We start from the raw sequence: 53822 nt of genomic DNA on the forward strand, positions 1-53822 counted from the left end.
AAGAACTCGGCGATGTCGCGCAGTTGCATCCAGGTCCTCGGTGGGGCGAGGTCATAACCGTATTTCTCCTTGAAGGCCTTCATCTCGGAGGGATCCTCGAACCAGTCCTTGCGATAGGCCCAGCCGATCGCGTCGGCTTCGAGCGGCACGGCCCAATAACGGCCGCTGCCCTTCGGGTATTCCGAGTAGTAGGTCATTGAGGCGGGCGTCATGACGTTGATGAGGTCCAGCTGCCGCACGAGATCGGTCAGCTCGAAATAGTGGCCCTCCGTCGCGCCGGCTCCCAGCCACTGCGAATCGCCGACGACCATGTCGTAGGAGTCGCCATGGGCATTGAATTCCATGAATGCCTTGTCTTGGAAGCCGGGCCAGTCCACGGTCTCGACCATGACTTTGACCCCGGTTTCCTTCTCGTAGTCGTTGGCGAGTTCTTGCAGATAGTTGGCCGGATCCCATTCCGCCCACAGGATGGTGAGCTCGGTCGCTGCGGCCGGCCGACCCGCAGCCAGCAGCGCTACGCCCGCGAGCAGGCCGATCCACATTTGCTTGAACATGGCGCTCCTCCCGAAAGCACCTTGGCTACGGCGCTGCCGCTGCATGCGACAGCCGTTGCAGCAGGCCTCTTGCCTCCGCTAGGTCAGGCGTGTCGAAACCCTCGTTGAATGCCGCGTAGGCGGGTGCGAGCAGATCTCGCGCCTCGCTCCCGCGCCCGCGAACGGACCAAAGTCGGGCGAGGCGAAGCGCGGATCTCAGTTCGGCCAGTTTCGCACCTTGCTCGCGGGCGGCAGCTAGAGATTGGCGAAATGAGCCTTCGACGGCATCGTCTCGCGGGTCCACCCGCGATAGCAGCTCTCCTTTGGCGCTCAACAATTCCGGTAGCTGATAATTGGAGTCGGACTTGGCGAGCGCGTCGAACGCCTGCTCCAGAAGTGCAAGCCCCTCGCTTGCCTCGCCGCGTTCGCCGCACGCGCGGGCGAGCGCGCAAAGATAGTAGGCCATCCCCATGTCGGCGCCAGTCACGGCGATCGCCGCGATCCCCTCGCGCATCTGGCGAATGCCATCGTCCAGCTGACCGAGAGCGGCAAGCGCCCAGCCGAAGAAGACGCGAGCCTGCCCGAGCAGCAGCGGAATGGCGAACTCGGTGCACACTGCCATGGCCTTCTCCGCCCACCGTCGCCCCTCGTCGGGCTCGCGCCGCATCAAATGGACGACGCTGAGGGCCATCTGCGCCTGGGCTAGGCTCATCGGGTGCGAGACGCGCTCGGCTAGGGCGATGGCTTCCCGTGACTGTTGGATCGCCATGTCCTGCTTGCCGCGTATGCAGAGCATCTGTGCGCGGAACGACCTGCAGCAGACCCCGGGATCGTGCCCGGTATAGCCCCACGCGAGGTGGCGATGCCGCTCGTAGTCGTAAGTGGCGAGGCCATAGTTGGCGAAGGATTCCGCGGCCTCGTAGTCGCCGAGATAGAAGTTGACGCCCCAGAGCTGGTGGTGTGCTTCCAGTAGGTAGGCAGAGTCACCGGATCCCTGTGCGAGCTCCATGCCGAGCGTCTTGCATTGGACGGCGAGCGATTCGGCGACGCGCAGGTGGCCAGAAATTGTACGGAAGGCGCTCTCACCGCGGACGGCGGCGAACAGCTGGGCTTTGTCGCCGAGCCGCTCGGCGAGTTCGCGCGCGGTCGCAAATGCCTGTAGAACCTCCGGATCGGCCCAGCCTTTCACGGAGATCAGGGCCGAGCCCATTGCCATCCACAGGGAGAGCTCCTGCCTCAGACGGGTCTCGGAAGCGGGCAAGGTCACAACGAGTTCCAGCCCTTTGCCGAAGTGCGTCGCGGCTTCGCGGTTGGCAGACCTTGTCATCGCTCGCTTGCCTGCTGTCAGCCACCACGACGCGGCCTCAGCCGCCAGACCGGCAAGCGTGTAGTGCTGCGCGACGGTCTCCGGCTCGGCCTCGGCGATCTCGGCGAACTCGGCTTCCAGCGCCGCGGCGACCTTCGCATGGATCTGTTGGCGCCGGCTCTTCAGCAGGCTCTGGTAGGCCGTGTCGCGCACCAGCGCGTGCTTGAACGTATAGGTCGCCTCCGGAGCGGTGCCCCCACGGAACACCAGCTCGGCGTGTTCCAGCTGGTTGAGCGCATCGTCGAGCCGGTCCTGGCCGGCACCGCTCACTGCGGCGAGCAGCCGATATCCGAAAACGCGGCCGATGCAGGCGCCGATCTGCGCCGTCTCTTTCACGGGCGACAACCGGTCGAGCCTCGCCATCAGCGAATCCTGCAGCGTCGAAGGGATCGCGATCGCCGGCAGCGGCCCGATCGCCAGATATCGATCGCCCGCCTCGATCAGTAGGCCGGACTCGAGCACGGTCCGCGTCAGCTCCTCGACGAACAGCGGCACCCCTTCGGTGTTGGCGAGGATGCGGTCCGCGATGTCGCGCGGCAGCTTCTTGCCACCCGCCACCCGCTCCATGATCGCCGTGCCATCGCACGGTTCGAGCCGCCCCAGCCGCAGCACGCTGACATGCGACCGCGCCTTCCAGCGGGGTTCGAATTCGGACCGCGCGGTGACCACCAGCAAGGCAGGCAGACCGGCGAACCGTTCCACCAGTGTCTCCAGCCATTCGGCCGAAGTGGGGTCGATCCAATGGGCATCCTCGACGAGCGCGAGCATTGGCGCCTTCGTCGCGGACGCTTCGACCAGCCGTGTCAAGGCAGCCAGCGTGCGCGCCCTGAGCGTCGGTGCCGGCAACTTCGGGAGTTGGTACCGCCCGCCTACATCGATCGAAAGCAGCGTCGCCAGCAGCGGCAGCACCTCTCCCGTTTCAACGCCGGTCGCGCCAAGCATTGCTGCGATCTTATCGAATCGGGTGTCGGTGTTGTCGTTGCCCATGAACCCCGCCGCTCGCTCCAAATGCGCGATGAGCGGATGGAGTGCGCTGTTGGTGTGGTAGGCCGAGCAAAAATAGCGCAGTTCGGAATGCGGCGCGGCCGCGATCTGGGCCGCGAGCGCAGCGAGCAGGCGCGACTTGCCGATGCCGGCCTCGCCGCTGAGCAGCACGACCTGGCCGTGGCCCGATGTTGCGCAACGCCATCGTTCGAGCAGGAAGGTGAACTCCTCTTGCCGGCCGACCAGCGGGGGCAGCACGACGTGCCGCGCTTCGAACCGGCTCTCGGCGCCCGTCTCGCCAGCGATGCGCCAGCACCGCACTGGGGCGCCGAAGCCTTTGAGCTTGTGCTCGCCGAGATCGGTCGCGGTGAACAGACCTGCGACGAGCCTTTGCGTAACCTCGGCGATAACCACAGATCCCGGCTCGGCCAGCGCCTGTAGCCGAGCTGCAAGGTTGGGCGTGTCGCCGACGACCGCCTCCTCTTGCGCCGCACCTTCTCCGATCAGGTCTCCGACGACGACCAGTCCCGTGGCGATGCCGACACGCGCGGCCAGCGGCGTTCCGCCGGGGCTGGCCAGCCTAGCGGTCGCGGAGGCAGCGGCGAGACCCGCGCGCACAGCGCGCTCGGGATCATCCTCGTGTGCTTGCGGCCAGCCGAAATAGGCGAGCACCCCATCGCCCATCAGCTTGGCCACCCGCCCGTCGTAGCGGGTGATCTCGCGCGATACCGCCTGCTGGTAGGCGAGGATGACTTCGCGTGTGTCCTCTGGGTCGAGCCGCTGCGACAGCTCGGTCGAACCGACGAGGTCCACCAACATCACGGTGAGTTGCCGCCGCTCTGCGCGGGAATCCGAGGCCGCCGGCGGTGGCGAAGCCATCCGGGGCAGGGTTGTATTGTCAGCGAGGGATGCAATGGCGCTGAGCAACTTGCGCCGATGGCCGATCGATGTGACCCCGAGCGCGGCCAGGTCCTCGGCGGTCAGCTTGGAAAGAACCTCCGGGTCAACGTCGTTGTCGCGGAAAACCGGTGCGTACTCACCCAGGCCGAGGTCTACCAGCCATGCCTCAATGTCCACAGTGCCTTCTCCCAGGCGGTAGAGGCTTTGTCGGGCATTATATCGCAAATGGGATGCAGGGTCGTCCCTTTTGTGCGAGTAGTAATGTCAGCTTTGGTCCGTCACAAGCCAAGTCGAGTTGAGCCGTCCGAACGTCCGCTGTTGTGGTCACATCAGGATGCTGCTCGCGCAGAACTGTACGTCAGCTTTATATTCTCGCTGCCTCGAGCTGGCGGTCCGCTTGCGGCCCCTATCAAGCCACACGCGGAAACGCTCTCCGGCAACCCCGCTACGCTCCGAGCGCCCCAGCCACCTGCGCGCGGCCGTAGGCAAGCGCCGCCACCGCCAGATCCCCCACCGCCAGCCCCCGGAAAACAAACGCCGTGGTTTCGCCCGCGTCCTGTCTCCCCGCAAAATCGCCGCACACCAGCCGCGTCAGGTCGCCGGCGACCAGGGCGGGGTCGATCATCGGCTTGGGCATGTTCGCTTCCTGCTCCAGATCGTCGACGATGATGCGGTCGAAGCGGGGCATCGTGTCGGGCAGCCAGGGCAGGGCCTGGTCGGTCATCACGGTGAAGCTTCCCGGCTTCAGCCAGTTCGCGTCGAGGAATGGCGCGGGCCTGGGCACCAGGGTCACCGTCGTCACCACCATGTCGGCGCCTTCGATCGCGGCCCTTGCCGTGTCGCATGGGATTGCTTGCAGCCCTCGCGACCGCGCCATCTGGCACAGCGCGTCGCGATTGGCCGTGCCGCGGCCGTAGGCGCGGATTTCGCGCAAGGGGAAGAGGTCGGCGAATGCTTCGAGATGGCCGCGCGCCTGCACGCCGCAGCCGATGAAGGCCAGGGATGACGCATCGCCTCTGGCCATGCGCCTGGCGGCGACGGCGCTCAAGGCGGCCGTGCGTTTCTCGGTCACCCAATTGCCGTCAACCAGGGCAAGCGGCAGGCCGGTTTCGGCGTCGAGCAGCGTGATCAGCGAATTGAGCGTGGGCAGTCCGCGCCCGGCGTTGCGCGGATTGACGACCAGCGATTTCGTCGCCAGCACGGGCGGCGTGGAGGCAACGCCGAGCGTCGCCATGATGTAGCGGTCGTCGCCCGGCAGCACGACCGCCTTCGGCGCGCACCAGACCTCGCCGCGCCTCTGGCCGACGATCTGGCGTTCGATCTCGTCGACCATGTCGACTGTCGAGATCGACAGGCGGTCGAGCAGCGCGGATGACAGATAGGGCAAGGTTTCAGCGGCCATGGATCAATCGGTCATTTTGTCGTGTTCCCAAGGGCCAGACTACACGTTGCGGGCGCGCCGGAAAGCCTTGTCGTGAGGGCGGGCTCGCCTTCCGTGGCCGCCCATCTCGATTGGCGCCGTCCCGGTGACCTCGCCTTGGACCTTCCAAGGCCTGTTTCAGGGCACCGTGCGCCATATCAGGCGTGCCCAGTGCGGCGGGCGGCGGCGGGCCTGGCCTTCGAGAGCGCCGATCCCGCGCCCGACTTACCTCCTGCTGTTAAGCTCGCGGTTCAGCGCGGTCATGTCCTCGGTGCTGGGGAAGGCCGCGTATGTGCTGAGCCTGCCCATGAGATCCCTGAGGTTGCGCGGTGCACGAGCCTTGTCCGCCGCCACCAGCGCGTCGCGCAGAGCGCCGGCCGGCAGTGACGTACAATAGGCCGGCGTGCCCGGCTGCAGCCGCCACGAGTCGGCAAGGCCTCCCGCGTCGACCGGGTCGAACCCGGTTTCGTCCACCAGCCGCCGCGCAATGGCCTTGGCGGCCGCATCATCGCCGGCAACGGGAATTGCGATCCGGTCGGCCGCGCCGCGCGGTTTTCCCGCGTCCGCCAGCACGCCAGCCAGAATCGCGTTGAAAGCCTTCACCACCGGGCGGCCGAACTGGGCGCTCGACCAGAGGCTCTCGGGCTCGCCATTGTCCACTTCGGCGATATTACCATCGCGCACAGGATAGTAGTTCGAGGTGTCGATGACGACCACGTTGGCCGGCACGTCGGCGAACAGCCGGGCCAGCTCGGGGTTCTTCCCGAACGGGATGGACACGATGATGACGTCGACGTCCTTCACCGCTTCGGCCGGGGTGACGGGTTCGGCGCCAATCTTCTCGGCCAGGTCGCGCAGCTTGTCGGGGCTCCTGGTCGCGGCGAGCTTGATCGTGTGCCCGTTCGCCGAGAACTTGCGCGCCAGCGTTGCACCGATATTGCCCGCGCCGATGATGCCGATCCTCATGTCTGTTCCTTTCAATTCGTTCGATGCCGGCTCGCGGGCGACAGTGGGTCGGACGTCGATCACGGCATCGCCGATGGGCTGTGCCCATCATCCGCCGCACCCAGCATCAAACAATGACCCGGCTGAGCGGCAGCAACTCCATATGCTCAAGTATACACCGTAGACTTGGTGTCAATCAGGCACTTGAAGTAGCGTTGGTAGGGCTCGGGATACCGCCTGTGGACATGCGAGCACGGCTTGCCGTCGTCCGGTCGTTTCGTGCCGTGACCGCGTGCATCGCGCGCTCGCATCGGCGGCGTGGCAAGATGCAGGACCGGATTGTCGCGGGGTCAGGCGGCCGATTTGAGCCGCGAGGCGTCGATCGGCGTCATCCCACCGGCGGAGGCGTCGAAGAGCTGACGAGCGGCATCGACCTCGGCCATGTTCGCAAGCGTCCACTGGTAGAGTGCCCGAAACGGTTCGTGCAATGTGTGGCCAAGCGGCGTGATCCGATACTGCACCGCCACGGGCGACAGCGACAACACTTGCCGAGAGATCAGCCCGTTGCGCTCAAGGCGACGGAGGCACTGCGTGAGCGCCTTTTGGGTTACGCCCTCCAGACGGCGCCGGATCCCGTTGAACCGGTGCGGTCCGTCCTCCAGCACGGTCAGCACCATCATCGACCACTTGTCGGCGATCTGGTCGAACAGCACGCGGCTCGGGCAATCCGACGAAAAGCATTTCGGATCCAGACTGGGCATTGCGGTTTCCTTCGATAAACCAAGGCGATTTAAAGTGCCTAATTGACGTCAGGTCTACAATATATACCTGTGAGGCATCGATCACAACGGAGTTTTGATTAATGTCTCATGCAGATACCAGCACCCTGTTCCGTCCCTTCGCCATCGGGTCGCTCAAACTGAAGAACCGCATCGTCATGGCACCGATGACACGGCTCTTCGCTCCCGACGGCGTACCCGGCGAGGCGAATGTGGCCTATTACCGGCGTCGGGCGGAAGGACAGGTTGGGCTGATCCTGTCCGAAGGAACCGTCGTCGATCGTCCTGCATCGCGCAACGATGGCGGCATTCCCCTTTTCCACGGCGAGGCGGCCCTCGCCGGGTGGAAGAACATCATCGACGCCGTCCACCAGGCCGGCGGCCGCATGGCGCCGCAGCTCTGGCATACCGGTTCCACCCGTTATCTCAACGGCTGGGAGCCGGACGCGCCGGTCGAGAGCCCGTCCGGGCTGGTCGCGCCGGATCAACCGCGAGGCGTGGCGATGACCGAAGAAGACATCGCCGATACCGTGGCGGCCTTCGCCAAGGCGGCCGCCGACGCCAGGCGGCTCGGCTTCGATACGGTCGAGCTCCACGGCGCGCACGGCTACCTGGTCGACCAGTTCTTCTGGAAGGGCACCAACCTGCGCACCGACCGCTACAACGGCCCGACGATCAAGGAACGGTCGCGCTTCGCCGGCGAGATCGTCGCCGCCGTCCGCGCCGCGGTCGGCCCCGATTTCCCGATCATCATGCGGTTCAGCCAGTGGAAGCAGCAGGACCTCGCCGTGAAGCTCGCGGAAACGCCGGCGGTCATGGAGGACTGGCTGCTGCCGATGGTGGAAGCCGGCGTCGACATCGTGCACTGCTCGCAGCGTCGCTTCTGGGAGCCGGAATTCCCAGAGATCGATGGCGAGAACGGCCTCAACTTCGCAGGCTGGGCCAAGAAGGTGACTGGCGCCGCGACGATCAGCGTCGGATCGGTCGGCCTCGAAAAAGACTTCGCCACCGCCTTTGCCGGCGAGGGATCGACACCCGCAAGCTTGGACCGACTCATCGAACGGATGGAACGCGACGAGTTTGATCTGATCGCCGTGGGTCGGGCCATTCTCAGCGACCCGCACTGGGTGGCAAAGGTCGAGGGCGGCAAGTACGATTCGTTGAACGGCTTCGAAGCAGCAGCCCTGGCCGAACTGGTGTAACTCACGGTGGGCGGGCGAGGGCACTTGTTTGCCCGCCCGCCTTGCCGATTTTAGCGCAACCGGAGCCTGCTTCGATTATCGTGCGAACGCCTTGAAAACCGGTTGGGCGGCAAAGCTGAGCTGCACTCGCGGGCATAGGCGCCCCTCACGCTCCCAGCGTCGGTTCCGTATTCACCTCCAGCGCTTCTTCCGCCTCATGCTCCTCGCCAAGCACCTCCCCATGCACTTCCAACGGCCGGCCGATCCAGATCGGGTCGACCAGGTGGTCGCGCTTGGGGTTGGTGGTGTTGGGGTGGATGAGGATGCTCAAGCCCCGGTGGTTCAGCATCAGCCGGGGCACCAGCGTGGCGAAAATTTCGGTGGCGAAGGAGACCTGGTACATGGCCTGCCCGTGCGGGCCGACTGGTCCGTCGTGCCAGTTGCCGAGGCGCACGCGGAAACGTTCGGCGATGCGCTGGCGCAGCCATTCGGCATGCCGCCGCTCGGCCTGCCCGTCATGGTAGATATGGGCGTGGTAGCTGGCGATCTCGGCGAGCGGTCTGGGTTGCCCGGCCGGCGTTGAACTCGCTTCGCTCATCTCGATGCTCCCCTGGTGACGCGCCAGGCGGAACTCTAGCCGAAGGACCGGCGCCTTGTCTGTAGCCGGTGCGGGCTGGGCCGAGATCGGCGACAAATGGCTGTGGGCACCGCGCAATGGTCGGCTATTCGATCGAATTTCTTTGCAACCCGTTAATGCGGCCATGCGTCAATAAGCGTCCGCTAATTATCGGTTCGGGTACGCAATGACCAAGAATCTCGGCAATGGACGCTATGTGCCACCCAAGGACACGAGCGTCTCCTTCTTCGGCAAGGTCGCGCCGACGCTGTTTCCGCTCGTCGCGGCGGCGCTGGGCTACATGATCGGGCGGCAGTTCTTCGGGCTGTAGCACCGCAGGGCATCAGGCGCCGGTCTCGGCCTCCTCGTTGCCGGCCTCCGTTCGCCTGACGCGGTCGCTGGCCAGAAGCACGACCGGGCAGGCGACGGCGGCCAGCACCGCGGTCGCCGTGTCGCCGAAGAACAGCTCGTCGCCTGGCCGCTGGGTGACGCCCATCACCACCATGGCGGCGCCCTTGGTCACCTCCCTGGCGATCGCCCTGTCCGGCGTGGCGCGCGTCCTGATCGCGGTTTCGACGGCGACGCCATAGCGGTCGGCGAGGTCGGCGACATCCTTGAGCACGGCCTCCTCGCGGCGGTGCGAAACCGTGCTTGGCCGGCTGCCCTTGCGGGCCTGCGAGACATAGAGGGCTTTCACGCGCGCCCGGTGCGGCCGCGCCAGGGCGAGCGCGAAATCGGCCGCGCGCCGCGCCACCTCGGTGCCGTTGACGGGAACCAGAATGGTCGCGCCTGCGCGCAGCAACGGCATCTTGCCGCTGGATTTGGCGCCATTCAGCACCAGGCAGAGCGGGCCGTCGAAACCGCTGGTGATATCCTTCAGCGTACCGCTGAAGGTGCCTTTGTCGGTCATCGCGTTGTCCAGCCCGACCAACAGCAGGCCGTAGCCCTTGCGCGCTTCCGCGGCGATCGTCTCGGTGGTGGCCTCGAGCTCGGTGCGGGCCGTGAGGTGGACCTTGTCGACAGGCGTATCCTCGGCCTTGCGGACGGCCCTGGCGCTCCTGGCCGCCCCTTTCTTGACCTGCCGCGAAGCCTGCTCGGGACCTTTGTCGCGGACAGGGCCGGGCAGTTCCCCGCCCTCAAGGTGGAGCAGCGTGGTCGGCATGCCGCTGCCGCCGCCGACGAGACCGGCGAGATAGGCGGTGAACTTGCCGGCCGGGCTGTCGTCGACGAGCAGCAGCAACCGCTCCAGCTTGGAGACGAAGCCGCGTTCGTCGAGCAGTTCGCGGTCGACGCGCTGCTTTTCCGCATTGCCGACCGGCAGCCGGCCGAGCGCCCAGCGCAGCATCGGCGGCATGGCCAGCGTGGTGATGACGGCCATGGTGACGATCATCGTGAACAGATTGTGGGAGAGGATGTTCATCGACAGGCCGATCGAGGCGACGATGACCTCGGTCGAGCCGCGCGCGTTCATGGCGCTGCCGACGGCGGTCGCCTCCTTCAGCGACATGCCGGACAGCCGGCCGCCGAGGAAGGCGCCCGAGAATTTGCCGATGCTGGCGATCAGCACCAGCGCCAGGGTCAGCAACGCCAGCGTCGGGTCGGCAAGCACGGTCAGGTCGGCGGATAGGCCGGCCATGCCGAAGAACACCGGCATGAACAGCGCCGTGATGACGCCACGCAACTGGCCCTCTATGTGGTCGGACAGGATCGGCGATTCCCCGACCAGTATGCCGGCGACGAAGGCGCCGAGCACGGTGTGCACGCCGATCAGGTTGGTGATCAGCGCCATCACCCCCATGATGATGAGGATGACCGATATGACGGCGTATTCGCTCCGGAAGCTGTCGTTGCTCCAGCGGATCAGCGTGAACACCAGGCGGCGGCCGATGGTGAAGGAAAACAGCATGAACAGCGCCACTTCGGCGACCGTCAGCACCAATGGCAGCACCTGCAGGCTGCCATTGGTGGCGATGCCGAAGGTGACGGCGATGACCAGCCAGCCGATCGTGTCCTCGATGATGGCGGAGGAAACGATGATCTGGCCGAGGTTGCGGCGCATGAAGTTCATCTCGCGCACCACCATGGCGACGATCTTGACCGAGGAGATCGACAGCGCGGTACCCAGGAACAGTCCGGCGACGATGCGCTCAGTCGGCTCGGGCAGAAGGGAATCCGGCAGCACCTGCGCCAGCGCGAAGCCGCAGGCAAAGGGCAGGACGACGCCGGTGATCGAGATCGAAAAACAGGCGGCGCCCACCCGCCGCACGAGGCGCAGATCGGTCTCCATGCCGGTCAGCAGCAAGAGGAGCAGAATGCCGAGCTGGGAGACGGCATCGATCATGCTTTTCTGCGCGGGATCGGTGGAAAAGATCAGATGCTGGGCGTCGGGCCAGAGCCAGCCGAACAGCGACGGCCCGAGCAGGATACCGCCGATCAGCTGGCCCATGATCGCCGGCTGGCGATAGCGCTGGAAGATTTCGCCCAGGCCGCGCCCGACCAGAAGCAGGAGCACGATCTCGGCGACGAACAGCCCCTCCGCCGAGCCGCCCATGCCAGAGGCGTGACCGGCCGGCTGCGCGGCCAGCGCATCGCTTGCCGCCGACGCCAGGACGAGAATGGCCAGCGAAAAGGCGACCGCAGCGCCGTGCGACCTCGTTGCCGTTGGGTGGATCATGGGTCCCTTCAAGAAGCCGCCGCGGACTGACCATCACAACGCACGGCCGAGGTTTGCGTTGCAGCCATCCGTCGCGAGATATTGCGTTAGATATCGAACTCAGACGTGGACGTCGCCGAAGGAGAGTTCGCCGTCGTCGCCCGGTGTCAGGAAGGCGGCCGCCAGCAGGCCTGCATAGAGGAGGGCAATCGCGGCGACGATGGCCACGCCCGGAATGGGACCGAGCGCCGCGGCACCTACGGCCTCGCGCAATGTGCCGACAAAGCCGACCGGCGCGGCCTGATCGATCAGGCTCGGTGTCGACAGTTTGAGGATCCAGGCAAGCAGCAGGATCAGCATCATGTGCAGGTAGTTGCGGCGCAAACGGCGCGCCAGCGCCACCCGCTGCGAAACCAGGAACTTCGGCGTCCGCAGGCTCTCGCCAACGACCAGCAGCCAGTCGGAGGCGAAGTCGGGCTGCGGCGAGAAGATCTGCGCGAAATAGTGACGCTCGAACTGGCGCACGCGAGCGCGGTAGACATCGAAGAAGCGGTAGCGGCGCGCCTCTATCCACAACAAGAGCAGCACCAGCAGCATGGCAAACAGCAGCACGCCGTGATGGGCGCTGGCCGTCGACAGCGACACCGACAGCATCGCCGCGACAACGGTGATCGCCCAATTGCTGGTGCGGTCGAGGCGGTCGCGCCAGCCGGCCATGCGGGCGATCTCGGCGCGATGGAAATGGGACATCACGGTGACCAGCTCGCCTGACGAAAGCGGCCTGCCGACCGGCGTTGCCGGCGCATCGTTCATGGCTTCCTCCCAACCCGATGAAACGTTCCGGGAGCGATCTCGTTCCATGACGACGGTGGCCGCTCCAAATGGGAGGGGGCCAAGGCAACGCCCCTCGCCAAGCTGGTTTCGCAGGCTGCAGAGCATTTCGCGGGAGGCATAGGCAGCAATCGCATTGCCCGCCTGCAAGCGCTTCAGTTGGTCCTGTTGACAAGTCGCTCGCCGTCCCGGACCTTCAGCCGGTGCAGAACTCATGGCCAAGCATCATCGGCTCCATTCGAGGCAAGTACCCGAACGAAGCAGCCGGCCCATTTGCCTCCGCGTTCCGTGGTGTGGAGGCGCTTGCCCTATTCATAGCAAACGGCTCTTTGAGTTCAGTTCTGTTCGGATGGACGTCTATGTTCGACTTGTGCATCCAGCAGGTCGATATGGAACCCTATTCTGGACCATATCTGAGGGTGAGCCCATTGCATTCCGGGCGGATCGAATTCCGGTATGTCGATACGGCAATCGCGAAACGGCAATGGTATAGGGAGGTGATGTCTGATGGCGTTGTGCCGAGGTTCGTCCGTTTCATGGATCAAGTCGGATGGTCTGTCGAGATGAACAAGCCGATTTCCGTCGCATCGCGCAAACCCGCGCTGCGCAAGGCGCCGATGGCGCTGACCGAGGCGCTGGTGGCGCGCACCTTGCGCGCGGTCGAGGATGCCGGGCCGACGCCGGGCATGGTCTATATGACCGACCAGGACTATGCGCGTTTTCGTGAAGAGATCATGGCCTCGGCACCGGTTGGGCCGCTGAGACTGTTCGCCTATGGCTCGCTGCTGTGGAAGCCGGCAGGGGAGGTGAGGGGCGGCGAACGGGCGGTGGCGCGGGGCTGGCACCGGTCGTTCTGCTTCACGGTGCAGCGCTTTCGCGGCACGCTCGATCGACCCGGCCTGATGATGGCGCTCGACCGTGGCGGCCAGTGCCAGGGCATGGTGTTCGAGATCGCCGAGCCGGTAGCCGAAAATCTGGAAGCGCTGCTGCGCCGCGAAATGACCATCCTGCCCGCCGTCAACGTGCCGCGCTGGCTGCGGGTCAGCGCCGAAGGCGGGCCGTGCCTGGCGCTCGGCTTCGTCGTCGATCCCGCCAATCCGCGCTATGCCGGCAAGCTCGACAAGCAGGCGGTCGCGGCGACGTTGGCCAGAGCCGTCGGCCATTGGGGCTCGGGCGCTGAGTATCTGTTCGAGACAATCCGCCATCTCGACGCCTGCGGTATCCGCGACCGCAATCTGTGGCAATTGCAGGAATTGGTGGCGCAGGAAATTGGCCGCACCCACGTCCGCTGAAAAACCGGAGCCGGCGCCGCGCGAATGCGTATGCGTGAACAGGAAATAGCTGACGACCGCCGAAGGGCGGGGGGCGGGGTATCGACGGTCGCCTGAGCGGAAGAGGCCATGGATTGAGCAAACTACGTTGCGGCAGGCCCTTACCTATAATAGCTGATTTGGCCAAGATGAACAGTCTGTTCGTCCGGTTGGACGAAGCCGCTGTCAACGGGTGAAGGCGATCGCGTCCAGCGCCGAAGGAACTATGTTGGCTTTGCCGTCCATCTCACCGATATTCCTGTCGCTCCAATCTTCCACTTGACGAACATATATCCCTGCGGTTATACGTCAACCAATAGCCAATGGGTTATCGATTTCGGATGCCAGACGCTCATGACATGCTCTTCAGGACGCTCGCCGACCCGACCAGGCGGGCGATCTTCGAGCGGCTGTGCCGCCAGGGAGAGCAGACGGTCGGGGCACTGACGAGCCAGTCCGGCGTCTCGCAGCCGGCGGTGTCGAAACATCTCGGCTTACTGAAGCAGGCCGGGCTGGTGCGCGACCGGCATGAAGGTCGCCAGACGCATTACAGCGCGCAGCTTGCCGCGCTGGCGCCGCTGATGGACTGGACGCGTGAGATGGCGGGGTTCTGGGAAAGCCGGTTCGACGACCTCGAGGATTTGCTCAAAAGGATGGACCAGTGAACGATAGTGCCCAGGAGACCCGCACTGTCGTCGTCGAGCGGGAAGTCTCCCATCCACCTGAAAAACTCTGGCGCGCGCTGACGCAACCGCATCTGATCGAGGTGTGGCTGATGAAGAACGATTTCAATCCGGTCGTCGGCCATCGCTTCAACCTCCGCGGCGACTGGGGCGGCGTGCTGGATTGCGAGGTGCTTGCCGTCGAGCCGCACAAGACGCTGTCCTACAGCTGGAACCTCGCGCACCAGGATCCGGCTTTCGATCTCAGGAGCGTGGTGACTTTCACGCTCACCCCAACGTCGACGGGAACCCACCTGCGCATGGAGCAGGCCGGTTTCCGGCCCGACCAGAGACGGGCCTATGGCGGCGCCAAGGTGGGGTGGCCGCAATTCCTGGAGAAGCTGGAAGAGCTTCTGGCGCGGACCGACTGAGGTCTCCGGCCAGGCCGAATGCCACACAGCGGTAGTAAAGGGCGGTCCTCCGCCAGCAAAACCTATGGAGAAAAAGCGATGAAACTCAAACTGACCAGCATCTATGTCGACGATCAGGAAAAGGCGCTCGCCTTCTATACCGATGTGCTCGGCCTCACCAAAAAGGCCGATTTCAGCAACGGTCCGTTCCGCTGGCTGACGGTCGTCTCGGCCGAAGAGCCCGACGGGACCGAATTGCAGCTGGCGCTGAACGACAATCCGGCGGCCAAGGCCTACCAGCAGGCGATCTTCAAGCAGGGACAGCCGGCGCTGATGCTCTTCACCGACGACATCAAGGGCGATCACGAGCGCATCAAGGCGAATGGAGGTGCCTTCGCCATGGCGCCGACCGCGGTGACCGGCTCGACCATCGCGCAGGTGAATGATGGCTGCGGCAATCTCGTCCAGATCACAGAGCTGGCGCGCTGGTAGGGCGCCGGGTTTCAACGCATAGTGCAAAGGAGGCAGAATTGGACTGGAGCAAATGGATACGGCAGGCGCATCGCTGGCTGTCGATCATTTTCACGATCACCGTCGCCGCGAACTTCGCCACCATGGCGTTCGGGCAGCCGCCCGCCTGGGTGGTCTATTCGCCGCTCCTGCCGCTCTTTCTTTTGCTGTTCAGCGGCCTCTATATGTTCGTGCTGCCCTATGTTTCCAGGGGACGCAGCGTGCATCGGGCCAACGGATAGGAAGGGGAGGCATGGCCGAGACCGAGCGGAAATCGAGCAAGCCCGCCAAGGCTGAACCGAAGCTGCTTTCCGGCGGCAACCCGCAGATCGCCAAGGGCTATGGCGATGCGCCGGTGCAGGCCTATATCGCGGCCATGCCGGGCTGGAAGCGCGAGGTCGGCCAACGCCTCGACGCGCTCATCGAGCGCGCCGTGCCCGGCGTGCACAAGGCGGTCAAATGGAATTCGCCCTTCTACGGCGTCGAAGGCGAGGGCTGGTTCCTCAACATCCATTGCTTCGCCAAGTACATCAAGGTCGCTTTCTTCCGCGGCCAGTTGCTGGATCCGGTGCCGCCGGTCGCGTCCAAGAGCAGGGATACGCGCTATTTCCACATCCACGAGGACGACGCCTTCGACGAGGCGCAGTTCAGCGCCTGGGTGAAGCAGGCCAGCCAATTGCCTGGCGAGCGCATGTGAGCGCGCTATTTCCAGCGTTCGAAGGAGAAACGGCATGACGACCACCGGACTGCAGGACAGCAAATCTCCCTCCGAGCTGATCGACGGCAGGATCAGGGAATTGGGCGACTGGCGCGGCGAGATGCTGGGCCGGCTGCGCGCGCTGATCCATCAAGCCGATCCCGATGTGGTCGAGACGTGGAAATGGCGCGGCGTGCCGGTGTGGGAGGACGCCGGCATGATCTGCACCGGCGAGACCTACAAGGCCGTCGTCAAGCTGACCTTCGCGAAGGGGGCCGCGCTGCCCGATCCCGCACGCCTGTTCAACTCCAGCCTCGAAGGGAATACGCGCCGCGCCATCGATTTCCAGAAAGGCGAAGAAGTCAATGAGGAGGCCTTCAAGGCGCTGGTTCGCGCCGCCGTGGCGCTGAACAAGTCGAAGGCCAGGCGTTAAATCCGCTGCGTCACGGTCCTATCATATAGCGGTCGCCGTCGGCGCTGCCCCTCACCTGCCTGCCGGCATCCTCTCCCCGTATAGTGACGGGGAGAGGGACGCTGTCGTGGCTGCTTCGCCAATTGTCCGCGTTGCAATAAATGCGCCGGCGTTGCGGCAGCGCCTCTCGCCCCGTGGGGAGAGATGTCCGGCAGGACAGTGAGGGGCAGCGCCGACGTAGAAGAAAGGCGCGTTTACGATCTGGGAAGCTTGATGGTGCTAGACATCGCCGGATGATGGCTGGCCAGCCGGGCCGGCCCGGTCTGGATTCGCCGCCATGAAAAGCCCGATGCGCATGCCGTGGGTGGATACGGCCAAAGGCCTCTCCATCATCCTCGTGGTCATGATGTACTCAGCCTACAACACCGGCGAGTACACGGGCGGCGTCGGCTTCCTCCACTACGTCATCGGCTTCGCGACGCCGTTTCGGATGCCCGAATTCTTTCTCATCTCTGGGCTGTTCCTGTCGCAGGTGATCGACCGGCCGTGGCGGCGCTATATCGACCGGCGCGTCGTCCATTATCTCTATTTCTACGTGCTGTGGGCGATCATCTCGATCGGGCTGAAGATCGGCATTTTCAGCCGGGATCCCGCCGGCATGCTGCACGACCTGGCAATGGCCGTCGTCCAGCCCTATGGCGTGTTGTGGTTCATCTACATGCTGGCGGTGTTCGGCCTTGCCGCGAAACTGCTGCGGCAGTTCGCCGTCCCTGCCTGGATCGTCATCCCGATCGCCGCCTGCCTGCAGATGTGGGCGCCCCATCCGGACAGCTATGCGGTCGAACAATTCGCGGCCTATTTCGTCTTTTTCTACGTCGGCTTCGTGATGGCACCGCTGGTGTTCCGGCTCGTCGAATGGACGCAAGCCCGCCCGACGCTGGCCGTCGCCGGACTGCTCCTGTGGGCTGTTGTCAACGGCCTGCTGGTCTATTCGCCGGGTTATGCCATGCAGCCCGTCGGCATGCGGATGGGCCTGGCGGCATGGCCGCCGCTGCATCTGGTGCTGGCCGTCGCCGGCGCGGTGGCGCTTTGCGTTCTTGGCGGCTTCCTGTCGAAATTCCCCGTCATGGAATGGCTGCGGTGGCTCGGCGAACACTCACTGGTCGTCTATGTCGCCTTCACCATCCCGATGTCGCTGTTTCGCGGCGCTGCGCTGGCAAGCGGCCTGTTGACCGACACGGGCATGCTCAGCCTGGCAGTGCTGTTGGTCTCGATCATAAGCCCCGTCGCGCTCTACTTCATCGTCCAGCGAATTGGTTTCGGCATGTTCCTGTTCGAACGGCCAGCCTGGGCGCATGTCGACGGCAGCGCCGCGCAAGCGGCGCCGAAAACGCCGCTGCCCGCGGCGGCTACCCAGTCAAGCCGGACATAACAGGGCCGCGAGAGGTTTGCGGGCCCCGCAACCAACCTCAGCCGTCCCGAAGCCAGACCAGCATCTCGCCGGGCTCGCGGTTGTCCCAGGCGAAATAGGGGATGGCGGTCAGGCGCGTCTCGACCCTGGCCGGCGGCTCGGACCGGTAGAGCCCTCCCTGCCAGCCGTCGCCGGCATCGGCTTGTGCGACAGTTGAAAGCGTCACCACACCGCCCAGCAGGTCCGGCTCGTCATGCGCCTCGATGCCGGCCGTGCGCGGCAGGGTCAGGCGATGCAGGCTGGCGTCATTGTCTGATGCCTCGACGCAGTAGATCAGCGGCCCGCGCGACAGTGCGACGCGGCCGACATCCTGCCGGACCTCGGGATTGGCGTAGAGCCGCTCGATCGGCATTTCGAGATCGAGCCGGATACGATCGCCCTTTGTCCAGTTGCGCCGGATCGCGGCATATCCGTCGCTGGTGACTTCCTCGAGGTCGACCGTCTCGCCATTGACGGCGAGGCCGGCCTTGGAGCTCCAACCCGGCACCCGCAAATGCAGCGTGAACTCCACCGGCGATTGCGGCTCGACCGCGATCTCGACGGCACCATCCCAGGGATAGCGGCTCGCCTGCGTCAGCGTTACCGGCGTGCCCAACATGTCGAAGCGGGCGGTGGAGTCGCCATAGAGATGGACCGCAAGTGCATCGTCCGCCAGGCTGTAGAAATAGCTGCCGATCGAGGCCACCATGCGCCCGACATTGGGCGGGCAGCAGGGGCAGCGGTGCCATTTCCATCTGTTGTGCTTGCCCCGGCTTTCCAGCGGGTTCTCGTAGAAGAACAGCGAGCCGTCGAGCGACAGGCCCGAGATCGAACCATTGTAGAGCGCGCGCTCCATCATGTCGGCGTAGCGGGCGTTCGGGCCCATGCCGAGCATGCGGCTCGCCCAGAACACCAGCCCGACCGACGCACAGGTCTCGGCATAGGCGGTTTCGTTAGGCAGGTCGTAGTCGCTGGTGAAACCCTCATTGTGCGCCGACGGACCGAGCCCGCCGGTGACGTACAGGTTCTTGGTGGTGAGGTCGTCCCACAGCCGGTCGAGCGCCACCCGCAAGCTGTCGTCGCCATATTCGGTGGCGATGTCGGCCATGCCCGAATAAAGATACATGGCCCGCACCGCATGGCCGACCACCTTGTCCTGCTCGCGCACCGGGATGTGCGACTGGCTGTATTCGTATGTCTTGAAATGATAGGCCCTCGGGTCGGCGCCGCGGGCGCGCGCCTCCTCGTCGAAATAATGCGGCTGTTGGCCGCGCTGGTCGATGAAGTATTTGGCCAGCTCCATATATTTCCGCTCGCCGGTTACCCGCGCCAGCTTGACCAGCGCCAGCTCGATCTCCTCATGGCCGCAATAGCCCTTCTTCTTGCCGGGCTCGGGGCCCAGTACCGAGGCGATGTGGTCGGCGTAGCGGCACATGATGTCGAGCAGTTTGCGCTTGCCGGTCGCCTGGTAGTAGGCGACCGCGCCTTCGATCAGGTGGCCGGCGCAGTAGAGCTCGTGGCAATCGCGCAGATTGGTCCAGCGCTTGCCGAGCTGGATGCGCTGATACCAGCTGGAGAGATAGCCGTCCTCCTGCTGCAGCCTGCCGTACATGTCGATGACGGCGTCGATCTTCTTCTCCAGTTCAGGGTTCTTGCGCCGGTAGAGCGAATAGGCCGCGGTCTCGATCGTCTTGCCGAGATCGGAATCCCAGAACATCTGCGTGGTCACGGTCGAACCGGTGAAGCCGGGGGAGGCGGCCTCGTCGGGCGAAGGCGAATGGAACGGAATGACGATGCCGGGCGAGGGGCGGTCGGGGTCGATCTGCTCGAGCATGCGCGCCTCCACGCAGCGGTCGTAAAGGATGTCGGCGGTGCGCGTCGCCACCGCCTCGGCGCGGTCGCCCCAGAAGCCGTGCACGTCGACCTGCGGCACCGGCAGCGGACGGAAGGCGAGCTTCGGCTTGCCCGTTCTAGCCGTCTTTGCGGTTTGCGATCCGGTCATGAACTCACTCCATTCGATCTGTTATTTGACGGCCCCGGCCATCAGGCCGCGGATGTAGAAGCGCTGCAAAGCCAGGAACAGGACCAGGCACGGCACCATCATCACGGTGACGCCCGCCTGCACGGCGCCCCAGTCGATGGCGCCGAAGCGGCCCGACTGAAGCGCTGTCATCATCACCGGCAGCGTGAATTTGGATTGGTCGGTCATCAGCACCAGGGCCGCGAGGAATTCGTTCCAGGCGCCGAGGAAGGCAAACAGCGCGATGGTGACGACGCCCGGCCAGACCAGCGGCAGCATCACCTTAATGAGCATGGTGGCGTTGCCGGCGCCGTCCATGCGCGCGGCCTCCTCGATCTCGCGCGGCACCGCGTCGAAGGCGTTGCGCATCATGAAGATCGAGAACGGCAGCTGCAGCGTCACATAGACGCCGACCAGGCCGGTCAGCGTGTTGTGCAGGCCAAGCTTGGTCAGCACCAGGAAGATCGGCGTCAGGATCGACTGGAACGGGATCATGATCGTCGACAGGATGAGGACGAAGAACAGATCCTTCAGGGGAAACCGAAACCGCGAAAAACCGTAGCCGGCGAGCACGCTGACGATGACCGACAATATAACGGTCATCACCGAGACGTAGATGCTGTTCTGGGCCGAGACCCACAGCCCGTCGCCGAAGCTGTTCAACGTGGCGTAGTTTTCGAGCGAGAATCCCGTCGTCGGCCATGGCGGCAGCGGTGGCAGGCGGGCCTCCTGCGCCGGCTTGAAGGCCGACAGCACCGTCCACACGATCGGCGCCACGAACAGCACCGAGGCAATGATGCCGATGGAATGCCTGGCCAAGCGAGCCGCGAGCTTGCCTGTGTCTGACATCGCCTGCGCCATCAGTCGAGCCCCTCGGGCTTGCGCAACAGCCAGAGCTGGACGAGGCTGAGCGTCACCAGGATCACCAGCAGCACCATCGAAAGTGCTGCGCCGTAGCCGAGCTTGAACGACACGAAGGACTGGTTGAAGATCCAGTACACCGCCGTCAGCGTCTGGTTGCGCGGGCCGCCGCGCAGGATGATGTAGAACTGGTCGAAGGCAAGGATCGAGCCCGCGACCGACAGGATCAGCGCCAGCGCCAGTGTGCGGCGCATCAGCGGCAGCGTGATTGCCCTGAACCGGGCGAACGGCCCGGCGCCGTCGATGACGGCGGCCTCCTGCAGGTCCTGCGGGATCGATTGCAGGCCGGTCATCAGGATGATCATGGTGAAGCCGGCGACCTTCCACACCACCATGGCGATGATCGACCAGAAGGCCGGCTGGAAGGTGGCGAGCAGGTTGAATTTCTTGTCGATCAGGCCGAGGTCGTAGGCGGCCGGGCTGAACAGGCCGGAATCGACGTTGAGCAGCCACGACCAAAGCAGGCTCGCCGAGGCAAAGCCGACCACCGCCGGCATGAAGAACATGGTGCGGTAGAGATTGGTGAACGGGCGCGGCCGCTCGATGAAGATCGCCAGCGGAAAGGCGACGGCGAAGATCGCGATGGTGACGACCACCGTGTAGTAGCCGGTGAATCTCAGCGCGTTCCAGAATCTGGTGTCGCGCAGGATCGCCCAGTAATTGCCGAGGCCGATGAAGGAGTGCTCGCCCATCAGCGGCCAGTTGTGCAGCGACATCCACGCCGTCATGCCGAGCGGAATGACGAAGAACAGCATGACCAATGCCACCGCCGGCGCGACATAGAGCAGGCCGACCCATTGCCGGCGCCCGGTGCCGACGAGTTTGCGGACGCGGGGCGGGGCGGTGGTTGCGGTGAGGGTGGTCATGGCCGAGCGCTCGATGCTGTTAGGGCATCGGCCAAGTACCCCCTCACCCGGATTGCCAACCGAATTGCGAAGGGCAATTCGGGGCAATCCGACCTCTCCCCGAGGGGAGAGGAGGGCGCCGGCACGGGCGCCAGCCTCTTCTCCCCAGCGGGGAGAAGGTGGCCGCGTAGCGGCCGGATGAGGGGGTCTTGTCTCAACGCTATTAGCCCTGTCGTTAGCGATGCAAATTCCCGGCCGCCCGCCCAGGGAGACAGGCGGGCGGCCGGACAGGCGCGCGCTACTTCTGCGGCGCCTGGTCGATGATCGACTGCATGGTTTCCTGTGCATTGGCGATCGCGCCGTCGACGTCGTCGCCGAAGAAGACCTCGTTGATCATCTGCGTCCACGGGCCATTGGCGGAGTTGATCAGGTCGTTGAACACCACGGAATAGGGCGTCTTGCCCTTGGCCATGGCTTCGGCGGCGATCTGGTAGCGCGGGTCGAGATCTTTGAGCGCGTCCTTGGCGATGTCGCCGCGCACCGGCAGGCTGCCGTATTTGGCGAGGATGGTCTGGCCTTCGAGCGAATAGGCGAAGTCCAGGAACTCCTTCACCACGGCGAGTTTCTTGGTGCCCTTGGTGACGACGAAATTGTCGCCGCCGGCAAAGGACGACCAGTTGCCATCCTTGCCCGGCAGGAAGGTGACGCCGTAGTCGACATTGGGATATTGCGTGTTGAGCGCGCCGATGGCGAAGGCGCCGGAGGGAGAGATGCCGATATTGCCGGCGGCGAAGGCGGCAAAGAAATTGGCGCCGGTGTCGGTCTGGGCTCCCGCCGGCACCAGATCCTTCTTGACCATGGAGCGGTAGAGATCGATGGCGCCGCGCAGCTGCGGGCTGTCCAGCGTCGCCTTCGAGCCGTCCTCCGACAGGATGTCGCCGCCCGAGGCCCAGATCAGCGGCGTGAAGGTGAAGATGTTGCAGCCGCCGCAATTGCCGGAGAAATAAAAGCCCTTGATGTTGCCGCCAAGCGCGTTGACCTTCTCGGCGTCGGCTTCGATCTCGGCCCAGTTGGTGGGACCTTTCTCGGGGTCGAGGCCGGCCTGCTTGAACAGCTTCTTGTTCCAGATCAGCACCGAGGCGTCGGCCGAGAAGGGCAGGCCGTAAATATGGTCCTTGTAGGTGCCGGTCTTCACATGCGCCGGCGACAGGCTGGCGAAATAGGGCAGGGATTTCGCCCAGTCGGTGATGTCCTCCAGCTGGCCGGCGGCGGCGAAGGAGGGCGTGTAGATCAGGTCGAGCGACAACGCGTCGGGCGCCGTGCCGCCGGCGGCGGCCGCGCCATATTTCGGGATGATCTCGGCATTGGGGATGATGTCGAGCTTGACCTGGTCCTTGTTCGCCTTGTTGAAGGCGTCGACGATCTTCGGCATGAAGTTCGAGCCGTCGGCACGTACCCAGATGTTGGCGGTCTCGGCGGCGGCAAATTGCAGGCCGCAGCCCAGAGCGGCAGCCGTCAGGGCCAGTTTGGCAATCAAAGTCCTCATGTTCTCCTCCTCCACATTGGCCGCGATGCGCGGCTTGCCGCCAATCGCGGCGTTTCGTTCTTAGCCGTCTTTCTCAGCCATTTGACAGGCGGCCGCAGGACTGCCGCACCACCAGCCGGCACGGCAGTTTTCGAATGCCCGGCGTGGCGGGCTTGCCGCCAACCAGGGAAAGCAGGGTCAGCCCGGCCTCGCGTCCAAGCGCTGCCAGGTTCATGTCGATGGAGGTCAGCGGCGGGCGGGTCGCCTCGGCCACGATCTCCCAATTGTCGAAGCCGATGACGCCGACATCATTGGGCACGCCGAGGCCTCGTTCCCGCAGAGCATCGATGACGCCGCGCGCGATCTGATCGTTGCCGCAGAAGACAGCGTCCGGTTTTTCGCCGTTGGTGTCGAACAGTTTTGCCACGGCCTCATGTCCCCAGGCTTCCGACCAGGCGCCGAGCAGCGGCTCGATGGCAGGCAGGCCGTTTTCGGTCAGCGCGGCGCGATAGGCCTGCGCCCGTTCGTGCACCACGGCAAAGCTCGCCGGGCCGGTGACATGGGCGATGCGCTTGCGGCCGAGCCGGCAGAAATGCTCGATCGCCAGCCGCGCGCCACCGGCATCGTCGGAAACGAAGGCGACGGCGTCGGGATCGGGCTGGGTGAAGGCATAGATCACCGGGACATGCAGATTGGACAGGTCGACCGGCAGATGGCGGTCGATGCGCTTGCCGGTGGCGATGATGCCGTCGACGCGCTTGTCGAGCATGGCCTCGACATGAAGCTGGCCGAGGCGCGGATCCTCCTCGACATTGCACAGGAACACCGAGACGCCGGCATCGACCAGCGCGTCAGATATGCCCGACATCAGCGGCAGCGAGAAACGGCCATAGGTATCGTTGGTGAGCAGGCCGACGGTGAAGGAGCGCCGCCTCAGCAGGCTCTGCGCCAGGCTGTTGGGACGAAACCCCAGGCTGCGCGCCGTGTCGCGGATGCGCTCGCGGGTCTCGGCGGTCATCCGCCCCTGGTCGTTGAGCGCCTTCGAGGCGGTGGCGACGCTGACGCCGGCCCGGGCGGCCACGTCACGCAAGGTGACGGGCTTGGGAAAGACCGGAACTGGCTGATCGTCCGATGCCATCGGGCCGAGAATCCTTATCTGGGAAAAGGTTTTCCCTTATTGTCCGAAACAACGCCCGGCACGCGGCCGAGCCCGATCGGAAATGTCTGGAAAAACCTTTTCTCATTCAAGGCTAGGCCAGATCGGGTGTGGGTTCAAGGGGAAAAGTGTTGGATAAGCTCCTCCATTCCACCACGCCATTCCGAGCGGTGGCGCTGCCCCTCATCGCCCTGCCGGGCACTTCTCCCCGTATAGTGACGGGGAGAAGGGGCGGCCGCGACCTCGGCGCCCTCTTTTGCAACGTTGGCGATTGGCGAAGCCATCAATAAGCGCCCCTCTCCCCGTCCCTATACGGGGAGAGGATGCCGGCAGGCAGATGAGGGGCGGCGCCGAATTCGACAATCGCTCCATCAAAACCAGGCCTGCCGTCAGCGAAGTTTTAAGGGCTGTTGCGCCATGGTGGTCGCCCGCCAGGAGTTCCTCCATGCCCGATACATCCTGCACTCCGAAAGACCCGGCCTCGCTACCCGGCAAGCGGGTGGGGCAAGGCAGCGCCTACAACCGCCGCAGCGATGCCGCAACCATCGCCAGGCTCGAGGCGGAACTTGCGGCGCAGGCGGCGCTGATCGCCAGTCAGGATGTTTCGCTTGCCCACAGCCGCAAGATCTTCGACCGGGCGTCGGCCGCGGCGCGCATCGGCGTGTGGGAATGCAGCCTGCCCGACGAGCGACTTACCTGGACCGATGTGGTCTACGACCTGTTCGACTTGCCGCGCGGCTCGGTGCTCGACCGCGGCGAGATCATCAAGTGCTATCCGGCTGAATCGCGCAAGGCACTGGATAGTCTGCGCGGCCGTGCCATCGCCGAGCGCAGCGGATTCACCCTCGATGCCGAGATCACGACCGTGGCCGGCCATTGCCGCTGGATCCGCATCACCGCCACCGTCGAGTGCGAGGCTGATATGCCCGTGCGCATCTTCGGCATGAAGCAGGACATCACCGAGGAAAAAATCCTCTCGGACCGGATGCGCTATCTGGCCGAATTCGACGCCATGACCGGGCTTGCCAACCGCGCCCGCTTCCAGGCGCGGCTCGGGCATGCGGAGGAGGGCCGACCCGTCGGCGCGCTCCTTTTGATCGACCTCGACGGCTTCAAGGCCGTCAACGACACCTTCGGCCATGTCGTCGGCGACGAGTGCCTGAAGGCGGCGGCAGAACGCCTTACCGGCGGTTGCGGCGGGGCGGAGCTGGTGGCGCGCGTCGGCGGCGACGAGTTCGCGGTGCTGCTTGGGCCGCATCTCGATCGAGCCGCCGTCTCCGGCATGGCGCGCCACCTCATCGAGGCGATGGCCAAGCCGCTTCCCGTCCGAGGCCAGTCGCTCAGATTGGGCGCCTCGGTCGGCATTGCCTTCGCCGAGGCCGGTCAGCCCTGCGACCTGTTCATGCAGGCCGACACCGCGCTCTATGCCGCCAAGGCCGCAGGCCGCAACACGTTCCGCATCTTCAAGGCCGAGGGGCAAGTGAAAGGGCACAGCGCCGCGGCATGAGGGCTGAACGCTCTTTGCCCGCGCGAGCGAAACCGCCGCACTTTCCTGGAATTTCTAGGCCTTCTTTACCGCCCGTTTCTTCTTCGGTGTCGGGTTCTGGGCTTCCGCCATGCGGTCGGCTTCTTCCTTGGCCAGCCGCAGCTCTCTCAGCCGTTTCGTCTTGATCTCCCTGGCCCGCGCCTCGGACACGTATTCAGCGGTTGCCTTGTTGTGCTCGGCCGTCTTCTTCTGCTTGTCGACAAAGCGGGCTTGGGCTTTTTCCATCAGAGTGTGATTGCCATCGGCCATCGAACAAATCTCCTTCATGCTGAAATCGTGAAAACGAACTTGTCAGATAAATAGGGGCTCGGCAGGAAAAATTCAATCTTTCGAATTATTTGGGCCCTTGCCGGCGTGGAGAAACCGAGCGCTGAAATAATACTTCTAATATTTAATTCGTCTCACGATAAATTTTGGCACTCCTATCTATCGAGTGCCAAACCGCCTATAGGAGAGGGCGCGGTCGCCTATGCCGGCCCCAGAAAGAAGTTCTCATGAAGTTCCGTCCACTCCACGACCGCGTCGTCATCCGGCGCGCCGAAGGCGATACTAAATCCAAGGGCGGCATTATCATTCCCGACAATGCCAAGGAAAAGCCGCAGGAAGGCGAAGTCATTGCCGTCGGTCCGGGGGCACGCGACGAAAAGGGCGCGCTCGTTCCGCTCGACGTCAAGGCCGGCGACTTGGTTCTGTTCGGCAAATGGTCGGGGACGGAGGTCAGGATCGACGGCGAAGACCTGCTGATCATGAAGGAAGCCGACATTATGGGCGTCATCGAAAGGGCTGTCGAAGCCAAGAAGGCCGCCTGACTGGAGCGCCGCGCGTTCGGCGCGGCGACTGGCCCCCTCAAACTCGAAACGGATAAGAATCATGTCTGCCAAGGAAATCAAATTCTCCACCGATGCGCGTGACCGCATGCTGTGCGGCGTCGAAATCCTCGCCAATGCGGTGAAGGTGACTCTGGGTCCCAAGGGCCGCAACGTCATCATCGACAAGGCTTATGGCGCCCCGCGCATCACCAAGGACGGCGTCGCCGTTGCCAAGGAAATCGAGCTTGCGGACAAGTTCGAGAACATGGGCGCGCAGATGGTGCGCGAAGTGGCCTCGAAGACCAATGACCTCGCCGGTGACGGCACCACGACAGCCACGGTGCTGGCCGCTTCGATCCTGCGCGAAGGCGCCAAGCTGGTCGCCGCCGGCATGAACCCGATGGATTTGAAACGCGGCATCGACCAGGCCGTCGCCGCCGTCGTCGGGGAAATCAAGGCGAAGGCCAAGAAGGTCAAGTCGTCGGCCGAGATCGCGCAGGTCGGCACCATTGCCGCCAATGGCGACGCCAGTGTCGGCGAAATGATCGCCAAGGCGATGAACAAGGTCGGCAATGACGGCGTCATCACCGTCGAGGAAGCCAAGACCGCCGACACCGAACTCGACGTCGTCGAAGGCATGCAGTTCGACCGCGGCTATCTCAGCCCCTACTTCGTCACCAATGCCGACAAGATGCGCGCTGAACTCGAGGACCCCTACATCCTCATCCACGAGAAAAAACTCGGCAATCTGCAGGCGATGCTGCCGATCCTCGAAGCGGTGGTGCAGGGCGGCAGGCCGCTGCTGATCATTGCCGAGGACGTCGAAGGCGAGGCCCTCGCCACCCTGGTCGTGAACAAGCTGCGCGGCGGCCTCAAGGTCGCGGCCGTCAAGGCACCGGGCTTCGGCGACCGTCGTAAGGCGATGCTGGAAGACATCGCGGTGCTCTCTTCGGGCCAGATGATTTCCGAGGATCTCGGCATCAAGCTTGAAAACGTCACCATCGAGATGCTCGGCCGCGCCAAGCGCGTGCTGATCGACAAGGACACCACCACGATCATCGACGGCGCGGGCACCAAGGCGACCATCCAGGCGCGCGTCGCCCAGATCAAGGGCCAGATCGAGGAGACGACCTCGGACTACGACAAGGAAAAGCTCCAGGAGCGGCTGGCAAAGCTGTCAGGCGGCGTTGCCGTGATCCGCGTCGGCGGCGCCACCGAATCGGAAGTGAAGGAAAAGAAGGACCGCATCGACGACGCGCTGAACGCCACGCGTGCGGCCGTGGAAGAAGGCATCGTGCCAGGCGGCGGCGTCGCCCTGCTTCGTGCCCGGTCGGCGCTATCAGGCCTGAACGGCGCCAATGCCGATGTCACCGCCGGCATCTCCATCGTGCTTCGCGCGCTTGAGGCGCCGATCCGCCAGATCGCCGAGAATTCCGGCGTCGAGGGCTCGATCGTTGTCGGCAAGCTCGCCGACAGCAAGGACCACAATCAGGGCTTCGACGCCCAGAACGAGGTCTATGTCGACATGATCAAGGCTGGGATCGTCGACCCGGCGAAGGTGGTGCGCACGGCATTGCAGGACGCCGGCTCGATCGCGGCCTTGCTGATAACCGCCGAAGCGATGATCACCGAAATCCCGCCGAAGGATGCGGCACCGGCGGGTGGTGGTGGCGGCATGGGCGGCTACTAAGGATTCAGTCGACCTGCGGGGTGGCTTCATCGAAGCCGCTTTCCAGGCCTGCCTCAATCCGGCGGCGCCGGCTGCTCACTGAAGTTCGATATTACCGCCGGGGGATCTTCTCCCGGTGCGCAGGCCTCTAGCCCAGGAGATCGATCCATGATCCTGTTCGCACAGAAGCCAGAGACAGTCGTCACGACCGAGACGACCGAGGAAAGCCGCTTCGACCGCATCCGCAGGATTGCCGCCGACAAGCACAAGAAATCCGATTCAGATACGGCAACGCCACAAAAGGGCGAACCCAAGCGCCCGATGTAAGGCCGCGCCGCTACTGGCCGTTCAACCTCAGACCACATCGCGCGTCAACGGCGCGAGCTCGATGCCGTTGGCCGAGCGTGTTCCAGCCAGACAACTTCCTGTCGGCAGTGTCGGAGTGTCCGGTATTGTCATCATATTAGCTTGAGAGCATATTTGTCCGGCAGCGAGCCCTTGGCCGCCAACGCGTCCCGGGGGCGCCTGCGATTGTTCCGAAAAATAAATCACTCCGTGCCGCTCGAATTATGGAGCAGCACGAGACAATGACATTTGGAGGAAATACCCATGAAAGTGATTATCTTGGCAAACTATGCGCCTCATGCCGCCAAAGGATTGATGCAAGGCTCGGACAGGCAGGCTGCGGTCAAGGCGCTTTTTGAAAGCGTTGGCGGCAAGGTGAGCAGCGTGATGTTCACGCGCGGCATCTATGACGTCGTTGTCAATGGCGAGGTGCCGGACCAGTCAGCGGGGATTGGCATGTCCCTTGCGGTGCGAGCGAGCGGCTCGCTGACCGAGATGGTTGTACTGGAAGAACTCGATATGAAGGCAGTGCTCGCGGCCGCCAAAAAGGCTGCGGGCGCGTACAAACCCGCCGGCTGACGAACTTGCCTTCTTGATCAAGGCAGCACGGTTCGATGGACGTGCCGTGCTGCCAAGTCCGACAGGGCATCTTCTTCCGACTTTCGCGGCGACTGGAATTTAAGCTAGTATCGTCCGGTGGTCGTTTGGTGCAGGGCGTTTGCGGAAAAACGGAACCGCGATCCTCAATACGGAGACAAGCCATGTTTGCCGCCAAGGCCATCGACACCTCGGACAAGGCCGCGTTCTACCGAGACCTCGCCGCGCAACTGAAGGCATTGCTGGAGGGCGAGGGGGATTCGATCGCCAACGCCGCCAACACCTCGGCGCTGATTTTCCAGATGGTGCCCGACCTCAACTGGGCCGGCTTCTACTTCCTGGCATCGGACGAGGAACTGGTGCTCGGACCCTTCCAGGGCAAGCCGGCCTGCGTGCGTATCGCGGTGGGCAAGGGCGTGTGCGGAACAGCGGTCGAGCTCGGCACCTCGATGCTGATCAAGGACGTGCATGATTTCCCCGGCCACATCGCCTGCGACGCCGCCTCGCGCTCCGAGCTGGTGGTGCTGCTGGAAGACGAGGAGGGCGTCTTCGGCGTGCTCGATCTCGACAGCCCGATCCCCGGCCGTTTCGACAGTGCCGACCAGGCCGGCATCGAGGCGCTGGCGGCGATCTATGTCGCGGCGAGTTCGTTTGTGGATTGATTAGCCTGAGACCTTCACCAGCATCAGGCTGAAGCAGCCGATGAACAGGAAGGCGCAGAAGGCGAGCGCCAGCGGGCGCAGGCCGCGCGAGCGCAGCTTCGAGATGTCGGCCTGCAGGCCCATGGCGGCCAGTCCCATGGTGAGCATGATGGTGGTGGCGATCGCCATTGCCTGCTTCACCTCAGCCGGCATCGCGACTAGGCTGTTCAGCGCCACGACGGCGACGAAGGCGGCGACGAACCATGGCATGGGCGGTCGCGCCGCCGACTGGTCGTTGCTCCCGCGGCGCGCCGTCAGGCCGAGCGCGATGACCATCGGCGCCAGCATGGCAACGCGCGTCAGCTTGGCCACCGTGGCGATCTCGCCGGACTGGGTGCCGTTCTGGAAACCGGCGCCGATGACCTGCGCCACCTCATGGATCGAAGCGCCCGCCCACAGGCCGAAAGCGTGCTGGTCGAGGCCGAGCATCGGCGCCAGCAGCGGGAAGCCGAGCATGGCGACGGTGCCGAACAAAGTAATCGAGGCGACGGCGTAGGTGACGTCCTCGTCGCGCGCATCGGTGACGATGTTGGTGGCCACGATCGCCGAGGCGCCGCAGATCGAGGTGCCGGCGGCGATCAGCCGCGCCAGCTTGGCGTCGACGCCGATCAGCCGGCCGAGCGTGATGGTGAAGAGGAAGGTGGCGCCAAGGGTCAGCGCCACGATGCCGACGCCGCTAGCGCCGATGGAGACGACCTGGCCGAGCGTCAGCTGGAAACCGAGCAGCACGATGGCGAAGCGCAAAAGGCGCTTTTGCGAGAAGGCGATGCCGGCCTTGGCGTGCGTCGGCGTGCCGAGCACGTTGGAATAGATCATGCCGGCGACGACGGCCAGGATCATGGGGCTGAACAAGGCGAAGCCGGAGACATTGCGGGCGGAGAAGGCGACGGCGGTGATCATCGCCACCAGCACGATGCCGGGGATGATGCCGTTCCAAAGGGAATCGAGGCGCTTGCGGCCTGCGACCAGATCGGCGGAAATCCTGCTTTTCGGAATATCGTTCGCAATGCGGGTCAGGGAAGACAATGCAATTCTCCAGGCGGGTATGCCGGGGAAATGCCATTTCACAATCGATCTTTCCAACGAATTATTCTAGTTAGAATGATCGAATTTTTCGAACGATCGCGGTCAAAAAACGGCCTCAAGAACGCGTGCGCGCATTGCTGGTGCCTTGGCGATCATGCAAGCGTACCGAACTGCGAGGACGCAAGCCGTCGGGCTACAACAATTCCTGCCACCGCCGTGCGCCATGAATAACACGCACGATCTCCGCACCGTCGTCCGTTTGGCGATAGAGGATCAAGTAGTTTCCCGCGGGGAACGTGCGCAAGCCTGCTCGCACTTCCGGCCGGGCAATGCCCATGCCCGGCATGTCGGCGATGCGTTCGCAATGGGCATGGATTTCGTCATACCAAACGCAATGCCGCCGAGGGACTGTCCTCGGCCATATAAAGCGCGATGGCTTCGATATCAGCTTCGGCCTCCGGTCTTAGGCGCAGCGTCATCGCGATGTGCGCTCGGCAATCCTCGCATCAAGCTTGCTTTTGATCCGGGCGAAGGCATCCCGTCCGTCTACGGGATCGCCGCTTGCCATGCCTTCGTCCCATAGGCGGCCTAACTCGTCGATGGCTTGGTCGCGTTGCACCCGACGAAACTTCCACTCGCGCAAGGCCTCGCGCATGACTTCGCTCGCCGAAGCGTATTCGCCCGCCGCAACGACCTCGCGCATCATGGTTGCCATTTCGGGCGTGAGGGCAACGCTCACTTTCTCGACATTCGCCATCGGCGGCTACTCCTATCTAGACAAAGTAGGCAAGTTTACCACCGGCTGCAAAGAGGATAGGTGGCGCATGACATCAAAGCTGCGCCTCGATCGCCGCCTTGTCGATCACGGACCAGACGTTCCTGATCCTGTCGTTCAGAAACTCGTAGAAGACGTTCTCGCTGAAGGAGACTTTCCTGCCGTTGACGAGCAGTCCGAGGAAAGTTCCCTTGGGCGTGCAATTGAACTGGAGGCGGCTCGCTATGAACGGTGGGTCTGAGATCAACAGCTGGACATCGAAATAGAGGTCCGGGATTTCGCGAAAATCCCGTTCCAGCATGTCGCGATAGCCCGACAGTCCAACCCGGTCGCCATTATAATGCACCTCGTCATGGACGAAGCGATGCAGCCTTTGCCAATCCTGATTGTTGAGGCAGTCGATATAGCCTCGATAGAGATCGGTTTCGGTCACGGCGATGGCTCCGTTGGTAGAACGCCCGATCGGGAAGATAGAACGGCCACGGATACAATCCAGCCGCTTTACCCGCGATATCGCAAGGCATCGACCAGCGGCGGGAAGGCCGCTGGCGGCTGGCGGCTGGGCAAAGCGCTGCCGATGGTTGGCCCAACGACCGGGCCAGACGGTGCCTTGACGCGTGACGGTTGCTGCTCCAGCTTGCCGCCATGTTCGTTCTCGCGCCCGCCGACACCAAGCGACGCCGCCCAGTGCGGAGCGGCACGCAGATTGCGCGACGAGGAAGATCGGCTTTATAGATCCGCTTCGTTTCCCCAGCCCGCCCGCGAAAAACGCCGGCGGGTTTTTTCATGCCTGGAGCCTTTTGATGATTGCCAGTTCTTCGATCCGGTTTCGGCCGGCCGAACCTGCTGACGCCGCAGCGATCCGCGACATCGTCCGTGCCGCCTATGCCAGATGGGTGCCGGTGATCGGCCGCGAGCCGCTGCCGATGCGCGCCGATTACGACAAGGCCGTCGCCGAACACCAGTTCGAGCTCGCCATCGCGGAGGACCGCATCGTCGGCATGATCGAGACCATGCTGGAGGACGATCACCTCTGGATCGAGAATGTCTGCGTCGCGCCGGAGGCGCAGGGCGGGGGCATCGGCCGGCTGCTGCTGGAGCGCGCGGAAACCAAGGCGCGCGAGGCAGGACGCCCGGAGCTCCGCCTGTTGACCAACGGCGCCTTCGAAGCCAATGTGTCGCTCTATCGCAAGCTTGGCTATACGATCGATCGGGAGCAGCCGTTCATGAACGGAACGACGGTCTACATGAGCAAGCGGCCGGTTGGATGCCCACCAATCGGAGCGTGAGCATGGCTGCCAGGATCAAGCTCAAGCAACTCACCGGCCTTTATGCGATTTCGCGGCTTGAAGCCGGTGACGGCATTCCTGCCTGGGCGGACGGACCAGGCTTCGTCAGCATCACCAGAACCGATGACGAGCTCTCGATCACCTGCCTCCAGGATCGCGTGCCGGATGCCGTCAAGCACGATCGCGACTGGGTCGCCTTCAAATTGCAGGGGCCCTTTGCGTTCGACGAAACCGGCATCGTGCTGTCGGTCATCAGGCCGCTGTCGGAAAACGAGCTGGGCATCTTCCTGGTGTCGACCTTCGATGGCGACCACCTGCTGGTGAAAGCGGCGGACGAGCTCGCGGCGAGAGGCTTTCTGAGCGAAGCCGGGCATACGCTGCTATAGTCCGCTCATCGCCGGCCGCTGACCGGCGATTGGCGCGCTGGCTCAATCACTGGCGCGCTGGCTCAACCACTTCGGGGGTTGCGTTTGACAGCGCCGTTTGCGCATCGTTATTTCTTGCCCGATATGACGGCCCGCCCGGCAATGCGGCACACCCCAGGAGTAACCATGTCACACAATCTGCAGTTCTATATCGATGGCGCATGGGTCGATCCTGTTGTGCCCAACACGCTCGACGTCGTCGATCCGTCCAATGAAGATGCCTTCGCGCAGATTTCACTCGGCTCCAGAGCCGATGTCGACAAGGCGGTGGCCGCCGCCAAGCGCGCCTTCGACACATATGGCTTCACCTCGGTCGAGGAGCGCCTCGATATCCTCAACCGCGTCATCGAAGTCTACAAGAAGCGCAGCAAGGACCTGGCGCTCGCCGTGTCGCGCGAGATGGGCGCGCCGCGCCAGATGGCGCTCGACAGCCAAGTCGGCGTTGGCCTCGCACATCTGACCAAGATGGCCGAGACGCTGAAGAATTTCCAGTTCCGCCACGTCAAGGGCAACCACCTCGTGGTCAAGGAACCGATCGGCGTCGTCGGCCTGATCACGCCGTGGAACTGGCCGCTGAACCAGATCACCTGCAAGGTCGGTCCGGCACTCGCCGCCGGCTGCACCATGGTGCTGAAGCCGTCCGAAATCGCCCCGCTCGACGCCATCATCTTCGCCGAGATCATCGACGAGGCCGGCGTGCCGAAGGGCGTGTTCAACCTCGTCAACGGCGACGGCCCTGGCGTCGGCCAGGCGCTGTCCAGCCACCCCGACATCGACATGATGTCGTTTACCGGTTCGACGCGGGCCGGCATATTGGTAGCCAAGGCCGCCGCCGACACGGTCAAGCGCGTGCACCAGGAGCTTGGCGGCAAATCGGCCAACATCCTGTTTCCGGATGTCGACCTCGCCACCGCCGTCAGCAAGGGCGTCGCCGGCTGCTTCAGCAATAGCGGCCAGTCCTGCAACGCGCCGACCCGCATGTTCGTGCCGCGCGACCGCCACGACGAGGCCGCCGGATACGCCAAGACGGCGGCTGAAAAGTTTACGGTCGGCCCGGCCGACGGCGCCAACACCAAGCTCGGGCCTGTGGTCAGCCAGGTCCAGTTCGACAAGATCCAGGACCTGATCCAGAGCGGCATCGACGAGGGTGCGACGCTGGTCGCCGGCGGCCCCGGCCGCCCGGCCGAACTCAATCGCGGCTACTATGTCAGGCCGACCGTTTTCGCCGACGTCACCCACGACATGCGCATCGCGCGCGAAGAGGTTTTTGGGCCGGTGCTGGCGATCCTGCCCTACGACACGGTCGAACAGGCGGTGGAGCAGGCCAACGACACCGTCTACGGCCTTGCCTCCTACATCCAGGCCAAGGACCTGCAGAAGGCGCGCGACGTGGCGGCGCGCATGCGCTCGGGCAATGTCTACATCAACTATCCCCAATGGGACGCCGGCCTGCCCTTCGGCGGCTACAAGCAGTCCGGCAACGGCCGGGAGTATGCCGAATACGGGCTCGAGGATTTCCTCGAGATCAAGGGCATCGCGGGGTATGAGGCGGCGGAGTAGTTCTTGGCTGCTATCCCCAGTCGGACAGGCGCAGGCGCTGCCCCTCATTGTCCTGCCGGACATTTCTCCCCGTCTAGAGACGGGGAGAAAGACGCCGCCAGCAACGCCGGCGCCATTCTTGCAATGCTGATGATTTGGCGAAGGCGGTGACGACAGCGCTCCTCTCCCCGTCACTATACGGGGAGAGGATGCCGGCAGGCAGGTGAGGGGCAGCGCCGACTTGGGCGATGCTGTCTCCTCCAAGTTCGAAACTTGTTTGACGTAGTGGCCCTTCGATCCCGCCTCATCCTTGCCAATTGGCAGATACATGCTATATATCTGCCATTAGCGAGGTGTAGACATGCAACTTCAGTCCATCGTCACCACGCCAGCCACGGTCGGCAGCGCCATCTCGGATGAAGAGGCGGGCGCCTTGGCGCGGACCACGGTCAACCTGTTCAAGGCGTGGAATCTCAGCGACTTCGAGGCCTGCGTCCTGCTTGGCGGCATCTCGGCGCGCACCTGGGCGCGGTGGAAAGAAGGCGGCGTCGGCAGGATCGACCGCGACCTGCGTACCCGGATGGCGCATCTGATGGGCATCCACAAAGGGCTGCGCTACCTCTTTACCGAACCGGCGCGCGGCTATGCGTGGATCCGCAAGCCCAATGCCACCTTCGGCGGGCAATCGGCGCTCGACCTGATGCTGCGCGGCGACATCGCCGATCTCGCGGCGATGCGCGAATGGCTCGATGCTGAGCGTGGTGCATGGTGAGTGGACTTGCGGTCCGGCGCCGCGTCCACTGGCCCCAGACCTATCGCATCATCCGCTCCATCCATCCGCCGATCGACCTCTTCGAGGACATTGCCGACCCGCGCGACTGGGAGGCGCTGGCCGCCGTCGAGGCGAAGACCAACCCGCGCATCCGGCTCGAGTTCGGCGATCTCGGCAAGGTGCCGGCCGCAAGGCGGGTTTCGGGTCCCGGCGCCAGTTTCGTCATGGCGCCTTTCGTGCATTGCTCGACCTTACGGCCCGGCCGCTTCTCGGATGGCAGCTACGGCATCTATTATGCCGGCGACAGCGAGGACGTGGCGCTGGCCGAAACCATCCACCATCACCAGAACTTCATGCGCGCCACCAACGAGGCGCCCGGCTGGACGGCCGATTTCCGCGTGCTGATCGGCAGCGTCGACCGCGATCTCGACGACGTCAACGCCGTGCCCGGCGTGCTCGACCCGGACGACTATACGGCGTCGCAGGCGGAAGGGCGGGCGCTGCGGGCCGCCGGCAGCGACGGGCTGGTGTGGAACAGCGTGCGCATGCCCGATGGCGAGTGCATCGGCATCTTCTGGCCAGACGTCATCGATGTCCCGGTCCAGGGCCGCCACTACAGTTACCACTGGGACGGCGGACGCGTCGACTTCGTGCGCCAGCACGACACGGGCAAGGTGCTGGAAGTGGTGTGAATGCGGGTGGTGCGGCCACGGCTTGAATATGCCCTGGCGAATGAGCCTGCGCCGGGGAAGCAGCCCTGACCGACCGCGCCATTTTGAAAGTATCGAGTTGCGGCCGTCACCGCACCACCAGAACCGGGATCTCGGTGTAGGACAGCACTTCCGCCGTCTGGCTGCCCAGAAGCAGCCTGCCCAGCCCGCGGCGGCCGTGCGAGGCCATGACGATCAGGTCGCAGCCCTGCGCCCGCGACAGTTCCAAGATCGCCTCGGCGGGTCTTTTCTCCTCGACATGGATCAGTTTGGCGGACACTCCGGCGGCCTCGGCCGATGCCTTGCATTTGTCGAGCACTTCCTTGCCGTAGCGGCGCGCTTCTTCCTGGTAGGCGGCCAGTTCATCGCCAGCGGCATAGCCGGCCATGGCGCCGCCCCAGGCGAAGATCGGGAATTGTTCCGAGACGGTGATGAAGGTGACGGCGGCGCCGATGCCCTTGGCCAGCGTGAGGCCATGGGCAACGCCCTTGTCGGCCAGTTCAGAGCCGTCGGTGGCGATGAGCAGATGTTTGTACATGATGATCCGGCCTGTCGTGCGAGGATTGTCCGCGGGCGGACATGTTCCGGTGTGATGACTATCCAACAGAGATAGTTATGCCCCCGCGCTCATTCATTGAGCCAATGCGGCGGGCATCAGGGCCAGAAATGTGGCTTGATATCCAGAGCTTGGTTTCTCGCGCGGTCAATTGTTGGCGTCGGCGCCGCCCCTCATTGCCCTGCCGGGCATTTCTCCCCGTATAGAGACGGGGAGAAAGGGCAGTTGCGACCTTGGCGCTCTTTCTGCGGCGCTGGAGATTCGCGAAATCATCGACGAATGCGTCCTTCTCCCCGTCACTATACGGGGAGAAGATGGCGGCAGCCAGATGAGGGCGGCGCCAACCTATCGAGAAGAAGCACCGCGCAGATTTAGCCAGCCGGATTCCCCTTGGCGGAATCGTCCTCTAAGGTGCCGACAACTCCGAAAGGCACCCCATGAGCAACGCGTTTCCGCAGATCCATCTGGTCCGGCATGGCGAGACGGCATGGAGCCTTTCGGGGCAACATACCGGGCGCACCGACATGCCGCTGACGTCGGCCGGCGAGGCGGCCGCGCGCGGCGTCGCGGATCGGCTCAAGGGCCTGTCGTTTTCGGCGGTGTGGTCGAGCCCTTCTCAGCGCGCCTACAGCACCAGCGTGCTCGCCGGCTTTGGGGAGCGCAGCGTCAGGATGGTCGACCTGCAGGAATGGGACTACGGCGCCTATGAAGGGCGCACGACCAAGGAGATTCTGGCCGAGCGGCCGGGCTGGAACGTGTTTCGCGACGGCTGCCCGCAAGGCGAGATGGCGGCCGATGTCGGCGCCCGTGCCGACAGGATCATCGACCGTCTGCGCAAGGCCAATGCCGACATACTGATCTTTTCCAGCGCGCATTTCCTGCGCGTGCTCGCCGCCCGCTGGCTCGGCCTGCCGCCGGAAGGCGGCGCGCTATTCGTGCTCGACACGGCCAGCATCAGCGTGCTCGGCTACGAGCATGATCCCGGCGAGCCGGTCGTGCGCAAGTGGAATCTGAGATAGGGGCTGGCGGGCTTAGCGCCGACATCAAGCGCTTCGTCATCCACGGGCGGAACAAGGAGCGTAGCGACGCGGCGCAGACCCGAGGATCCATGCCGCGACTTCGGGGCGCAGCCACGGTGCGGAATTCTGCTCCGCTGCACCCCTCGATTGCTGTCATGGCATGGACGCCAGGGTCTCCGCGACGCCGCTTCGCGGCTGCTTCGCCCTGCCGGAGGCCTTGGCCAATTCCGGATGCTGGTGGGCTGCTCTCTACCTCTCGAACTTCCTGATCGCCTCGGCGGTAACGGGCTGGAAGAAATTCACCAGATTGCCGTCGGGGTCGCGAAACAGCAACGAGCGGTTGCCCCAGGGCATGGTGGTGGGCTGCTGCACGGTCGTGCCCTTGATGATATCCGACAGCCGGGCGAATTCGGCATCGACGTCGCCGACGCGGAATTCGAGGATGGCCGTGTGGTTGTCGGCGGGGCGGGCGATGTCGCCGCCGAACAGCATCAAGGTGCGCGTGCTGCCGATCGCCAGCGTGCAGGCCGGCGTCGCCAGTTCGGCGAAGTCTTCGGTGTACACCGTCACCGGCATGCCGGTGATCTCACCGTAGAAGCGCACGAGGCGCTGGACATCCGAGGTTATGATCCGACAGAGACGAAATTCATCGCATTGGCTCCTTGATCTCGAAGCCGCGACCGGGCTCCCGACCGATCCATAACCCAGGTCTCCTGCCAGCTTTCTGTCAGGAGGCCTGTGCGACTCTCATTCGTTCGTCGGTTTGCCAAGGATATGATTGGGGCGATAAACTGGACGGCCCATCGCCGATCTCTTGGGCACCAACAAGCAACAGCCTGGGAGGAATGTACGATGACGACGCTGTTCGTGAGACATACCGTGTCCGACTACGAGGCCTGGCGCAAAGTCTATGACGGGTTCGCCCCGGTTCAAAAGGCCAACGGCGTGAAGGCAGAGGCCGTCTATCAGGCGGCGGACAACCCCAACGACGTCACCGTAACGCATGATTTCGCCAGTGCCGCCGAAGCGCAGGCCTTCATCAAAAACCCAAAATTGAAAGAGGCGATGGCGAGCGCCGGCGTGGTCGGCGCGCCAACCATGTGGATCACCAACAAGGCCTGATCGACTGCTTTAGCTGTTCGATCTGATCGCCAGTGCTGCAATGAATGGCCAGGCCGCTTTCGGCCTGGCGCGCAGGGGCGTTTTTTCAGCCCGCCAGCAATGCCAGTTCCTGCGCCGTCAAATGCCGCGCCGTGCCCTTGGCGAGGTCGCCGAGCGGCAGCCGGCCGATGGCGATGCGGATCAGGCGCTTGACCTCGATGCCGTGGGCGGCGAGCAGGCGGCGTATGTGGCGGTTCTTGCCTTCGTCGAGTACGATCTCCAACCAGGCGGTGCGGCCGCCGCTGCGCAGGAGGACGATCGAATTGGCGGTCAGGGGCTCGCCGTCGATGGTAACGCCAGTGCGCAGCTGGTCCAGCAGCGCTTCATCCGGCACCGTGGCGACCTGCACGTGATAGGTCTTGGGCAGATGCGAGGCCGGGTCCATCAGGCGGTTGGCGAACTGCGTGTCGTTTGTCATCAGCAGCAGGCCTTCGCTCGCCTTGTCGAGACGGCCGACCGGCGAGACGTAGGGCAAGCCGAGCCCTTCGAGACAGGCATAGACGGTGTCGCGCTCGAGCGGATCGTCGCGGGTGGTGACGACCCCGCGCGGCTTGTTGAGCATGACGTAGACCTTGCGCTCGGCAACGACCGCTTCGCCATCGACGACGATGCGGTCGCGGTTCAAGTCGACGCGCAGCGAGGCATCGCGCACCACCTTGCCGCCGACGCGCACGCGGCCATCCGCGATTAGCACCTGCGCCTGCGTGCGCGAGCACAGGCCGAGTTTCGACAGCGCGCGGCTCAGGCTGACGCCGGGGGACTTGGCCGTGAAGGCCTTGCCGGTGGATGGCCTGCCGGCGGGCCGTGTTGGTCGTGCTGCCATGCTGTTTCGGATCGGTCCGTTCCTTCGGACAGATGCCACGGGTGGCACGCGCATCGCAAGCTGTGCGCGACAGGTCTATTCCTAGCGCTGGATCCAGCGCTTCATGCGGATAGCTCGGCCATCACGATGAAATTGCCGCAGGTGTCGTCGAAGAAGGCCGATGTCACCGGGCCCGTGCGTTCCGGAGGCCCGAGAAATTTCACGCCGCGCCCGGTGAGCCGGTCGAACTCGGCGTGGATGTCGCCGACGGTGATGAGCGCCGCCGGGAAATGGGCATCGTACAGCGCTTGCTGCGCGGCACGCGCCGGCGCGGCGCTGTTGGGTTCGAGCACCAGTTCCGTGCCGGCATCGTCGGGTGCCACGACCGTCAGCCAGCGGATCGGACCGCTGTCGTGATCATGCTTTTTCACAAACCCGAGAACCGAGGTGTAGAAGGCCAGCGCCTTGTCCTGGTCGTCGACCTTGATGAGGATATGGCGAAGCCGCATCGTCGGTTTCCTTTCATTCGCCTGGTGTTGTCGTGCTTAATCCCGACTGTTGAAGAACTCCGTCAGAACCGGCACGTGCGCGGCGGGTTTCAGCATGTGGTTCTGGCCGGGCAGCGTCCGGTAGCTTGCATTGGGCAGTGCTTCGGCCAGACCCCTGTTGCCGTGCTGCATCCATGGCGGGCTTTTGCCGCCATCCGTCACCAGCACCGGCACGCGCAGCGATGCCCAGCGGGTGGGGTCGAGCGGCTTGCCAAGCTGGTCGCCGGCCACGATGGCGCCGTCATAGGGCAAGGTGTAAGCCACCGACTTGAGCTTTCGCCAGATCGGCGTGAGCTTCATGAAGACGATGAGCAGGCGGGGCATGCCCACTGATTTGAGGAAGGTGGCTATGGCCTCGCCGCGCCGGCCTTGCGCGACGGCGGTCTCGATCGTCGCCCAATCGGCCTGCGTGGTCGTGCGGCTGTCGTCGACGATCAGCGGCGCCTCGTAGAGCGCGAGCTTCCTGATGCCGGGCAAGCGGACGGCCGCCATCAGCGCCAGCATGGCGCCCGACGACATGCCCCAGACATAGGCCTCGCCGCCGGTGGCCCGCAGCACGGCCTCGATGTCGTCGACCTCGCGCTCGACCGCATAGGGCGAGGTGTCGCCGCTGTCGCCGCGGCCACGACGGTCGTAGCGGAATACGGTGAAGTTGTCCGCGAGCGCCTTGGCCAGCGGACCGCTCGGTCCCATCGTGCGCGAGCACAGCGCGCCGTCGACGAGGATGAGCGGGTGGCCGTGGCCCCGGCGCTCGCAGGCGATCGGCGTTCCATCCCGCGACAGCACGGCTTGCGTGGACGGCTTCGCGTTCTCAGCCAGCATGGTTGTCCCGATCTATCAGCTGCTCCAGCCGGTCGAAGCTCTGCATCCAGCCGCCACGCATGCCCAGCGCCAGCAGGCGCTCGCGGTCGGCGGCACTGGCCAGCGTCACCTCGAAATGGACATGGGTTCGCATGCCATCGGGCGTAAAGGTCACGGTATGGCGGCTCTGGCCCGGCGGATTGCCGGCCCATTCGCGGATTTCCGGATCCGGTTCGTCGCGATAGCTCAGCCTGACGTTCTCGACGACTTCGAGATAGCTACCCTGGTTGCGGTAGAGCGTACCGCTGGCAGTCAGCATGTCGATGCGCCAACGGCCGCCGACGCGCACGTCGAGCACGCAATGGGGAATGGTGCAGTCCCTGATGCCCCACCACTGCGCCACCAGCCTGGGATCGGTCCATAGCCGAAAGACACGCGCCACCGGAGCCTCGAACACCCGTTCGATGGCGAAGCTGCGATCGGCGGCATCTCGCACGCTCATGGCACCTTGTCCGCGTCGCGCCGCAGCAGATCCTCCATGCGGTCGAAGCGGCCTTCCCAGAGTTTTCGGTAATCGTCGAGCCAGCGGTCGATGTCGCGCAGCGGCTTCAGCTCGATGCGGCTCAGATGTTTCTGCGCCGCACGGCTACGGGTGACGAGGCCGGCGTGCTCCAGCACGCCGACATGCTTGGATATGGCGCGTACGGTGAGCGCGAAGGGTTGCGCCAGTTCGGCGACCGAGGCTTCACCGTCGAGCAACCGGGCCAGGATGGCGCGCCGCGTGGGGTCGGCGAGGGCGGCGAATGTGTGGTCAAGGGAGAATTCAACAGCCATTATAGAACCAACCAGTTCTGGAACTAGTTGGTTCTATAAATGGTTTGACCTAGTCCGTCAACAAGCTTCGGGAAGCCTGCGAGCGCTTGGAGATAGGGCGCCTGCCGGGAAGGACGTTTCCAACCCGGCCGCCGCCAACCGCCTCAGGCGGCTGCCTTCTCGGCCGCGATGCCGTTCAAGACCTCGATCGCGTCGGCCGGTAGCGTCAGCTCGGCCGCCGCCAGATTCTCCCTGAGATGCCCGACCGACGAGGTGCCGGGGATCAGCAGGATGTTGGGGGAGCGCTGCAACAGCCAGGCGAGCGCCACCTGCATGGGGGTGGCGCCGAGCTTTTGCGCGACGTCGGCAAGCGTGCCCGACTGCAGCGGCGTGAAACCGCCGAGCGGGAAGAACGGCACATAGGCGATGCCGTCGGCGGCAAGCTCGTCGATCAGCCCGTCATCCTGGCGATGCGCGATGTTGTATTGGTTCTGCACGCAGACGATGTCGACCATGCCGCGTCCCTGCGCTATCTGTTTGCGGGTGACGTTGCTCAGGCCGATATGGCCCACCAGGCCCCGGCGCTGCAGTTCGGCGAGCGTGTCGAGCTGCGGCTCGAGCGAGCCTTCGGCGGGTCCGTGGATGCCATGCATGGAGCGCAGGTTCACGACCTCGAGCACGTCCAGTCCGAGATTGCGCAGATTGTCGTGCACGGCCTGCGTAAGCTCCTGCGGCGACATTGCGGGGATCCACGATGCATCCGCGCCCCGCCGGGCACTGATCTTGGTGACGATGGTGAGGTTAGCGGGGTAGGGATGCAGCGCCTCGCGGATGATCTGGTTGGTGACGTGCGGGCCGTAGAAATCCGATGTGTCGATGTGGTCGACGCCGCTGGCAACAGCCTCGCGCAGCACGGCGAGTGCGGCGTCACGGTCCTTCGGCGGGCCGAAGACGCCCGGTCCGGCCAGTTGCATGGCGCCGTAGCCGAGGCGCTTCACGCTGCGGTCGCCGAGCTTGAAAGTTCCGGCCTTGCTGATGTCTGTCATGGTCTCATCTCCGTTGGATCAGCCAGATATAGACAACGCCTGCCTGCACGATAATATAGTGCAATCGGTACGGCCTGTGCGGAAAGGCGAACAATGGCGGATCTGGGCGACCTCCAGGCATTCATGGCGGTGGCGCGCGCCGGCGGCTTCCGCGAGGCAGCCCGGGTAAGCGGCGTCAGCGCCTCCAGCCTCAGCGAGACGGTGCGGCGGCTGGAGAGCGGGCTCGGCGTGCGGCTCCTCAACCGGACCACGCGCAGCGTCGCGCCGACCGAGGCCGGTGCGCGGCTGCTCGAGCGGCTCGGCCCCGCGCTCGGCGAGGTCGAGGCGGCGCTCGACGTGGTCAACGGTTTTCGAGGCCGCCCGGCCGGCACGCTGCGGCTCAACGTGCCTGTCGTCGCTGCGAAACTGGTGCTGCCGCGCCTTTTGCCGCCCTTTCTCGCGGCCTATCCCGAAATTCGCCTGGAAGTGACCGCCGAGGACAGTTTCGTCGACATACTGGCGAGTGGCTGCGACGCCGGTATCCGCTATGACGAGCGGCTGGAGCAGGACATGATCGCCGTGCCGATCGGCCCGCGCCGGCAGCGCTTCGCCACAGCCGCCGCAACGACCTATCTCGACCGGCGCGGCCGGCCCGTCCATCCGCGCGACCTGCTCGATCATGCCTGCCTGCGCGGCCGCTTCGCCAGCGGTTTCACGCCGCCCTGGGAGTTCGAGCGCGATGGCGAGGTGGTGAGCGTCGAACCGACTGGACCGCTGCTGGTCAGCACCGGCACGGCGATGGCGCTTGCGCTCGAGGTGGCGGTCGCCGGCGGCGGCATCGTCTCGCTGTTCGAGGACTGGCTGCGCCCGTATTTCGACGACGGCCGGCTGGAGCCGGTGCTGGAGCCCTGGTGGCAGGAATTTTCAGGCCCGTTCCTCTATTATCCCGGCCGCCGCCTGACGCCGGCGCCGCTGCGGGCGTTCATTGATTTTGTCGGTGGGATGCGCTGGGGGTGATACCTGACCGATATCGTCCCGCCGCATGTGTCGGCCTTTTCGACCCTGCCGCCGTGTTTCCCTTTTCGACCAAAGGGCAAATCCCCTGATGTAACACTTTGTTGTCATTGGAGGTCTATCGAAGAGGCGGTACGGCGAAAGCCCGATGAAGGGAAAAAGGCGCGCAATGGGTTCGCCCTGGTCCGAATTGCTGGCCAATCTCGCGGTCGTGGCGATGTTCGTTTCGGTCTGGATCCACACGCATGTGTGGCTGGATCGCTGGCCGGCCGCCGTAAAGGCAGCGACCTTCGGCGTGCTGATGGGCGCCGGCGCCATCGTTCTGATGCTCACACCCATGCAGTTGCAGCCTGGTGTTCTCGCCGATCTCAGGGCGACGATGATCGCCATTGCCGGCTTCTTCGGCGGTCCTGTCGCCGGCATCGTCGCCGGGGTCATGGCCGGCGCCTTCCGGACATTCGAGGGCGGCATCGGCACCTTCGCCGGCGCGGTGGGAATAGCGGCAGCCATGCTGGTCGGTGTTGCCGGAAACCTGGCCCTGAAGGGCCGCCACGCCACCATGGTCGATATCATGATCCTTGGCGCGGCGGCGGCAGCCGCGTCGCTGCTTGGCCTCAGCGTCCTGCCGCGGAATGTCCTGCAAGTGGTTCTGCCTGATGTGGCGCTGCCGTCCTCCCTGCTCATCTTTGTCTCGGTGGTGCTGTCGGGGCTCACGCTCTACCAGGAGCGGCGTCGCCTCGAAGCGCTGCAGTCCCGGCGCATTTACAAGACCGTGGTGGAGACGCTGCCCGATTGCCTCAACGTCAAGGATCTCGACGGACGGTTCATCGCGGCCAACCCGGCAACGGCCGAATTGCTGCATGCGCCCGACGCCAAGGCACTGATAGGCAAGACGGACTTCGACTTCTTTCCGCATGAGACGGCCAAAGGCTTCCGCGAGGATGAGCTTGTCGTGCTTGCGTCGGGCGCCTCGGCCACCATCGAACAGCGCCTTCGCCACGAGGACGGCACCGATGGCTGGCTGGCGACCTTGAAAGCTCCGTTCCGCGACAGGACCGGGGCGGTCGTCGGCCTGATCACCCACAATCGCGACATCACCGCGCGCAAGCAACTCGAGACCGAGCTGGCGGAAAGCCGGGTCCGGCTCGGAGACGCCTTGACGCACATGGCCGACGGCCTGGTGATGTTCGACCCGGATGGCGTGCTGGTGCTGTGCAACGCACAGTATCGCGCCATGTTTCCGAAGACGGCCGAATTAAGAGTTCCGGGTGCCGACTACCGTGACATCCTGCGCGCCGCGGCGGCGCGCGGCGAGGGGACCACACCGCCGGACGCGGTCGAGGACTGGATCGCCGACATCATGGCCTCGCAGAAGCTCGTCAGCCACCGCCTGGTCCGGCTTGCCGACGGGCGCTGGCTCGATGTGCGCACCCGGCCGACCGGCGATGGCGGAAGCCTCAGCGTGTTTTCCGACATCACCGAAGCCAAGCAGATCGAGGCCGAACTGATGGCCGCCAATGAGAAGCTGAACCTCCTGGCGCACCGCGACGGCCTGACCGAACTGTTGACGCGGCGCGCCTTCGACGAAGCGCTGGCGCGCGAATTCGCCCGCGCCACCCGCAACGCGATGCCGCTCAGCCTGCTCATCATCGACGTCGACTGGTTCAAGCGGTTCAACGACCATTACGGCCATCCGGCTGGCGATGACTGCCTGCGCGTCGTCAGCCGCTGCATCGAGGCCGCAGCCCGCCGGCCGGCGGACGCCGCCGCCCGTTACGGCGGCGAGGAGTTCGGGCTCATCCTGCCCGAGACCGACGCGCGGGGGGCCTTCGTCATCGCCGAAAACCTCAGGAGCAAGGTGCGCGACCTCGCTCTTGGGCATGCCGGCAGCGAAAAAGGCATCGTCACCGTCAGCATCGGTGTCAGCACCTTCGAGACCGACGCCGCCATGGAGATCGCCGATCTCCTGAGCCGCGCCGACGAGGCGCTCTACGGCGCCAAGGCCGCGGGGCGGGACCGGGTGCATGGCTGGCGTCCGCATCTCAGCGGCCAACGCTCGACCGGTTCGCGGCGCAAGACATGAGCGTTCCCAGGCACCGGGTTGCCAGTAGAATTTGGATCGAGGCTGAACTGGCGAGTGCCTGAACGAGGATCCGGGCGCGCACCTCTCTCAAGTGGCGTGCAAGCTTCAACCGGTGCGAACTGAATCCGTGCTGGCGTGATCGAGCTTCACAAGACGAGCCTTCGCCTCGCCGACACGTTGTTGCGCGGATCGTATCCTGTCACAAAGCGTCAGATTGATACCAACGCCACAGTGTTCGTCCAACATCGCGTTTGCACGTTCGAGGGCGAGTTCCGCTCGGTTAAGTCGCTGCCTAGCCCTGGCCAGTTCCAAGGTCAGAAGAAGTTCCATTACTGCTGTTTCCGTGGCTACGGTCCCTTCAAGTGGGAAACCGTTGCCGGTCATTTTGGTTCCGGCTGTTTGCGCGCACCTGCGTTCGCTGCCGCGCGCACCCATGATGCCCGTCAGGACGGCCTTGGATGGGCAAGGTTGGTGTCGAAAGTGCCCGGGAGGACAGGTGTGTCATTCCGGCCGGTCGAGGCTGTCGACATCGTGTCGACCGGCGGAATGATGACCATGCGCACATGCTGCTCTGGCCACAATGGCTTTCCGAAAAGAACGAACGTGCCGGCGAGAAAACAGACCAGCAAGAGGATGGCCAAGATGTTGGCTATGATCTCACCAAGCTGCATTGCCTTTCCTCCAAATCACGCACCTGCAATCGGCAACGAGCACCAGCGGACTACGTTCAACGTTTAGGACCAATGCGCCCGGCACTTCGGACTTCGGTCCGAGTTGCGGGTCGAACGATAAGGGCACAGCCTGCGCACCGGCGGCCAGCCGGTAGCGAGGGCTGCTACCAGCTTAAGGTAAAGCTGACGAGCAGGACGGCAATCAAGGCCGATAACGGGACCGCCATCAATAGCGCCGCCTCGATGAGGCGGGTTTGCTTGTCGCCGAACATCCGAATCTCCTCACATCTCGGCCCAAAACCAGGGAATTTAGGGTTCGCCCACCGCATGGAAGCGGTGAGCGAACCCTATTGGCGCAGGAAGGGACGTGGCTGCGCCAATTTGCAAAAAAATTCGCAGTTACTGTCCGGCTTTTAGCAACTACCCGCCGTGTCCTCGCAGCGAACAACGAGCGCGAAAGGCAGCCGTTCCCGGCGACGGTTCCGGCAGGACTATTGCGTTTTTATATGGGACTTAAGTCTTGGGCCGATGGGACCGAAGCCCAAGACTGGAACATTCGATGCTACCTGAAGTTCGATCCGCAGCGCAGTGACAATGTTGTGGCTGTGCGGATTGCAGATGGAGGAATTCATGAAAAAGAATCTTGCCGCCGTAGCCGCGGTTCTGTTGCTCGCAGGAGTCGGCGCGGCCGCGGCCGAGGACGTCGTCATCCAGCCCGAGCAGGAAACGGTGATCAAGGAATATGTGAAGAAGCAGCCGCTGGCTTCGATCAAGATTCCCGGCGTGGAACTCAATGTCGGCACGGCTTTGCCCGATACGGTCGAGCTGCACGAAGTTCCCAACGTCAAGTACCGCTACACCGTCGTCGACAACCATACCGTGATCGTGGATCCAGGCACCCGCAAGATCGTCAAGATCATCCAGTAACGGCGCCTGGCCCGCCACCGGGCTGGTGGCGGGCCGGCTACGCAAGATGGATTGCCTGAGCAATCGGAATTTGCGCGGGTCGATGGCCTTTAATGCATGTCGCCCGGAAGTGTCTTCGAGCCGGCCTGTAAGGGCTGCGGTTTCGCCGATCCTGACCTCGCGATCGTCGCAGCAGAACTCCCAGATCCACCTACCGGCATTCCGCGCAGGACACCTTCCGGTGGGGGACATTGCAGCCATGGACTTTGATCCGGTGGGCGAATGCCGTACCGCTAGCGGCTTGCTACCTTGTGCCGCAGAACGAGGCGATATTCATGCCAGATCAGCCAGATGACGATCAGGTCGAATATGGTGAGCACGATCAACCCGGCCGAGTGGGTATAGCTGAAGCGGTAGAGCTGGTAGACGATGAAGACCAGCAAGGCGACAAGCGATGCCGGATAGGCCCATAGCTTGCCCCACAACAGGCCTGCGACCAGGGCAATCTTGATGAGGCCGTGACTGAGAAGGTAGAATGCGTAGAAATGCTGCGTGCCGACAGAGAAATGGCTTGCCGCGTCCATCAAATGGCCGGCGATGAAATCGTGCGGGTCGTCGACCAGCTCTTCCTGCGTGAGCCTGTTCACCAGCGACACGATCGTGCCGGTGCCGACGACGGCGAGCAGCAGGCCGCCGACGCATTCGACCAGGGCGTGTGCGCCTTTTAGCAGCAGGCTGACCTCGAAAATCTGGTGGACACGCTGCTCGCTCATGCAGTCTCCTGGCGTTTGGCGTGGCGCGTCGATGACAGGGTGAGTTGATGGACGTGACGATTACACATTGGATCAATTCGGCGGCGGGAATAAGCCCAGTGCTGGATCAGATCATGATAGCCGTAACGAAATTCGGTGTTCCGCTTCTGGTGGCCTGCGTTGTGCTGCAATGGTGGAGCAGGCCGGACAGGACGCATGTGCGACATGCCGCGATCGCAGCTGGACTGTCTTTCCTGCTCGGACTTGGCGCCAACCAGATCATCCTGCTTTTCGTGCATCGCGTGCGTCCCTACGACGCCGGCGTGACCCACCTCATCATTCCCGCCAGCATCGACTGGTCGTTTCCTTCGGATCACGCGACAGCGGCTTTCGCCATCGTTGCCGCATTCGCCCTACAGGCGCTTCCGGGGCGCGCGTTGGTTTTCGGAGCAATGGCGCTGCTGGTTTGCTGGTCGCGGCTGTTTGTGGGCACCCACTACCTAACGGATGTGCTTGGCGGCGCTCTGACCGGCATTGCCGCCGCCGTGCTTGCCCGCGCCATATACCGCGAAGACTCCAGGCTCGACCGGCTGGCGACAAACATCCTGTGAGGGAAATCGGCTGTGGAGCAAACTCGGCCGTAATCGTGCAGGCCTTGCGTCCATGACCGATTCGCCAGACGCCTCGCTGACGCTCAGCGATTTCGCCGAACCGTCGATCCGCCCGCATGCCAATCTTTACTGGGGGCCGACTTTGCAGATCCTGAAGGCGATGTGCGAACGCCCTTGAACGGATCCTGCGTCATTGCGATGGGTCCGCCTCTTGCAGTTCGTGGCGCCGGGCCAGCGCGCGAATTCGATCGGCGACCTTGCCGTCCACCGGGTTGTAGACGGTCAGGCTCAGATCGGGCCGGCCGTCGACCGCGAAGGCCGAATATTCGAGCTCGATGTCTCCGAGTTCGGGGTGCTTCAGGCGCTTTGTCCCGTCGCCATGGCTGAGCACGTCGTTTTCCCGCCATAGCGCGTCGAACTCCGGGCTGGCGCCGCAAAGCTCCTCCACCAACTGGGCGACCTCCGACACCGCGCCGGCGCGTGCCGCGTCGGCCCGGAACGCACCGACCACGAAGCGGGCGAGGTTTTCCCAATCGTGCTGCTTGGCGCGGATGGTGGGGCTCAGGAACATGAACCGCAGGATGTTGCGCTGACCGGGGGGCAGGACGCTGTAGTCGGTGAGCACGACCTGCGCGGCGCGGTTCCAGGCAACGACATCCCAGGTCGCCGTCTTGATCAGGGCCGGGCTCGCCTCGAGCGTGTCGATGAGGCGCTGCAGCCGGGGGCTGACGCCCTCGGCGCCGACGTAGCGGACCTCCGGCGGGCGCCCCAGCCCGAGCATGAAAAGATGTTCGCGCTCGGCCTCGGTCAGCAGCAGCCCCTTGGCGATCCGGTTCAGCACGTCGGCCGAAGGCGCGCCGCCGCGGCCCTGTTCCAGCCATGTGTACCAGGTCGGGCTGATGTTGGCGCGCTGGGCGACCTCTTCCCGTCGCAGTCCCGGCGTGCGCCTGCGCCCGGAGAAGCCGAACGATGCGGGGTCGAGCCGGGTGCGCCGGTCTTTCAGAAATGCCGCGAGCGAACCGGCGGAATTGTTGGGCATCCTGTTAGCCTTCAAGCTGGTAGTCATTATACCATGATAAGATCACTACTTTAATGGAATAATAGAGCAGCGATACTGCGCGGGCAACTGTGCAGGAGATTTGCATGCGTATCTTTCTTACCGGCGCGACCGGCTTCATCGGTTCGGCGCTCGTTCCCGAACTCATCCAGGCCGGCCACCAGGTGGTCGGTGTCACCCGCTCCGATGCCGGCGCCGAGGCGTTGGCCGCCGCGGGCGTGGAGGTGTATCGCGGAACCCTCGAGGATCCCGAGGGGCTGCGCGCAGGCGCGGCGAAGGCGGAGGCCGTGATCCACACCGCGTTCGACCATGATTTTTCGCGGTTTGCCGAGAATTGCGAAAAGGACAGGCGCGTGATCGCGGCACTCGGCCAGGCACTCGCCGGCTCCGACCGGCCGCTGGTGATCACGTCGGGCACCGGCATGGGCGCCGCCGGACATGGTGAGTTGGCGGTCGAGGACGTCTTCAATCCCAGCCATCCCAATCCGCGCGTCGCCTCGGAACTCGCCGGGAATGCCCTGCTGGAGGCAGGCATCAACGTGTCGGTGATGCGGCTGCCACAGGTCCATGACACGGTCAAACAGGGGCTGATCTCGCCGCTCGTCGAAATCGCGCGCCAGAAAGGCGTCTCGGCCTATGTCGGTGAAGGCCGCAATCGCTTTGCGGCGGGCCATCTCCTCGACGTGGCGCGCCTCTATCGCCTTGCCGTGGAAAAGCGGCAGCCGGGCGCACGCTATCACGCCGTCGGCGAGGAAGGCGTCGAGGTGCGCGCCATCGCCGAGGCGCTTGGCCGGGGCCTGACCCTGCCGGTGGTTTCGATCGCGCCGGAAAAGGCGGCGGAGCATTTCGGCTGGATGGCGATGTTCGCTCCCATGGACCTGCCGGTTTCCAGCGCGCTGACCCAGGCGCGGCTCGGCTGGCATCCGACCGGGCCGACGCTGATCGCCGATCTCGACGCCATGCGGTATTGAGGCGCATAGCAACGTTCGAGGTTAGCCGAAGCCTCTAAACTTCGTTATCCCTGGGCGCAGCAGGAGCGGCGCTCCGTCACGGAGAGCCTGGGATCCATTCCGTGACCTGGGCCGAAGAGCGCAGCGGAGCAGAACTCTGCACTGTGGCGGTGCTCAGAAGTCCCGGCATGGATCCTCGGGTCTGCGCCGCGTCGCTACGCTCCTTGCTCCGCCCGTGGATGACGAAGCGATGGAGGCATGCAGTCCATAAACGCAAGCACGCAGCCTATTCAGGCTTTTGCACCAGGCAACCAGACGGAAAGCGGTTTCCTGCTTTCAGGATCATGCAGGGCTGACGGCGTAGCGCAGATGGGCGACCCCATGCGTGAGGGGCTTGCAGTCCGTAAGCGATAGCCGCACCTTGCCGGCAAGGCCGGCCTCGCCGAACTCGACAAAACCCTGGTTTGCCGCCCGCGCATCGAGCGCGGGGGTAACGAGAAGGCTGAGTTCATCGACAAGCCCTGCCGCGAAGAAGGAGCCGTTGATGCCGGCGCCGCCTTCGAGCAGCAGGCGGCGGATGCCGAGTTCGCGCCCGAGCACGTCGAGTATCGCGGCGAGATCGATGTCGGCCGTTTGCGACACGATATAGGACACGCCGTCGGCGGCGAGCTCGGCCAGATGGCTGTCGGCGACGTCGTGGCCAAGCAGCACCACGACATGGTCGCCGCCGATGTCGGGTTTGGCGAAGTGCAGCTTGCCGGAGGCATCGAGCGCCACGGCATAGCTGCCCGCGTCGCGCCGCGCGAAATGATGCGGCCGGTCGACCTTGCCCCCATGCGCCGGCGGGTGCGCGCCGGCTTTGCTCATCTCCGCCATGGTGACGCGGCCGACGATCCAGGCGTCGCCTTCGAGGTCGTTGTGGATCTGTTCATAGAGACCCGACCACTCGGCCCGGCTGCCATCGGGGCTGGCGGTATAGCGGCTCGGATGAAGGCTGCCGTCGAGCGAGGCAAGCATATGGCAGATGATTTGCGGCTTCATGCGATTTCTCCGGAGATGGATTCCAAAATTCAGGCCTTGTCGTGCGTGGTGCCCCCAAACCGTACCGCTTTTAGGTGCCCGTACGACACGAGACGGCTGGCCAAAGGAGCAGCCAAACTCTCGCAGACCGTGAAGTAACGCCGGCTATGTCGATTGCAATGTTTGGGGCGTGACCGGGCTAGGCCGCTTCAAGCGCCATCACCTTCTCCGCCGCCTTCGCCAGAAACCCCGATCGCGTATAGCCGTGGGCTTCGGCAAAGGCATCGATCCGCTGGAGAACATCGTCCGGCAGCGTCACGTTGATACGCACCGCCTTCCTGGCCCCGGTTCTTGCCGCGACCAGGATTGCAACGCCGTCACGATTGTCGGCGTCTGTCATCACTGTCTCCAGACTGGAAGGCTCCGGAATGGCATCGCCATCCTCGACCAGCCCTTCGATATGGAGGGCAAGCGCCTCTTCAGCCATGGACCGGGCGTCATCCAGATCCTTGCCGGCGGTAATCACGCCTGGGAAATCAGGGAAAGACACGCCGAAGTCGCTGTCGGCATCCTTGTGGATAAGTCCGATATACTGCTTCATGTCCGTCACCTCAGTTTCAGTCCAGATTGCTTTTCGATGCTGCGCAAAGTGCCTATCGGAATATCGCGCTTGGGATGGGGAACGGTGACGCGCCCTGGCTTGTCGCGGTGTTTGAATTGCGCATGGCTACCCTTTCGGGCGACCTCGAACCAACCGTCAGCTTCCGACAGACGGATGATTTCAGCGCTAGTCATGTGTATGTATACACATCGAAAGGCGTCCTTTCAATAAAAATACGGAAGGAAGCCATGGCCCTCGAAGGAGCAGCATGCCCGCAATCCAAAATTCCGACAAGTCGCCGTCCGGCTCTGTTATATCGATGTTGCACAAACGGTTGACCCTGGGTTAGCATCCTCTTGTTGACGCCGATCGGAGGAATTTAGGCGGCGATCAGCTGGAGCGGCATGCGTTCTTGGCGCAAGGAGGATGCTCCAACACTTTAACCGGCGCATGATCCTTCCTGAAACCGGTCCCGGTTTTAAGGGACGTGCGCTTCAGTGGAGGAGGAACCCATGAACAGACGCGAATTCCTGATGACGTCCGTGGCCGCGGGCGCCATGATGCTCGCCGCACGCTCGGCTTTCGCCGACGACAAACTCACCATTCTCGGCTCGGTGCCCAGTCTCGGCTTTCCGTTCTTCGTGCACATGCTGAACGAGATCAAGGCCGAAGCGCAGGCGCAAGGCGTCAACCTGACCGAGAGCGACGGCCAGAACTCGGCCACCAAGCAAACCGCCGACATCGAGGCGGCGCTGGTGCAGAAGGTCAATGCGATCGTCATCTCGCCGCTCGACGTCAACGCGCTGGCGCCGGCCATCGAGGAAGCGGTCAAGGCCGGCGTTCCCGTGGTGACGATCGACCGCCGCGTCGACGGTGTCCAGGGCATTCTGGCCCATGTCGGCGCCGACAATGTGAAGGGCGGCGAAGCGGAAGCCCAGGCCGTGGTGGCGGCATTCCCCAATGGCGCCAAGCTGTTCCACCTGCAGGGCCAGCCGGGCGCGGGTCCCGCCATCGACCGCAACAAGGGCGTGCACAATGTGCTCGATCCGCTGAAGGACAAGTACCAGATCATCTATGAGCAGACCGCCAACTTCGCCCGCGCC

63 protein-coding genes (2 of these 63 only partly in view) are annotated in these 53822 nt (G+C 64.3%); 30 read left to right on the top strand and 33 right to left on the bottom strand.

Annotated elements, in window-relative coordinates; genetic code table 11:
- The 5 genes from LB543_RS06350 to LB543_RS06370 all read right to left on the bottom strand — a co-directional run.
- Positions 1-554, bottom strand: the 5' portion of a protein-coding gene (locus LB543_RS06350; protein WP_224613475.1) for an ABC transporter substrate-binding protein. Its footprint begins 760 nt before the window's first position; the window shows 554 of its 1314 coding nt (coding positions 1-554); it begins with the start codon at positions 552-554; its stop codon lies off the left edge, out of view.
- Between the two features lie 25 nt (positions 555-579).
- Positions 580-3960 carry an ATP-binding protein gene (locus LB543_RS06355; RefSeq protein WP_224613476.1) on the bottom strand — a complete coding sequence of 1127 codons (3381 nt, stop codon included), beginning with the start codon at positions 3958-3960 and terminating at the stop codon, positions 580-582.
- A 268-nt stretch (positions 3961-4228) separates the two neighbouring features.
- Positions 4229-5185, bottom strand: coding sequence for an ornithine cyclodeaminase family protein (locus LB543_RS06360; RefSeq protein WP_224613477.1), 957 nt, complete (start codon positions 5183-5185; stop codon positions 4229-4231).
- Between the two features lie 243 nt (positions 5186-5428).
- Complete coding sequence (locus LB543_RS06365) at positions 5429-6229, bottom strand: NADPH-dependent F420 reductase (protein WP_411908747.1); 801 nt, start codon at positions 6227-6229, stop codon at positions 5429-5431.
- A gap of 269 nt (positions 6230-6498) precedes the next feature.
- Positions 6499-6909: a winged helix-turn-helix transcriptional regulator gene (locus LB543_RS06370; protein ID WP_140811405.1), complete on the bottom strand. Its 411-nt coding sequence runs from the start codon at positions 6907-6909 to the stop codon at positions 6499-6501.
- A gap of 101 nt (positions 6910-7010) precedes the next feature.
- Between LB543_RS06370 and LB543_RS06375 the strand changes: the two genes are divergently transcribed.
- A complete protein-coding gene (locus LB543_RS06375; RefSeq protein WP_224613479.1) occupies positions 7011-8129 on the top strand; it encodes an NADH:flavin oxidoreductase in 1119 nt (372 codons plus the stop codon).
- A 145-nt stretch (positions 8130-8274) separates the two neighbouring features.
- Here LB543_RS06375 and LB543_RS06380 read toward each other — a convergent pair whose 3' ends face one another.
- A complete protein-coding gene (locus tag LB543_RS06380; protein ID WP_224613480.1) occupies positions 8275-8706 on the bottom strand; it encodes a DOPA 4,5-dioxygenase family protein in 432 nt (143 codons plus the stop codon).
- Between the two features lie 205 nt (positions 8707-8911).
- Between LB543_RS06380 and LB543_RS06385 the strand changes: the two genes are divergently transcribed.
- Entirely contained in the window at positions 8912-9055 is a 144-nt protein-coding gene (locus LB543_RS06385) for a hypothetical protein (protein ID WP_181178778.1), read from the top strand.
- A 12-nt stretch (positions 9056-9067) separates the two neighbouring features.
- On the opposite strand, the gene LB543_RS06390 is transcribed toward LB543_RS06385, so the two are convergent.
- Together LB543_RS06390 and LB543_RS06395 are read right to left on the bottom strand one after the other, a co-directional pair.
- A complete protein-coding gene (locus LB543_RS06390) occupies positions 9068-11398 on the bottom strand; it encodes a cation:proton antiporter (protein WP_411908745.1) in 2331 nt (776 codons plus the stop codon).
- 99 nt (positions 11399-11497) lie between these two features.
- Entirely contained in the window at positions 11498-12190 is a 693-nt protein-coding gene (locus LB543_RS06395) for a DUF2270 domain-containing protein (protein ID WP_140763687.1), read from the bottom strand.
- 581 nt (positions 12191-12771) lie between these two features.
- Between LB543_RS06395 and LB543_RS06400 the strand changes: the two genes are divergently transcribed.
- From LB543_RS06400 to LB543_RS06435, 8 genes are all read left to right on the top strand, one after another.
- Positions 12772-13500, top strand: a complete 729-nt coding sequence (locus tag LB543_RS06400; protein ID WP_224613481.1) for a gamma-glutamylcyclotransferase — start codon at positions 12772-12774, stop codon at positions 13498-13500.
- Between the two features lie 359 nt (positions 13501-13859).
- A complete protein-coding gene (locus tag LB543_RS06405; protein ID WP_140763678.1) occupies positions 13860-14183 on the top strand; it encodes an ArsR/SmtB family transcription factor in 324 nt (107 codons plus the stop codon).
- On the top strand, positions 14180-14611 hold the full coding sequence (locus LB543_RS06410) for an SRPBCC domain-containing protein (RefSeq protein WP_224613482.1): 432 nt from the start codon (positions 14180-14182) through the stop codon (positions 14609-14611). Before LB543_RS06405 ends, LB543_RS06410 begins: the two co-directional genes overlap by 4 nt.
- A gap of 78 nt (positions 14612-14689) precedes the next feature.
- Positions 14690-15082, top strand: a complete 393-nt coding sequence (locus LB543_RS06415; protein WP_140763672.1) for a VOC family protein — start codon at positions 14690-14692, stop codon at positions 15080-15082.
- Between the two features lie 38 nt (positions 15083-15120).
- Positions 15121-15342: a hypothetical protein gene (locus LB543_RS06420; RefSeq protein WP_224613483.1), complete on the top strand. Its 222-nt coding sequence runs from the start codon at positions 15121-15123 to the stop codon at positions 15340-15342.
- Positions 15343-15353: 11 nt separating this feature from the next.
- Positions 15354-15797, top strand: coding sequence for a DUF1801 domain-containing protein (locus tag LB543_RS06425; protein ID WP_224613484.1), 444 nt, complete (start codon positions 15354-15356; stop codon positions 15795-15797).
- A 34-nt stretch (positions 15798-15831) separates the two neighbouring features.
- Positions 15832-16230 carry a DUF1801 domain-containing protein gene (locus LB543_RS06430; protein WP_224613485.1) on the top strand — a complete coding sequence of 133 codons (399 nt, stop codon included), beginning with the start codon at positions 15832-15834 and terminating at the stop codon, positions 16228-16230.
- Between the two features lie 316 nt (positions 16231-16546).
- Positions 16547-17641 (top strand): acyltransferase family protein, encoded by a 1095-nt coding sequence (locus LB543_RS06435; protein ID WP_224613486.1) that lies wholly within the window; start codon positions 16547-16549, stop codon positions 17639-17641.
- 37 nt (positions 17642-17678) lie between these two features.
- On the opposite strand, the gene LB543_RS06440 is transcribed toward LB543_RS06435, so the two are convergent.
- From LB543_RS06440 to LB543_RS06460, 5 genes are all read right to left on the bottom strand, one after another.
- Positions 17679-19661 carry a glycoside hydrolase family 127 protein gene (locus tag LB543_RS06440; protein ID WP_224613487.1) on the bottom strand — a complete coding sequence of 661 codons (1983 nt, stop codon included), beginning with the start codon at positions 19659-19661 and terminating at the stop codon, positions 17679-17681.
- Positions 19662-19682: 21 nt separating this feature from the next.
- The gene (locus LB543_RS06445) at positions 19683-20540 is read right to left on the bottom strand and encodes a carbohydrate ABC transporter permease (protein WP_224613488.1); all 858 of its coding nucleotides are present in this window, start codon (positions 20538-20540) and stop codon (positions 19683-19685) included.
- Positions 20540-21466 (bottom strand): carbohydrate ABC transporter permease, encoded by a 927-nt coding sequence (locus tag LB543_RS06450; protein WP_224613489.1) that lies wholly within the window; start codon positions 21464-21466, stop codon positions 20540-20542. The genes LB543_RS06445 and LB543_RS06450 overlap by 1 nt, the downstream gene beginning before the upstream one ends.
- 277 nt (positions 21467-21743) lie before the next feature.
- Complete coding sequence (locus LB543_RS06455; protein WP_140811389.1) at positions 21744-22991, bottom strand: ABC transporter substrate-binding protein; 1248 nt, start codon at positions 22989-22991, stop codon at positions 21744-21746.
- A gap of 73 nt (positions 22992-23064) precedes the next feature.
- On the bottom strand, positions 23065-24108 hold the full coding sequence (locus LB543_RS06460; protein WP_224613490.1) for a LacI family DNA-binding transcriptional regulator: 1044 nt from the start codon (positions 24106-24108) through the stop codon (positions 23065-23067).
- 463 nt (positions 24109-24571) lie between these two features.
- On the opposite strand from LB543_RS06460, the gene LB543_RS06465 reads away from it, so the two are divergent.
- Positions 24572-25633, top strand: coding sequence for a diguanylate cyclase domain-containing protein (locus LB543_RS06465; protein ID WP_224613491.1), 1062 nt, complete (start codon positions 24572-24574; stop codon positions 25631-25633).
- 54 nt (positions 25634-25687) lie between these two features.
- Here the strand turns inward: LB543_RS06465 and LB543_RS06470 are convergent, their stop codons facing one another.
- A complete protein-coding gene (locus LB543_RS06470; RefSeq protein WP_224613492.1) occupies positions 25688-25921 on the bottom strand; it encodes a hypothetical protein in 234 nt (77 codons plus the stop codon).
- Between the two features lie 245 nt (positions 25922-26166).
- On the opposite strand from LB543_RS06470, the gene LB543_RS06475 reads away from it, so the two are divergent.
- The 5 genes from LB543_RS06475 to LB543_RS06495 all read left to right on the top strand — a co-directional run bounded on the left by LB543_RS06475 (position 26167) and on the right by LB543_RS06495 (position 29754).
- Positions 26167-26481 (top strand): co-chaperone GroES, encoded by a 315-nt coding sequence (locus tag LB543_RS06475; protein WP_140763636.1) that lies wholly within the window; start codon positions 26167-26169, stop codon positions 26479-26481.
- A 61-nt stretch (positions 26482-26542) separates the two neighbouring features.
- Positions 26543-28171, top strand: a complete 1629-nt coding sequence (groL, locus tag LB543_RS06480) for a chaperonin GroEL (protein ID WP_224613493.1) — start codon at positions 26543-26545, stop codon at positions 28169-28171.
- 147 nt (positions 28172-28318) lie between these two features.
- On the top strand, positions 28319-28477 hold the full coding sequence (locus LB543_RS06485; protein ID WP_224613494.1) for a hypothetical protein: 159 nt from the start codon (positions 28319-28321) through the stop codon (positions 28475-28477).
- 282 nt (positions 28478-28759) lie between these two features.
- Positions 28760-29074, top strand: a complete 315-nt coding sequence (locus tag LB543_RS06490; protein WP_140763630.1) for a GYD domain-containing protein — start codon at positions 28760-28762, stop codon at positions 29072-29074.
- Positions 29075-29256: 182 nt separating this feature from the next.
- The gene (locus tag LB543_RS06495; protein ID WP_224613495.1) at positions 29257-29754 is read left to right on the top strand and encodes a GAF domain-containing protein; all 498 of its coding nucleotides are present in this window, start codon (positions 29257-29259) and stop codon (positions 29752-29754) included.
- Here the strand turns inward: LB543_RS06495 and LB543_RS06500 are convergent, their stop codons facing one another.
- From LB543_RS06500 to LB543_RS06515, 4 genes are all read right to left on the bottom strand, one after another.
- Positions 29755-30819 (bottom strand): YeiH family protein, encoded by a 1065-nt coding sequence (locus LB543_RS06500; protein WP_224613496.1) that lies wholly within the window; start codon positions 30817-30819, stop codon positions 29755-29757.
- A 193-nt stretch (positions 30820-31012) separates the two neighbouring features.
- Positions 31013-31165 (bottom strand): type II toxin-antitoxin system RelE/ParE family toxin, encoded by a 153-nt coding sequence (locus tag LB543_RS33865; RefSeq protein WP_318012957.1) that lies wholly within the window; start codon positions 31163-31165, stop codon positions 31013-31015.
- Positions 31166-31294: 129 nt separating this feature from the next.
- Positions 31295-31576, bottom strand: coding sequence for a type II toxin-antitoxin system ParD family antitoxin (locus LB543_RS06510; RefSeq protein ID WP_140811380.1), 282 nt, complete (start codon positions 31574-31576; stop codon positions 31295-31297).
- A gap of 73 nt (positions 31577-31649) precedes the next feature.
- Entirely contained in the window at positions 31650-32027 is a 378-nt protein-coding gene (locus tag LB543_RS06515; RefSeq protein ID WP_181178776.1) for an ester cyclase, read from the bottom strand.
- Between the two features lie 370 nt (positions 32028-32397).
- Here LB543_RS06515 and LB543_RS06520 point away from each other — a divergent pair, with 370 nt between their 5' ends.
- From LB543_RS06520 to LB543_RS06540, 5 genes are all read left to right on the top strand, one after another.
- On the top strand, positions 32398-32883 hold the full coding sequence (locus tag LB543_RS06520) for a GNAT family N-acetyltransferase (protein ID WP_224613497.1): 486 nt from the start codon (positions 32398-32400) through the stop codon (positions 32881-32883).
- Positions 32884-32885: 2 nt separating this feature from the next.
- Positions 32886-33269: an ACT domain-containing protein gene (locus tag LB543_RS06525; protein WP_224613498.1), complete on the top strand. Its 384-nt coding sequence runs from the start codon at positions 32886-32888 to the stop codon at positions 33267-33269.
- 165 nt (positions 33270-33434) lie between these two features.
- Positions 33435-34868, top strand: a complete 1434-nt coding sequence (locus LB543_RS06530; protein ID WP_224613499.1) for an aldehyde dehydrogenase family protein — start codon at positions 33435-33437, stop codon at positions 34866-34868.
- Positions 34869-35208: 340 nt separating this feature from the next.
- Positions 35209-35619: an MbcA/ParS/Xre antitoxin family protein gene (locus LB543_RS06535; RefSeq protein ID WP_224613500.1), complete on the top strand. Its 411-nt coding sequence runs from the start codon at positions 35209-35211 to the stop codon at positions 35617-35619.
- Complete coding sequence (locus LB543_RS06540; RefSeq protein WP_224613501.1) at positions 35613-36311, top strand: RES family NAD+ phosphorylase; 699 nt, start codon at positions 35613-35615, stop codon at positions 36309-36311. The genes LB543_RS06535 and LB543_RS06540 overlap by 7 nt, the downstream gene beginning before the upstream one ends.
- A gap of 106 nt (positions 36312-36417) precedes the next feature.
- Here LB543_RS06540 and LB543_RS06545 read toward each other — a convergent pair whose 3' ends face one another.
- Complete coding sequence (locus LB543_RS06545; RefSeq protein ID WP_140763602.1) at positions 36418-36867, bottom strand: universal stress protein; 450 nt, start codon at positions 36865-36867, stop codon at positions 36418-36420.
- A 455-nt stretch (positions 36868-37322) separates the two neighbouring features.
- Between LB543_RS06545 and LB543_RS06550 the strand changes: the two genes are divergently transcribed.
- Positions 37323-37904, top strand: a complete 582-nt coding sequence (locus tag LB543_RS06550; RefSeq protein WP_224613502.1) for a histidine phosphatase family protein — start codon at positions 37323-37325, stop codon at positions 37902-37904.
- A gap of 249 nt (positions 37905-38153) precedes the next feature.
- Here LB543_RS06550 and LB543_RS06555 read toward each other — a convergent pair whose 3' ends face one another.
- Positions 38154-38507, bottom strand: a complete 354-nt coding sequence (locus LB543_RS06555) for a VOC family protein (protein ID WP_411908746.1) — start codon at positions 38505-38507, stop codon at positions 38154-38156.
- 249 nt (positions 38508-38756) lie between these two features.
- Between LB543_RS06555 and LB543_RS06560 the strand changes: the two genes are divergently transcribed.
- Positions 38757-39026 (top strand): cyclase, encoded by a 270-nt coding sequence (locus LB543_RS06560; protein WP_140810033.1) that lies wholly within the window; start codon positions 38757-38759, stop codon positions 39024-39026.
- Between the two features lie 85 nt (positions 39027-39111).
- On the opposite strand, the gene LB543_RS06565 is transcribed toward LB543_RS06560, so the two are convergent.
- From LB543_RS06565 to LB543_RS06590, 6 genes are all read right to left on the bottom strand, one after another.
- Entirely contained in the window at positions 39112-39888 is a 777-nt protein-coding gene (locus tag LB543_RS06565; protein WP_224613503.1) for a pseudouridine synthase, read from the bottom strand.
- A 101-nt stretch (positions 39889-39989) separates the two neighbouring features.
- On the bottom strand, positions 39990-40376 hold the full coding sequence (locus LB543_RS06570) for a VOC family protein (protein ID WP_224613504.1): 387 nt from the start codon (positions 40374-40376) through the stop codon (positions 39990-39992).
- Positions 40377-40412: 36 nt separating this feature from the next.
- The gene (locus LB543_RS06575; protein ID WP_224613505.1) at positions 40413-41237 is read right to left on the bottom strand and encodes an alpha/beta fold hydrolase; all 825 of its coding nucleotides are present in this window, start codon (positions 41235-41237) and stop codon (positions 40413-40415) included.
- Positions 41227-41718 carry an SRPBCC domain-containing protein gene (locus LB543_RS06580; protein WP_224613506.1) on the bottom strand — a complete coding sequence of 164 codons (492 nt, stop codon included), beginning with the start codon at positions 41716-41718 and terminating at the stop codon, positions 41227-41229. The genes LB543_RS06575 and LB543_RS06580 overlap by 11 nt, the downstream gene beginning before the upstream one ends.
- Positions 41715-42050, bottom strand: coding sequence for an ArsR/SmtB family transcription factor (locus LB543_RS06585; RefSeq protein WP_224613507.1), 336 nt, complete (start codon positions 42048-42050; stop codon positions 41715-41717). Before LB543_RS06585 ends, LB543_RS06580 begins: the two co-directional genes overlap by 4 nt.
- Before the next feature lie 143 nt (positions 42051-42193).
- Positions 42194-43075 (bottom strand): aldo/keto reductase family oxidoreductase, encoded by an 882-nt coding sequence (locus LB543_RS06590; protein WP_224613508.1) that lies wholly within the window; start codon positions 43073-43075, stop codon positions 42194-42196.
- Positions 43076-43168: 93 nt separating this feature from the next.
- Here LB543_RS06590 and LB543_RS06595 point away from each other — a divergent pair, with 93 nt between their 5' ends.
- On the top strand, positions 43169-44071 hold the full coding sequence (locus LB543_RS06595; RefSeq protein WP_224613509.1) for a LysR family transcriptional regulator: 903 nt from the start codon (positions 43169-43171) through the stop codon (positions 44069-44071).
- Positions 44072-44237: 166 nt separating this feature from the next.
- On the top strand, positions 44238-46151 hold the full coding sequence (locus LB543_RS06600) for a diguanylate cyclase (RefSeq protein WP_224613510.1): 1914 nt from the start codon (positions 44238-44240) through the stop codon (positions 46149-46151).
- 105 nt (positions 46152-46256) lie between these two features.
- Here LB543_RS06600 and LB543_RS06605 read toward each other — a convergent pair whose 3' ends face one another.
- Together LB543_RS06605 and LB543_RS06610 are read right to left on the bottom strand one after the other, a co-directional pair.
- A complete protein-coding gene (locus LB543_RS06605) occupies positions 46257-46535 on the bottom strand; it encodes a hypothetical protein (protein WP_224596317.1) in 279 nt (92 codons plus the stop codon).
- A 59-nt stretch (positions 46536-46594) separates the two neighbouring features.
- Entirely contained in the window at positions 46595-46822 is a 228-nt protein-coding gene (locus LB543_RS06610; RefSeq protein WP_140763569.1) for a polymerase, read from the bottom strand.
- Positions 46823-47452: 630 nt separating this feature from the next.
- On the opposite strand from LB543_RS06610, the gene LB543_RS06615 reads away from it, so the two are divergent.
- The gene (locus tag LB543_RS06615; protein ID WP_140763566.1) at positions 47453-47749 is read left to right on the top strand and encodes a DUF1236 domain-containing protein; all 297 of its coding nucleotides are present in this window, start codon (positions 47453-47455) and stop codon (positions 47747-47749) included.
- Between the two features lie 272 nt (positions 47750-48021).
- Here the strand turns inward: LB543_RS06615 and LB543_RS06620 are convergent, their stop codons facing one another.
- Positions 48022-48501, bottom strand: coding sequence for a DUF2127 domain-containing protein (locus LB543_RS06620; protein ID WP_224613511.1), 480 nt, complete (start codon positions 48499-48501; stop codon positions 48022-48024).
- A gap of 47 nt (positions 48502-48548) precedes the next feature.
- Between LB543_RS06620 and LB543_RS06625 the strand changes: the two genes are divergently transcribed.
- Positions 48549-49091, top strand: coding sequence for a phosphatase PAP2 family protein (locus LB543_RS06625; RefSeq protein ID WP_224596312.1), 543 nt, complete (start codon positions 48549-48551; stop codon positions 49089-49091).
- A gap of 52 nt (positions 49092-49143) precedes the next feature.
- Positions 49144-49269 (top strand): hypothetical protein, encoded by a 126-nt coding sequence (locus tag LB543_RS33870; RefSeq protein WP_263489266.1) that lies wholly within the window; start codon positions 49144-49146, stop codon positions 49267-49269.
- A 12-nt stretch (positions 49270-49281) separates the two neighbouring features.
- Here the strand turns inward: LB543_RS33870 and LB543_RS06630 are convergent, their stop codons facing one another.
- Complete coding sequence (locus tag LB543_RS06630) at positions 49282-50130, bottom strand: helix-turn-helix transcriptional regulator (protein ID WP_224613512.1); 849 nt, start codon at positions 50128-50130, stop codon at positions 49282-49284.
- Positions 50131-50234: 104 nt separating this feature from the next.
- Between LB543_RS06630 and LB543_RS06635 the strand changes: the two genes are divergently transcribed.
- On the top strand, positions 50235-51119 hold the full coding sequence (locus tag LB543_RS06635) for an SDR family oxidoreductase (RefSeq protein WP_224613513.1): 885 nt from the start codon (positions 50235-50237) through the stop codon (positions 51117-51119).
- A gap of 321 nt (positions 51120-51440) precedes the next feature.
- Here the strand turns inward: LB543_RS06635 and LB543_RS06640 are convergent, their stop codons facing one another.
- The 3 genes from LB543_RS06640 to LB543_RS06650 form a co-directional block, all read right to left on the bottom strand.
- Positions 51441-52139 (bottom strand): RibD family protein, encoded by a 699-nt coding sequence (locus LB543_RS06640; protein ID WP_224613514.1) that lies wholly within the window; start codon positions 52137-52139, stop codon positions 51441-51443.
- A gap of 178 nt (positions 52140-52317) precedes the next feature.
- A complete protein-coding gene (locus LB543_RS06645) occupies positions 52318-52719 on the bottom strand; it encodes a type II toxin-antitoxin system HicB family antitoxin (protein WP_140763551.1) in 402 nt (133 codons plus the stop codon).
- Positions 52720-52724: 5 nt separating this feature from the next.
- Entirely contained in the window at positions 52725-52913 is a 189-nt protein-coding gene (locus LB543_RS06650) for a type II toxin-antitoxin system HicA family toxin (protein ID WP_224613515.1), read from the bottom strand.
- Between the two features lie 318 nt (positions 52914-53231).
- On the opposite strand from LB543_RS06650, the gene LB543_RS06655 reads away from it, so the two are divergent.
- Positions 53232-53822 carry the 5' portion of a substrate-binding domain-containing protein gene (locus tag LB543_RS06655; RefSeq protein ID WP_224613516.1) on the top strand. It continues 357 nt past the right edge of the window, so only the first 591 of its 948 coding nucleotides appear in the window; the start codon lies at positions 53232-53234; the stop codon falls past the right edge of the window.

The sequence above is a fragment of the Mesorhizobium sp. ESP7-2 genome (genome assembly GCF_020164715.1).
Lineage (GTDB): Bacteria > Pseudomonadota > Alphaproteobacteria > Rhizobiales > Rhizobiaceae > Mesorhizobium.

Bases quoted from the DNA above. Each gene is read 5' to 3' on its own strand.
- LB543_RS06360 (WP_224613477.1), bottom strand. From the start codon at position 5,185: ATGGCCGCTGAAACCTTGCCCTATCTGTCATCCGCGCTGCTCGACCGC.
- LB543_RS06370 (WP_140811405.1), bottom strand. From the start codon at position 6,909: ATGCCCAGTCTGGATCCGAAATGCTTTTCGTCGGATTGCCCGAGCCGC.
- LB543_RS06375 (WP_224613479.1), top strand. From the start codon at position 7,011: ATGTCTCATGCAGATACCAGCACCCTGTTCCGTCCCTTCGCCATCGGG.
- LB543_RS06380 (WP_224613480.1), bottom strand. From the start codon at position 8,706: ATGAGCGAAGCGAGTTCAACGCCGGCCGGGCAACCCAGACCGCTCGCC.
- LB543_RS06385 (WP_181178778.1), top strand. From the start codon at position 8,912: ATGACCAAGAATCTCGGCAATGGACGCTATGTGCCACCCAAGGACACG.
- LB543_RS06390 (WP_411908745.1), bottom strand. From the start codon at position 11,398: ATGATCCACCCAACGGCAACGAGGTCGCACGGCGCTGCGGTCGCCTTT.
- LB543_RS06395 (WP_140763687.1), bottom strand. From the start codon at position 12,190: ATGAACGATGCGCCGGCAACGCCGGTCGGCAGGCCGCTTTCGTCAGGC.
- LB543_RS06400 (WP_224613481.1), top strand. From the start codon at position 12,772: ATGAACAAGCCGATTTCCGTCGCATCGCGCAAACCCGCGCTGCGCAAG.
- LB543_RS06405 (WP_140763678.1), top strand. From the start codon at position 13,860: ATGCCAGACGCTCATGACATGCTCTTCAGGACGCTCGCCGACCCGACC.
- LB543_RS06415 (WP_140763672.1), top strand. From the start codon at position 14,690: ATGAAACTCAAACTGACCAGCATCTATGTCGACGATCAGGAAAAGGCG.
- LB543_RS06425 (WP_224613484.1), top strand. From the start codon at position 15,354: ATGGCCGAGACCGAGCGGAAATCGAGCAAGCCCGCCAAGGCTGAACCG.
- LB543_RS06430 (WP_224613485.1), top strand. From the start codon at position 15,832: ATGACGACCACCGGACTGCAGGACAGCAAATCTCCCTCCGAGCTGATC.
- LB543_RS06435 (WP_224613486.1), top strand. From the start codon at position 16,547: ATGAAAAGCCCGATGCGCATGCCGTGGGTGGATACGGCCAAAGGCCTC.
- LB543_RS06440 (WP_224613487.1), bottom strand. From the start codon at position 19,661: ATGACCGGATCGCAAACCGCAAAGACGGCTAGAACGGGCAAGCCGAAG.
- LB543_RS06445 (WP_224613488.1), bottom strand. From the start codon at position 20,540: ATGGCGCAGGCGATGTCAGACACAGGCAAGCTCGCGGCTCGCTTGGCC.
- LB543_RS06450 (WP_224613489.1), bottom strand. From the start codon at position 21,466: ATGACCACCCTCACCGCAACCACCGCCCCGCCCCGCGTCCGCAAACTC.
- LB543_RS06455 (WP_140811389.1), bottom strand. From the start codon at position 22,991: ATGAGGACTTTGATTGCCAAACTGGCCCTGACGGCTGCCGCTCTGGGC.
- LB543_RS06460 (WP_224613490.1), bottom strand. From the start codon at position 24,108: ATGGCATCGGACGATCAGCCAGTTCCGGTCTTTCCCAAGCCCGTCACC.
- LB543_RS06465 (WP_224613491.1), top strand. From the start codon at position 24,572: ATGCCCGATACATCCTGCACTCCGAAAGACCCGGCCTCGCTACCCGGC.
- LB543_RS06470 (WP_224613492.1), bottom strand. From the start codon at position 25,921: ATGGCCGATGGCAATCACACTCTGATGGAAAAAGCCCAAGCCCGCTTT.
- LB543_RS06475 (WP_140763636.1), top strand. From the start codon at position 26,167: ATGAAGTTCCGTCCACTCCACGACCGCGTCGTCATCCGGCGCGCCGAA.
- groL (WP_224613493.1), top strand. From the start codon at position 26,543: ATGTCTGCCAAGGAAATCAAATTCTCCACCGATGCGCGTGACCGCATG.
- LB543_RS06485 (WP_224613494.1), top strand. From the start codon at position 28,319: ATGATCCTGTTCGCACAGAAGCCAGAGACAGTCGTCACGACCGAGACG.
- LB543_RS06490 (WP_140763630.1), top strand. From the start codon at position 28,760: ATGAAAGTGATTATCTTGGCAAACTATGCGCCTCATGCCGCCAAAGGA.
- LB543_RS06495 (WP_224613495.1), top strand. From the start codon at position 29,257: ATGTTTGCCGCCAAGGCCATCGACACCTCGGACAAGGCCGCGTTCTAC.
- LB543_RS33865 (WP_318012957.1), bottom strand. From the start codon at position 31,165: ATGCCGGGCATGGGCATTGCCCGGCCGGAAGTGCGAGCAGGCTTGCGC.
- LB543_RS06510 (WP_140811380.1), bottom strand. From the start codon at position 31,576: ATGGCGAATGTCGAGAAAGTGAGCGTTGCCCTCACGCCCGAAATGGCA.
- LB543_RS06520 (WP_224613497.1), top strand. From the start codon at position 32,398: ATGATTGCCAGTTCTTCGATCCGGTTTCGGCCGGCCGAACCTGCTGAC.
- LB543_RS06525 (WP_224613498.1), top strand. From the start codon at position 32,886: ATGGCTGCCAGGATCAAGCTCAAGCAACTCACCGGCCTTTATGCGATT.
- LB543_RS06530 (WP_224613499.1), top strand. From the start codon at position 33,435: ATGTCACACAATCTGCAGTTCTATATCGATGGCGCATGGGTCGATCCT.
- LB543_RS06535 (WP_224613500.1), top strand. From the start codon at position 35,209: ATGCAACTTCAGTCCATCGTCACCACGCCAGCCACGGTCGGCAGCGCC.
- LB543_RS06540 (WP_224613501.1), top strand. From the start codon at position 35,613: ATGGTGAGTGGACTTGCGGTCCGGCGCCGCGTCCACTGGCCCCAGACC.
- LB543_RS06545 (WP_140763602.1), bottom strand. From the start codon at position 36,867: ATGTACAAACATCTGCTCATCGCCACCGACGGCTCTGAACTGGCCGAC.
- LB543_RS06550 (WP_224613502.1), top strand. From the start codon at position 37,323: ATGAGCAACGCGTTTCCGCAGATCCATCTGGTCCGGCATGGCGAGACG.
- LB543_RS06560 (WP_140810033.1), top strand. From the start codon at position 38,757: ATGACGACGCTGTTCGTGAGACATACCGTGTCCGACTACGAGGCCTGG.
- LB543_RS06565 (WP_224613503.1), bottom strand. From the start codon at position 39,888: ATGGCAGCACGACCAACACGGCCCGCCGGCAGGCCATCCACCGGCAAG.
- LB543_RS06570 (WP_224613504.1), bottom strand. From the start codon at position 40,376: ATGCGGCTTCGCCATATCCTCATCAAGGTCGACGACCAGGACAAGGCG.
- LB543_RS06575 (WP_224613505.1), bottom strand. From the start codon at position 41,237: ATGCTGGCTGAGAACGCGAAGCCGTCCACGCAAGCCGTGCTGTCGCGG.
- LB543_RS06580 (WP_224613506.1), bottom strand. From the start codon at position 41,718: ATGAGCGTGCGAGATGCCGCCGATCGCAGCTTCGCCATCGAACGGGTG.
- LB543_RS06585 (WP_224613507.1), bottom strand. From the start codon at position 42,050: ATGGCTGTTGAATTCTCCCTTGACCACACATTCGCCGCCCTCGCCGAC.
- LB543_RS06590 (WP_224613508.1), bottom strand. From the start codon at position 43,075: ATGACAGACATCAGCAAGGCCGGAACTTTCAAGCTCGGCGACCGCAGC.
- LB543_RS06595 (WP_224613509.1), top strand. From the start codon at position 43,169: ATGGCGGATCTGGGCGACCTCCAGGCATTCATGGCGGTGGCGCGCGCC.
- LB543_RS06600 (WP_224613510.1), top strand. From the start codon at position 44,238: ATGGGTTCGCCCTGGTCCGAATTGCTGGCCAATCTCGCGGTCGTGGCG.
- LB543_RS06605 (WP_224596317.1), bottom strand. From the start codon at position 46,535: ATGACCGGCAACGGTTTCCCACTTGAAGGGACCGTAGCCACGGAAACA.
- LB543_RS06610 (WP_140763569.1), bottom strand. From the start codon at position 46,822: ATGCAGCTTGGTGAGATCATAGCCAACATCTTGGCCATCCTCTTGCTG.
- LB543_RS06615 (WP_140763566.1), top strand. From the start codon at position 47,453: ATGAAAAAGAATCTTGCCGCCGTAGCCGCGGTTCTGTTGCTCGCAGGA.
- LB543_RS06620 (WP_224613511.1), bottom strand. From the start codon at position 48,501: ATGAGCGAGCAGCGTGTCCACCAGATTTTCGAGGTCAGCCTGCTGCTA.
- LB543_RS06625 (WP_224596312.1), top strand. From the start codon at position 48,549: ATGGACGTGACGATTACACATTGGATCAATTCGGCGGCGGGAATAAGC.
- LB543_RS33870 (WP_263489266.1), top strand. From the start codon at position 49,144: ATGACCGATTCGCCAGACGCCTCGCTGACGCTCAGCGATTTCGCCGAA.
- LB543_RS06630 (WP_224613512.1), bottom strand. From the start codon at position 50,130: ATGCCCAACAATTCCGCCGGTTCGCTCGCGGCATTTCTGAAAGACCGG.
- LB543_RS06635 (WP_224613513.1), top strand. From the start codon at position 50,235: ATGCGTATCTTTCTTACCGGCGCGACCGGCTTCATCGGTTCGGCGCTC.
- LB543_RS06640 (WP_224613514.1), bottom strand. From the start codon at position 52,139: ATGAAGCCGCAAATCATCTGCCATATGCTTGCCTCGCTCGACGGCAGC.
- LB543_RS06645 (WP_140763551.1), bottom strand. From the start codon at position 52,719: ATGAAGCAGTATATCGGACTTATCCACAAGGATGCCGACAGCGACTTC.
- LB543_RS06650 (WP_224613515.1), bottom strand. From the start codon at position 52,913: ATGACTAGCGCTGAAATCATCCGTCTGTCGGAAGCTGACGGTTGGTTC.